General features: G+C 67.9%; 56 protein-coding genes (1 of these 56 running past the window's edge). 36 read left to right on the top strand and 20 right to left on the bottom strand.

Annotation, left to right across the window (positions count from 1 at the left end; genetic code table 11):
- Positions 1-70 precede the first annotated feature (70 nt).
- The 11 genes from WT97_RS11220 (at position 71) to WT97_RS11170 (ending at position 9,619) form a co-directional block, all read left to right on the top strand.
- Positions 71-1,882 carry a putative porin gene (locus WT97_RS11220; protein WP_082751366.1) on the top strand — a complete coding sequence of 604 codons (1,812 nt, stop codon included), beginning with the start codon at positions 71-73 and terminating at the stop codon, positions 1,880-1,882.
- A gap of 12 nt (positions 1,883-1,894) precedes the next feature.
- On the top strand, positions 1,895-2,566 hold the full coding sequence (locus WT97_RS11215) for a hypothetical protein (RefSeq protein WP_060353437.1): 672 nt from the start codon (positions 1,895-1,897) through the stop codon (positions 2,564-2,566).
- Between the two features lie 59 nt (positions 2,567-2,625).
- Complete coding sequence (locus WT97_RS11210) at positions 2,626-3,198, top strand: YbjN domain-containing protein (RefSeq protein ID WP_060353479.1); 573 nt, start codon at positions 2,626-2,628, stop codon at positions 3,196-3,198.
- A complete protein-coding gene (locus tag WT97_RS11205; RefSeq protein ID WP_257128479.1) occupies positions 3,195-3,614 on the top strand; it encodes a hypothetical protein in 420 nt (139 codons plus the stop codon). The genes WT97_RS11210 and WT97_RS11205 overlap by 4 nt, the downstream gene beginning before the upstream one ends.
- Positions 3,615-3,661: 47 nt before the next feature.
- Entirely contained in the window at positions 3,662-4,552 is an 891-nt protein-coding gene (locus WT97_RS11200; protein ID WP_060353436.1) for a peptidylprolyl isomerase, read from the top strand.
- 8 nt (positions 4,553-4,560) lie between these two features.
- Positions 4,561-5,418 carry a hypothetical protein gene (locus tag WT97_RS11195; RefSeq protein WP_060353435.1) on the top strand — a complete coding sequence of 286 codons (858 nt, stop codon included), beginning with the start codon at positions 4,561-4,563 and terminating at the stop codon, positions 5,416-5,418.
- 40 nt (positions 5,419-5,458) lie between these two features.
- Positions 5,459-5,821 carry a hypothetical protein gene (locus WT97_RS11190; protein ID WP_059500223.1) on the top strand — a complete coding sequence of 121 codons (363 nt, stop codon included), beginning with the start codon at positions 5,459-5,461 and terminating at the stop codon, positions 5,819-5,821.
- Positions 5,822-5,924: 103 nt separating this feature from the next.
- Entirely contained in the window at positions 5,925-7,367 is a 1,443-nt protein-coding gene (locus WT97_RS11185) for a Do family serine endopeptidase (protein WP_060353477.1), read from the top strand.
- Entirely contained in the window at positions 7,364-7,849 is a 486-nt protein-coding gene (locus WT97_RS11180) for a hypothetical protein (RefSeq protein WP_060353434.1), read from the top strand. Before WT97_RS11185 ends, WT97_RS11180 begins: the two co-directional genes overlap by 4 nt.
- 99 nt (positions 7,850-7,948) lie before the next feature.
- Positions 7,949-8,428 carry a type 6 secretion system effector deamidase TecA gene (gene tecA, locus WT97_RS11175; RefSeq protein WP_060031948.1) on the top strand — a complete coding sequence of 160 codons (480 nt, stop codon included), beginning with the start codon at positions 7,949-7,951 and terminating at the stop codon, positions 8,426-8,428.
- 297 nt (positions 8,429-8,725) lie between these two features.
- Complete coding sequence (locus WT97_RS11170) at positions 8,726-9,619, top strand: IclR family transcriptional regulator (protein ID WP_027780959.1); 894 nt, start codon at positions 8,726-8,728, stop codon at positions 9,617-9,619.
- A gap of 123 nt (positions 9,620-9,742) precedes the next feature.
- On the opposite strand, the gene WT97_RS11165 is transcribed toward WT97_RS11170, so the two are convergent.
- A complete protein-coding gene (locus WT97_RS11165; protein ID WP_059500226.1) occupies positions 9,743-10,822 on the bottom strand; it encodes a porin in 1,080 nt (359 codons plus the stop codon).
- 435 nt (positions 10,823-11,257) lie between these two features.
- Here WT97_RS11165 and WT97_RS11160 point away from each other — a divergent pair, with 435 nt between their 5' ends.
- The 16 genes from WT97_RS11160 to WT97_RS11085 all read left to right on the top strand — a co-directional run bounded on the left by WT97_RS11160 (position 11,258) and on the right by WT97_RS11085 (position 25,917).
- Positions 11,258-11,575 carry a non-heme iron oxygenase ferredoxin subunit gene (locus WT97_RS11160; RefSeq protein WP_006489883.1) on the top strand — a complete coding sequence of 106 codons (318 nt, stop codon included), beginning with the start codon at positions 11,258-11,260 and terminating at the stop codon, positions 11,573-11,575.
- 1 nt (position 11,576) lies between these two features.
- Positions 11,577-11,888, top strand: a complete 312-nt coding sequence (locus tag WT97_RS11155) for a recombinase-like helix-turn-helix domain-containing protein (RefSeq protein ID WP_059783038.1) — start codon at positions 11,577-11,579, stop codon at positions 11,886-11,888.
- A 54-nt stretch (positions 11,889-11,942) separates the two neighbouring features.
- Positions 11,943-13,013, top strand: a complete 1,071-nt coding sequence (locus WT97_RS11150) for an aromatic ring-hydroxylating dioxygenase subunit alpha (protein WP_059500228.1) — start codon at positions 11,943-11,945, stop codon at positions 13,011-13,013.
- Positions 13,006-13,776: an SDR family oxidoreductase gene (locus tag WT97_RS11145; RefSeq protein WP_060031941.1), complete on the top strand. Its 771-nt coding sequence runs from the start codon at positions 13,006-13,008 to the stop codon at positions 13,774-13,776. The genes WT97_RS11150 and WT97_RS11145 overlap by 8 nt, the downstream gene beginning before the upstream one ends.
- A 34-nt stretch (positions 13,777-13,810) precedes the next feature.
- Positions 13,811-14,338: a cupin domain-containing protein gene (locus tag WT97_RS11140; protein ID WP_034204576.1), complete on the top strand. Its 528-nt coding sequence runs from the start codon at positions 13,811-13,813 to the stop codon at positions 14,336-14,338.
- An 18-nt stretch (positions 14,339-14,356) separates the two neighbouring features.
- Positions 14,357-15,253, top strand: a complete 897-nt coding sequence (locus tag WT97_RS11135) for an alpha/beta fold hydrolase (protein WP_060031938.1) — start codon at positions 14,357-14,359, stop codon at positions 15,251-15,253.
- Between the two features lie 100 nt (positions 15,254-15,353).
- Positions 15,354-16,211, top strand: a complete 858-nt coding sequence (locus WT97_RS11130; protein ID WP_060031935.1) for an IclR family transcriptional regulator — start codon at positions 15,354-15,356, stop codon at positions 16,209-16,211.
- Positions 16,208-17,005, top strand: coding sequence for an SDR family oxidoreductase (locus WT97_RS11125; RefSeq protein WP_059500232.1), 798 nt, complete (start codon positions 16,208-16,210; stop codon positions 17,003-17,005). Before WT97_RS11130 ends, WT97_RS11125 begins: the two co-directional genes overlap by 4 nt.
- Positions 16,998-18,665, top strand: coding sequence for a thiamine pyrophosphate-binding protein (locus WT97_RS11120; protein ID WP_059783051.1), 1,668 nt, complete (start codon positions 16,998-17,000; stop codon positions 18,663-18,665). Before WT97_RS11125 ends, WT97_RS11120 begins: the two co-directional genes overlap by 8 nt.
- Positions 18,658-19,485: an aspartate dehydrogenase gene (locus WT97_RS11115; protein WP_060353433.1), complete on the top strand. Its 828-nt coding sequence runs from the start codon at positions 18,658-18,660 to the stop codon at positions 19,483-19,485. Before WT97_RS11120 ends, WT97_RS11115 begins: the two co-directional genes overlap by 8 nt.
- A 72-nt stretch (positions 19,486-19,557) precedes the next feature.
- Entirely contained in the window at positions 19,558-21,048 is a 1,491-nt protein-coding gene (locus WT97_RS11110; RefSeq protein WP_060353432.1) for an aldehyde dehydrogenase, read from the top strand.
- 18 nt (positions 21,049-21,066) lie between these two features.
- Entirely contained in the window at positions 21,067-22,026 is a 960-nt protein-coding gene (locus WT97_RS11105) for a VOC family protein (RefSeq protein ID WP_060353431.1), read from the top strand.
- A complete protein-coding gene (locus tag WT97_RS11100) occupies positions 22,026-23,270 on the top strand; it encodes an NAD(P)/FAD-dependent oxidoreductase (RefSeq protein ID WP_060353476.1) in 1,245 nt (414 codons plus the stop codon). Before WT97_RS11105 ends, WT97_RS11100 begins: the two co-directional genes overlap by 1 nt.
- Before the next feature lie 38 nt (positions 23,271-23,308).
- Positions 23,309-24,709, top strand: a complete 1,401-nt coding sequence (locus WT97_RS11095) for an MFS transporter (RefSeq protein ID WP_059500237.1) — start codon at positions 23,309-23,311, stop codon at positions 24,707-24,709.
- A gap of 169 nt (positions 24,710-24,878) precedes the next feature.
- Positions 24,879-25,430 (top strand): GNAT family N-acetyltransferase, encoded by a 552-nt coding sequence (locus WT97_RS11090; protein WP_060353430.1) that lies wholly within the window; start codon positions 24,879-24,881, stop codon positions 25,428-25,430.
- 73 nt (positions 25,431-25,503) lie between these two features.
- Positions 25,504-25,917, top strand: a complete 414-nt coding sequence (locus WT97_RS11085; protein WP_059500239.1) for a PPC domain-containing DNA-binding protein — start codon at positions 25,504-25,506, stop codon at positions 25,915-25,917.
- Positions 25,918-26,078: 161 nt separating this feature from the next.
- On the opposite strand, the gene acnB is transcribed toward WT97_RS11085, so the two are convergent.
- The 4 genes from acnB to WT97_RS11065 all read right to left on the bottom strand — a co-directional run bounded on the left by acnB (position 26,079) and on the right by WT97_RS11065 (position 30,860).
- Positions 26,079-28,664 (bottom strand): bifunctional aconitate hydratase 2/2-methylisocitrate dehydratase, encoded by a 2,586-nt coding sequence (acnB, locus tag WT97_RS11080; protein WP_059500240.1) that lies wholly within the window; start codon positions 28,662-28,664, stop codon positions 26,079-26,081.
- 437 nt (positions 28,665-29,101) lie between these two features.
- Positions 29,102-29,575 carry a nuclear transport factor 2 family protein gene (locus WT97_RS11075; protein WP_060031923.1) on the bottom strand — a complete coding sequence of 158 codons (474 nt, stop codon included), beginning with the start codon at positions 29,573-29,575 and terminating at the stop codon, positions 29,102-29,104.
- Between the two features lie 125 nt (positions 29,576-29,700).
- Positions 29,701-29,949, bottom strand: a complete 249-nt coding sequence (locus tag WT97_RS11070) for a hypothetical protein (protein ID WP_059500242.1) — start codon at positions 29,947-29,949, stop codon at positions 29,701-29,703.
- Between the two features lie 476 nt (positions 29,950-30,425).
- Complete coding sequence (locus WT97_RS11065; RefSeq protein WP_060031920.1) at positions 30,426-30,860, bottom strand: universal stress protein; 435 nt, start codon at positions 30,858-30,860, stop codon at positions 30,426-30,428.
- Positions 30,861-31,202: 342 nt separating this feature from the next.
- Between WT97_RS11065 and WT97_RS11060 the strand changes: the two genes are divergently transcribed.
- The 6 genes from WT97_RS11060 (at position 31,203) to WT97_RS11035 (ending at position 36,186) form a co-directional block, all read left to right on the top strand.
- Positions 31,203-32,687 carry an amidase gene (locus WT97_RS11060; protein ID WP_060353429.1) on the top strand — a complete coding sequence of 495 codons (1,485 nt, stop codon included), beginning with the start codon at positions 31,203-31,205 and terminating at the stop codon, positions 32,685-32,687.
- Between the two features lie 358 nt (positions 32,688-33,045).
- On the top strand, positions 33,046-33,732 hold the full coding sequence (locus tag WT97_RS11055) for a hypothetical protein (RefSeq protein ID WP_060353428.1): 687 nt from the start codon (positions 33,046-33,048) through the stop codon (positions 33,730-33,732).
- Between the two features lie 127 nt (positions 33,733-33,859).
- Positions 33,860-34,687 carry an arylamine N-acetyltransferase gene (locus WT97_RS11050; protein WP_059500246.1) on the top strand — a complete coding sequence of 276 codons (828 nt, stop codon included), beginning with the start codon at positions 33,860-33,862 and terminating at the stop codon, positions 34,685-34,687.
- Positions 34,688-34,786: 99 nt separating this feature from the next.
- Positions 34,787-34,963, top strand: a complete 177-nt coding sequence (locus WT97_RS11045; RefSeq protein ID WP_059500247.1) for a ribbon-helix-helix domain-containing protein — start codon at positions 34,787-34,789, stop codon at positions 34,961-34,963.
- Position 34,964: 1 nt separating this feature from the next.
- Positions 34,965-35,315: a glyoxalase/bleomycin resistance/extradiol dioxygenase family protein gene (locus WT97_RS11040; RefSeq protein ID WP_059789652.1), complete on the top strand. Its 351-nt coding sequence runs from the start codon at positions 34,965-34,967 to the stop codon at positions 35,313-35,315.
- Positions 35,316-35,325: 10 nt separating this feature from the next.
- The gene (locus WT97_RS11035; RefSeq protein ID WP_060032083.1) at positions 35,326-36,186 is read left to right on the top strand and encodes a class I SAM-dependent methyltransferase; all 861 of its coding nucleotides are present in this window, start codon (positions 35,326-35,328) and stop codon (positions 36,184-36,186) included.
- 25 nt (positions 36,187-36,211) lie between these two features.
- On the opposite strand, the gene WT97_RS11030 is transcribed toward WT97_RS11035, so the two are convergent.
- The 5 genes from WT97_RS11030 to WT97_RS11010 form a co-directional block, all read right to left on the bottom strand.
- Positions 36,212-41,053 carry an NAD-glutamate dehydrogenase gene (locus WT97_RS11030; protein WP_059500249.1) on the bottom strand — a complete coding sequence of 1,614 codons (4,842 nt, stop codon included), beginning with the start codon at positions 41,051-41,053 and terminating at the stop codon, positions 36,212-36,214.
- 151 nt (positions 41,054-41,204) lie between these two features.
- Positions 41,205-41,426, bottom strand: a complete 222-nt coding sequence (locus tag WT97_RS11025; RefSeq protein WP_059500250.1) for a hypothetical protein — start codon at positions 41,424-41,426, stop codon at positions 41,205-41,207.
- Between the two features lie 430 nt (positions 41,427-41,856).
- A complete protein-coding gene (locus WT97_RS11020; RefSeq protein ID WP_059500251.1) occupies positions 41,857-42,045 on the bottom strand; it encodes a 4-oxalocrotonate tautomerase in 189 nt (62 codons plus the stop codon).
- A gap of 65 nt (positions 42,046-42,110) precedes the next feature.
- Entirely contained in the window at positions 42,111-42,884 is a 774-nt protein-coding gene (locus WT97_RS11015; RefSeq protein ID WP_060353427.1) for a class II aldolase/adducin family protein, read from the bottom strand.
- Complete coding sequence (locus WT97_RS11010; RefSeq protein ID WP_060353426.1) at positions 42,862-43,752, bottom strand: urea transporter; 891 nt, start codon at positions 43,750-43,752, stop codon at positions 42,862-42,864. Before WT97_RS11010 ends, WT97_RS11015 begins: the two co-directional genes overlap by 23 nt.
- A gap of 123 nt (positions 43,753-43,875) precedes the next feature.
- Between WT97_RS11010 and WT97_RS11005 the strand changes: the two genes are divergently transcribed.
- On the top strand, positions 43,876-44,439 hold the full coding sequence (locus tag WT97_RS11005) for a putative glycolipid-binding domain-containing protein (protein WP_060353425.1): 564 nt from the start codon (positions 43,876-43,878) through the stop codon (positions 44,437-44,439).
- Here WT97_RS11005 and WT97_RS11000 read toward each other — a convergent pair.
- The 5 genes from WT97_RS11000 to WT97_RS10980 form a co-directional block, all read right to left on the bottom strand.
- Positions 44,391-45,305 (bottom strand): alpha/beta fold hydrolase, encoded by a 915-nt coding sequence (locus tag WT97_RS11000; protein ID WP_059500255.1) that lies wholly within the window; start codon positions 45,303-45,305, stop codon positions 44,391-44,393. The genes WT97_RS11005 and WT97_RS11000 overlap by 49 nt on opposite strands.
- Positions 45,306-45,309: 4 nt before the next feature.
- Positions 45,310-46,215 (bottom strand): metal-dependent hydrolase, encoded by a 906-nt coding sequence (locus tag WT97_RS10995; RefSeq protein WP_059500256.1) that lies wholly within the window; start codon positions 46,213-46,215, stop codon positions 45,310-45,312.
- Positions 46,212-47,138: an SDR family oxidoreductase gene (locus tag WT97_RS10990; RefSeq protein ID WP_059500257.1), complete on the bottom strand. Its 927-nt coding sequence runs from the start codon at positions 47,136-47,138 to the stop codon at positions 46,212-46,214. The genes WT97_RS10995 and WT97_RS10990 overlap by 4 nt, the downstream gene beginning before the upstream one ends.
- 21 nt (positions 47,139-47,159) lie before the next feature.
- Positions 47,160-48,743 (bottom strand): NAD(P)/FAD-dependent oxidoreductase, encoded by a 1,584-nt coding sequence (locus WT97_RS10985; protein ID WP_060353424.1) that lies wholly within the window; start codon positions 48,741-48,743, stop codon positions 47,160-47,162.
- A 246-nt stretch (positions 48,744-48,989) separates the two neighbouring features.
- Positions 48,990-49,661: a lysoplasmalogenase gene (locus WT97_RS10980; RefSeq protein WP_060353475.1), complete on the bottom strand. Its 672-nt coding sequence runs from the start codon at positions 49,659-49,661 to the stop codon at positions 48,990-48,992.
- Positions 49,662-50,021: 360 nt separating this feature from the next.
- Here WT97_RS10980 and speB point away from each other — a divergent pair, with 360 nt between their 5' ends.
- Positions 50,022-50,984: an agmatinase gene (gene speB, locus WT97_RS10975; RefSeq protein WP_060353423.1), complete on the top strand. Its 963-nt coding sequence runs from the start codon at positions 50,022-50,024 to the stop codon at positions 50,982-50,984.
- 212 nt (positions 50,985-51,196) lie between these two features.
- On the opposite strand, the gene WT97_RS10970 is transcribed toward speB, so the two are convergent.
- The 5 genes from WT97_RS10970 to WT97_RS10950 form a co-directional block, all read right to left on the bottom strand.
- Positions 51,197-51,421 (bottom strand): hypothetical protein, encoded by a 225-nt coding sequence (locus tag WT97_RS10970; RefSeq protein WP_059500259.1) that lies wholly within the window; start codon positions 51,419-51,421, stop codon positions 51,197-51,199.
- A 279-nt stretch (positions 51,422-51,700) separates the two neighbouring features.
- Entirely contained in the window at positions 51,701-51,904 is a 204-nt protein-coding gene (locus tag WT97_RS10965; protein ID WP_011549079.1) for a cold-shock protein, read from the bottom strand.
- Positions 51,905-52,282: 378 nt separating this feature from the next.
- Positions 52,283-53,122 (bottom strand): MerR family transcriptional regulator, encoded by an 840-nt coding sequence (locus WT97_RS10960; protein WP_060353422.1) that lies wholly within the window; start codon positions 53,120-53,122, stop codon positions 52,283-52,285.
- 9 nt (positions 53,123-53,131) lie between these two features.
- Positions 53,132-53,692: a GNAT family N-acetyltransferase gene (locus tag WT97_RS10955; protein ID WP_060353421.1), complete on the bottom strand. Its 561-nt coding sequence runs from the start codon at positions 53,690-53,692 to the stop codon at positions 53,132-53,134.
- A gap of 80 nt (positions 53,693-53,772) precedes the next feature.
- Positions 53,773-54,645, bottom strand: a complete 873-nt coding sequence (locus WT97_RS10950) for a LysR family transcriptional regulator (RefSeq protein WP_060353474.1) — start codon at positions 54,643-54,645, stop codon at positions 53,773-53,775.
- A gap of 131 nt (positions 54,646-54,776) precedes the next feature.
- Here WT97_RS10950 and WT97_RS10945 point away from each other — a divergent pair, with 131 nt between their 5' ends.
- Positions 54,777-55,771, top strand: the 5' portion of a protein-coding gene (locus WT97_RS10945; RefSeq protein WP_060353420.1) for a quinone oxidoreductase. It continues 4 nt past the right edge of the window; 995 of the gene's 999 nt are visible here — the first part of the coding sequence; its start codon is at positions 54,777-54,779; the stop codon falls past the right edge of the window.

The following is a 55,771-nucleotide window of genomic DNA, read 5'->3' as shown; positions in this document are numbered from 1 at the left end:
AAGAATCATGGGGCAGGTCCGTCGCACGGATCCTGCCGGAAAAGAAACGAAAATTGTTCGGAGTGCTTCGATGATTCGGAAGATGAACGGACGGGGCGGGGTGCCCTGCAACGGCGCGCCGCCCGCGCGCCTGTCGCGCGTCGGCGCGGCGGTGCTGACGCTGGGGCTGACGTGCGCGTCCGTCGCACAGGCGCAATCGCTCGAGGCGCAGGCGGCATCGGGGAAGGCCGCGCCGACGGAAAGCGTGGTGATCAACCTGATCAACCTGCTCGTCAAGCGCGGCGTGCTCACGCAGCAGAACGCGAATGAGCTGATCAGCGAGGCGCGCACCGAGGCCGTGCAGGCGCGGGCCGCGCGCGGGTCGGGCGCACCGGTCGTCGCGGGCGGCGTGGTCAATCCGCCGACCCAGCCGGGCGACGTCGCGGTGCCGTACGTGCCGCAACTCGTGCGCGACCAGATCCGCGACCAGGTGAAGCAGGAAGTGATCGCACAGGCGAAGGCCGAGAACTGGGCGCAGCCGAACACGTTCCCCGACTGGGTATCGCGGATCAAGCTCGACGGCGACCTGCGCGTGCGCGACGAGTATCACTTCTACGGCAGCCGCAACGCGAACAACGTCACGAATTTCGCGGCGATCAACCAGGGCAACGGGTTCGACATCAACCCGAACACCAACACGACGCAGTTGCCGACGCAGAACACCACGCAGAACCGCAACAACCTGCTGCGCTACCGTGCGCGGCTCGGCGTGACCGCGACGCTGTCCGACGAAATGACGGCCGGCATCCAGCTCGCGAGCGGCAACGACAACGGGCCGGTGTCGACCACGGCCACCGCCGGCGGCGGCTTCGCGAAAAAGAACATCTGGCTGAACAAGGCGTTCTTCGCGTACAAGCCGGCGCCGTGGCTGAACCTGACGGCCGGCCGCTTCGACAATCCGTTCTTCAAGTCGGACCTCGTGTTCGCCGACGATCTGATGATGGACGGGCTCGCGGCGAACCTGCGCCACGCGTTGCCGTGGAATCCGGACGTCACGCTGTTCGGCACGCTCGGCGTGTTCCCGATCCAGTACACGAGCGAGAACTTCCCGTCGAACAGCACCGACAAGGCCGGCAGCGACACGAAGTGGATGTTCGGCGCGCAGTTCGGCGCCGACTGGAAGATCGACGCGAAGAACCGGCTGCGCGGCGCGGTCGCGTACTACGACTTCCAGAACATGCGCGGCACGCTGTCGTCGCCGTGCGCACTGTATCTCGGCGCGACCAACTGCAGCACCGACAACGAGGCGCCCGCGTTCATGCAGGGCGGCAACACGCTGATCGCGCTGCGCAACATCGTGCAGAACCCGAACCTTGCGCCGGGGATGACGCCGCAGCCGCAGCTCTTCGGGCTCGCATACAACTATCGGCTGCTCGACCTGAAGGCGCAGTGGGATACCGTCGTGGCTGATCGCTTCAAGCTGCGCCTGGACGGCGAATACGTGCGCAACCTCGCGTACAACGACAACAAGGCGTTCGCGGCGGCGTCGCTGCCGGTCAACAACTACGAAGCGACGTCGTTGAACGCGACGCGCGCCGACTATCGCAGCGGCCCGAACGGCTTCCTCGCGAAGGCGACGGTCGGCGAGCCGGAGCCGCGCGAGAAGGGCCAGTGGAATTTCTCGATCGCGTACAAGTACCTGCAGCCGGACGCCGTGCTCGACGCGTTCAACGATCCCGATTTCCATCTCGGCGGCACCAACGCACGCGGCTACGTGATCGGCGCAGCCTATGCGGTCGCGCGCGACACGTGGGTGTCGGCCCGCTACCTGAGCTCGAAGGAAGTGTACGGGCCGCCGGTGTCGATCGACGTGCTGCAGATCGAGCTCAATGCTCGCTTCTGACCGGAGCCGCGCATGAATACGATCACTCGCACGATGCCGGCGGTCGCCGTCGCCGCCGCGCTGTTGTTCGCGGCCGTCGGCGCGCACGCGCAGAGCATCGAGGACAAGCTGCGCAGCCAGCTGCGCTCGACCGTGCAGGAGCTGCGCCAGTTGCAGGACAGCCAGGCGCAGTTGCAGAGCGACAAGGCGGCGGCCGAGAAGCAGCGCGACGATGCGCTCGCGCAACTGAAGGCGATGCAGGCGCAGCTTGCGGCGGCGCGCGGCGACTCGGGCGCCGAGGCGGCTGCGAAGCGTGCGCTCGCGCAGGAGCGGGCCGGCCGCGAGCAGGACGCGAAGTCGCTCGCGAAATACAAGGCGTCCTATGAGGACTTGCTCGCCGTGTCGCGCGCCCGCGATGCGCAGCACGCGCAATTGCAGAAGGACGTTGCCGCGCGTGACACGCAACTGAAAACCTGCCAGGCACACAATGCGGAGCTGTATCGCGTCGGGCACGAGATTCTCGACGCGTACGAGCATGTCGGGATCGGCACCTTCCTCTCGTCGAGGCAGCCGTTCGCACAGTCGGCCCGCGTGAAGTACGACGATCTCGCGCAGCGCTACGGCGATGCGCTGTATGCGGGAAAGTACGATCCGGCCGCGCGTGCGGCCGCCGCGGCGCCGGCATCGGCGGCGAGCGCGCCGTGAGCGTGTCGCCCGATACCGCATTGGAATCCATCGATCCGTCGAACAGGGGGAACCTCGACATGCAGGACAAGCAACCGAACGCCGGCGCCGAACGCGCGGCACACGACGCGCCGATCGAAGCGATCAGCGCGGACCACCTGGCCGACGTGCTGCGCCGTGCGGGCTACCGCGTGACGGCCGCCGAGCAGAACGGCTCGGTGCAACTGATGAGCGCGAGCCAGGGTATCGGTTTCGCGGTGCGCTTCGGCAACCCTGCGGCGCCGCTCGCGCCGCAGGGCGCCGACACGCCGCTCGCCGCGCTGCCGTACATCGATTACACGATGTCGTGCGTGCTGCAAGTGCAGGGCGAATTGCCGGCCGAACTCGTCGCGGACTGGAACCGCACCAAGCGCTTCGCGCGTCTCGCGAGCCACGGGCAGTTTCTCGCGCTGGAGATGGACGTCGTCGTCGCGGGCGGCGTGTCCGAGCGCTATCTGCGTTCGACGGTCGAGCTGTGGGATCGGCTGATCCAGGAATTCCTGCTGCACCTGCGCAACCGCCCCGCGATGGCCGAGCAGGAAGCGGCGGCGCGGGCGGCGGCCGGCGAACCGCCCGCCACGACCGCCTCCGTCGAAGCGGCCGCGCAATCGTGATCGTCGCGCATCGGCTCGGCGCCGCGCTACGCGCGTTGCTGCCGGGCCGCACGCGAGCCGGGGCGACGGCCGTGGGTGACGCGCCTGCCGCGTGGGGCACGTACGCGCAACACGTCGCCCAATGGCTGCAGACGGCGCTCGATGGCGACGATGCGGCCGCGGGCCGCCTGCGCGCGGACATCGAACGCTGGGCCGACGCGCGGGCCGATGCCGGCGACGACGGGCCTGTACTGCCGGTGCGAGCGTGGCTCGACCGGCGCGGGCGGGTGACGCGCGTCGACAGCGCGGCGGCCGGGCAGGCGTCGCTCGACGCCGCACTGCACGCCGCGTTTGCCGGCAGGGAGATCGGCATGGTGCCGCCGCGCGGGATGGCGCAACCGCTCGTCCTGCGTGTGGCGCTGACGGGCGCACGCTGATACGGCGTCCGTATTTGAAAAGAAGCAATCCAGAGGGCAGTCGAACGATGATGACGAAGATGAAGATGCTGGCGATGGTGGCAGGCGGTCTCGTGCTGGGCGCGCCGCTCGTGGCATGTGCGCAGGACGACGTGATCGCGAATGCCGCACAGGCGTCGGTCACGCAGGCCGACATCGCCGGGCTGTTGAAGACCGTGAGCGCGGAAGGACGCGAGCGTCTCGCGGCCGATCCCGCGGCGCTGGACCAGGTCGTGCGTTCGACGCTCGCGCAGAAGGCCGTGCTGGCCGAGGCGAAGTCGAAGGGCTGGGACCGGCAGCCGCAGGTGCAGGCAGCCGTCGAGCAGGCGCAGCGCGAAATCGTCGTGCGCAGCTATCTCGCGTCGGTGAATGCGCCGCCGGCCGACTACCCGTCGGACGCGGAACTCCAGTCCGCCTACGACAAGAACCGCGCGGCGTTCACGGCGCCGCGCGCGCTGCATGTCGCGCAGATCTATATCGCGGTGCCGCCGAACGCGGATGCCGCGACGCTCGACAAGGCGCGCAAGCAGGCCGCCGATCTCGCGAACCGCGCGCGCAACGGCGATTTCGCGGCGCTGGCGAAGGCGAACTCGCAGGACAAGGCGAGCGCCGCGAACGGTGGCGATCTCGGTTTCGTGCCCGAGCAGTTGATGGTGCCGGCGGTCCGTCAGGCAGCCGACGCGTTGAAGCCGGGCCAGGTATCCGCGCCGATCCAGACGCCGGCCGGCTTTCACGTCGTGAAGCTGATCGAGATACGCGCGTCCGCGCCGCGTCCGCTGGCCGACGTGAAGGAGCAACTGCGCGCGATGCTGCGCGCCCAGCGCACGCAGCAAAATACACAGGCGTATCTCGCGAAGCTGGCCGCGAACGCACCGATCAACGAAGACGCGCTGAAGAAAGCGCTCGCGTCGGCTCGGTAGGCGCGCTCATGGCCACGCTCCGTTCGACGCCGCGCGTCGAGGCGCCCGACGCGCGTACGCCGGCGCGTCGTCGCTCCGCCGCCTCCGATCGTCCGCGCATGCCGAAGGCGAACCCGTGGCCGGGCCGGCCCGGCGAGTGGCCGACGCATTGCCCGCTTTGCTTCGGCGCGCTGGAGCCGCTGCCCGGCGCGGGCGGCTATGCGCGGCACCGGAGCGCGCGCTGTTCCGCGCAGTGCGTGCTCACCACACGCCAGTATCAACCGGAGGAGCCGACGATTCGCGGCTCGCGCGACGTGCAGGTCGCGGCCCGTCATCGGGACCGCTTCATTGCGCAGTGGCCGCGCCATTACGCGCTGATGCGACGCGCGTGGCCCGCGCTCACGATCGGGCGCTTCATCGCGGTGATCTCGTGCGCGGATGTCGCGGATCTCTGGTCGTACCGGACGTTGCGCGAAGACGATCTCGCCGCCGTGCTGCTCGTACTGGCCGGTTTCCTGCGCGTGCCGGATGTGTCGGGCACCGCCGCGCCGGGTGCCCGTATGCCCGCTGCCGGTACGCCGGCCGACGATGCGCGCGCGCCGGCCGTTCGCTGGGTGCGCTTCTGGTTCGACGCGAGCGTGCGCGACGTCGGCGATTTGTGGACGGCCGGCAACGACGCGTCGCCGCTGTTTCGCGTCGACTACCGGGAGCCGCTCGTCACGCCGTATCCGACCGGCGCGCAGGTGCATGCATGGCAACCGGTCGACGGCATGCGCGATGCGTGGGCGCGATATGTCGATGCGGGCGAACCGGCCGTCGACGCAGCCGATCGCGCGGCGTTCGGGCGCTTTCTGGCCCGCGCGCCGGGGGCCGGCGCGGGAGCATGAAGGCATGCGCGCGATGGCGTCGTTACCGATGGAGGCGCGGATGAAGAGGCGACGAAACGGCATCGCGGCGATCGCCTGCGTGCTGCTGGCGGCCGGCGCGCATGCGCAGGGCGGCCGCGCGGCGGCGGCCGAGCCCGGCTCGGCCGCGAAGCCGGTGTGCGTCGACGCCGAAGTCGACGGCAAGCGCGCGCTGTCGTACGACTGCCTGAGCGAACAACTGAAGCCGAAGGCCGAGCCTCAGGCGGGCGCGTCGCAGACGGATTCGGAGCGGTTGTCCAAGCAACCGTCGAACCGTCTCGGCACGTTCAACCTGTCGACCGAGCGGAACCGCTTCGGGTCGAACTGGGGCAAATCCGTTACGCCGCAACGGCCGAATGCGCCGGTTGCCGTGCCGCCGAAGTGAAGCGCTTGCGCAGCCGCGGCGCGCGAACGGTGCGGCGGACCAACGGTTTGGGAACAGGCACGGGCCGGTGGCGCACCGGCGCGAACCGACGAGGAGCAGCAACGTGAAATCGGGCAAGCACATCGGCAGCGTGGCGGCGCTCGCGGCCGGGCTCGCAGTGACGCTCGCCTGCGCATGCGGCGCGGCCACGGGCGCCGAGCGCGCGGTGCAGGGGGCCGGCGCGCCCACGGTTGCGCTGCCGAACTTCGCGGCGCTCGTGCGGCGCGTCGGGCCGGCGGTCGTCAACATCAGCGTCACGCGCGAAGTCACGCAGATGGGGATCCAGTTGCCGCCCGGCATCGCGCCCGATCATCCGCTCGCGCCGTTTCTCGCGCGGCGCGTGATCGGCAACCGCGAGGAGGTGAGCCTCGGCTCCGGCTTCATCGTGAGCGCGGACGGCGTGATCCTGACCAACCGGCACGTGGTCGGCGACGCGGTCGCCATCGACGTGAAGCTGACCGACAAGCGCCAGTTCAAGGGGCGGGTGATCGGCAGCGATCCCGTATCCGACGTCGCGGTGATCCGCATCGATGCGCACGACCTGCCGGTCGTCGCGACCGGCGATCCGGCGCGCACCGAGGTCGGCGACTGGGTGATGGCCATCGGGTCGCCGTACGGGTTCGCGAATACCGTCACGCAGGGCATCGTCAGCGCGAAATCGCGCTCCCTGCCCGGCGAACAGGCGATTCCGTTCATCCAGACCGACGTGCCGATCAATCCCGGCAATTCGGGCGGCCCGCTGTTCGATCTGAGCGGCCGCGTGATCGCGATCAACTCGATGATCTTCTCGAAGACGGGCGGCTACCAGGGGCTCGCGTTCGCGATTCCGATCGACATCGCACTCGACGTGAAGGATCAGTTGCTGCGCACCGGCAAGGTCACGCGCGGCCGGCTCGGCGTGGCCCTGCAGGAAGTGAGCCAGGCGCTCGCGCGTTCGTTCGGTCTCGCGAGCCCGGACGGCGCGCTGATCACGATGGTCGAGCCGGACGGCCCGGCCGCGCGCGCGGGCCTGAAGGCGGGCGACGTCGTGCTCGCGGTCGACGGCAAGCCGGTCGCGGAATCGGCGGATTTGCTCGGCATGGTTGCGGGCATGCGGGCGGGGCGGCAAGCCGATCTGCTCGTGTGGCGTGCGGGCCGGGCGATGCACGCGATCGCGACGGTCGGCGCGTTCGACAGCGGCACGGCGTCGGCCGGCGGCGAACAAGGCCCCGCGCGGTTCGGGCTCGCGCTGCGGGCCGCGACGGAGCAGGAGCGCCAGCGGCTCGGCGTCGGCCAGGCGCTCGTCGTCGAACAGGCGACCGGCCAGGCGGCGCGCGCGGGGTTGCAGCCCGGCGATGCCGTGCTGTCGGTCAATGGCGTGCCGGTCGCGAGCATCGGCGCGCTGATGGCCGGGATCGATGCCGCGCACGGCAACGTCGCGCTGCTGGTGCAGCGTGGCGGCACGCGGCTGTATGTGCCGATCGAGATCGGCCGGGCGGATTCGTCGTCGAAACGGGAGGCGGGATGAAGCGAATGCGCAAGCAGCGCGCATCGGGATGGCTGGGGGCGATCGTCGTCGCGGCGGTGCTGGCCGCGGGCGCGGCCCCGGCCCCGGCCGTCGCGCAGACGGCCGACGTGCCGCAAGCGTGGATCCGCTACGGACAGCTCGCCGGGCAGCAGTTCCAGACGTGGCTCGAAGCGGACGGCGACGCGGCCGACCGGCTCCACCGCTATCTCGAGACGCGCGTGCTGAACGCACGCGCCGATGCGCCGCCGCCCGCGATCGTCGTGCGTGCGTGGTTCGGCGCGAACGGCGTCGTCACGCGCGTCGAGTTCGCGTCGCTCGGCGATCCGGATGCGGACGCGACGCTGCGACAACTGCTGACGGCCGGCCCGCTGAGCGAGCCGCCGCCGCCCGACATGCTGCAGCCGCTGCGCGTGCGCCTGCGGCTCGCACCCAATCCCGACGCGGCGGCCGCCGCACCGGCGTCGGCGGCGCGCATGCCATGACGTTCCGGACCGGGTAGACGCTGGCGGATATCGTAATAAGATATGACGATATTGCATCGGCGGGACAATGATGCCCCGCTTTCCTGAGAGGAGCTATCCGTGCAACTGACCCAGTTAGGCGGGCATGTCGCCCAATCCGGCATCGCCGAGCGGCAAAAACACGCGCAAGCGCTGATGTTCGGGATGGCGAACATCGACGAGTACGTGTCCGGCGGCGTTTGCTACGACGCTGCGGCGTATGTCCGGTATCTGCTGCGCGCCGACGCGATGATCGCGCCCGGTGCGCTGCTCGACACGAACGGTCAGCAGTGGAGGACGCGCTTCAACTTCGAGACCGGCGATCAATGGGACGGGCGCGCGAGCATTCCGGCGGGCACAGCGGTCGGCTTCGCCCGCGGCGCCAATGTCTTTCACGCCGCGATCGCCGTGGGCGGCACCCGGATCCGCGGGATCAACGGCGGCCTGCTGGGCGCCGGATGGCTGCATCCGGTCGATCTGGCACGGGTGCTGCAGCCGGATCCGGCCGGCGGCTTTACGTACGATCGCACGACCATTCGCGTTTATCTGTCGCGCCTGTAGGCTGTCCGGCGTCGAATCTCACGCCGTTTCCGCCGTTTCCGTCATTACCCGTTGGCGGCCGCGCGCCGGCGCCGCGCGGCCGCTTTCCCGCCGTTCGGCGATATCCGCATGGCGTCGCGCCGTCCAACGCTGCTATCCTCTCGACCTTGAATGACGCGTCATGGCGGCGTGGGCGCGCATGCCGCCTCGCGGCGCCGCGCACCGGTGCGTGCCATGCGCGCACTGAGGTAGCATGACCGAATATCCACGACGATCCATGACCTGTTTCGTGTCCGACTTCCTTCCGTCCATGTCCACATGGTCAAGACAACGATGAGCGATGCACCCGATCCGGCAGCGCCCGGCGACGACGAGCCGTCCGGCGGCGCGTCGTCGTATCTGGTGCCCGGCCTCGAACGCGGGCTGCGTATCCTCGCCGAATTCTCCGCGCGCGAGCCGGTGCTCGGCGCGCCCGAGCTGTCGAAGCGTATCGGCATTCCGCGCACGACCACGTTCCGCCTGCTGCAGACGCTCGAAGCGCTCGGTTTTCTCGAACGCGTGAACGGCGATCGTTATTTCCGGCTCGGTGTCGGCGTGCTGCGGCTCGGCTTCGAATACCTGAATTCGCTCGAACTGACCGATCTCGGTGCGCCCGTGCTCGAACGGCTGCGCGATTCCACCGGCCTGTCGACGCACCTGCTGATCCGCGACCAGCGTGACGTGGTGTTCGTCGCGAAGGCGCAGAGCAATGCGTCGATGTTCGGTTCGGTGAAGGTGCACGTCGGCACGCGCCTGCCCGCGCATGCGACCGTGCACGGTCACGTGCTGATGGGCGACCTGACGCGCGACGCGTTGCGGCAGCTCTATCCGGAGAAGAAACTCGAACAGTTCACCGAGCGCACGCCCGGCACCGTGGACGAACTGTACGAACGCGTGCGTCATTACGCGCGGCTCGGCTACGCGGTCAGCGAGGCGGCGTTCGAGAGCGGCATTTCGGCCGTGACCGCGCCCGTGCGCGATCACTCGGGTTCCATCGTCGCGGCGATCACCGCGACGGTGCCGCGCTCGGAGATCGGCGACGCCGGCGAGAAGGAGCGGCTCGTCGAAGCCGTGTGCGGCGCGGCGGTCGACCTGTCGCAACGGCTGAACTATCGACCGCTCGAAAGCGACCCGACGTTCGCGCATGCGCGCCACAAGGTCGCGATGTTCTGATCCACCGAACGCGCCGCATCGCGCGGCTGCGCCGATCGCCGGCAACCCGTCGCCAACGAGAAAAGAGCAGCCTGCGGGCTGCTCTTTTCGTTTCCGGCGTCGGGCAAGCGCGTCCGCCGTCGCTCAGAACGAGTGGTGGATGCCGGTCAGCACGATCACCTGGTTCGCGGTGCTCGACGCGCCGGCCGTGAAGAACGCGGCTTTTGCACCACCCGAACCGTGTTCGTAAAGCACGTTCGCATACAGCTGCGTGCGCTTCGACAACGCGTAGATGTCGCCGAGTTCGACCTGAGTCCAGCGGCGGCCGGCCAGCGTCGTGGTCGCCGCGCCGCCCGCGATCGTGTTGAACGCGCTGCTGCGGTAGTTCACGCCGGCGTCGTAGCTCTGGAACGTGTCGGAAAACCCGTTCGACTGCATCTTCACGCGCGTGTAGAGCCCGTGCACGAGGAAGTCGCCGATCTGGTACGACGCGCCCGCGCCGATGTTCTCGACCTTGTTCGCGAGGTAGCCGTTCGCGGTGTTCTGCCCCTGGAACGACGCGATGCCCGTCTGGCCGATCAGGATCGAGCGATCGTGCTCGTTCGAGTAGACGGCCGACGCCTTGAACGGCCCGTTCGCATAGTTCAGCGCGACGCCGACCGATTTGCCGGTCGAGAAGTTCGTCGTGTTGCCGAGCGCGAGCGTCGCCGCGGCCGAGAAGCCCGCGAAGCTCGGCGAACGGTACTTGATCGCGTTGTTGTACGGCACGTTGCCGGTCGCGGCGAGCCCGTCGATGTTGCCTGGGTGGAACGCGTACCAGCTCATCGCGAGGTACGCGGTGCTGAGCGGATCGAGATAGTCGAACGCCAGCGGCGTCTGGCGGCCGAGCGTCAGCGTGCCGTAGCGCTCGGCGCTGAGGCCGACGAACGCCGCGCGGTTCCAGATCGTGTTCGCGGTCGCGAACTGGCCGTTGTTCGTATAGAAGCCGTTCTCCAGCTGGAAGATCGCCGACAGCCCGCCGCCGAGATCTTCTTTGCCTTTCAGGCCCCAGCGATCGGGCTGCGTATTGCCCTGGATCATCGCCCACTTCGCGTGGCCGCCGACGTTGTTCACGTACGCGACACCCGCATCCAGGCTGCCGTACAGCACCACGCTGCTCTGCGCCCATGCGCCCGACGCGGCGCCCATTCCGATGACTGCCGCTGCTACCGCATGCTTGACCATTTTGTCTCCTGACTCTCCAACCTGATGAAAACGTGTTGTGACGGGGCTGCGCAGGGACGGCCGGCCGTCGCGCATGTTCATCGTCGAGTGGGCATTTTTATGTTCCATATAAGGAACAATGTGCCTCTAGTGGAATGAAGTATAGAGGTGTCCGACGGGTGGTCAAAAATAAATTTATCGGGCCGGATCGGGTGGGCGCTGATCTGCAACATGGGTTCGAGAATCCGGAAAAACGGACCTAAATCCCCGCAACCAAACAAAAAATCACATTTGACGAGATAGGTCGTGGCGATCTTCGACCCGCCGGTCGGTGTTTTCCCTAGGACATGCAGCTTTTTGTTTTACTCGCGGAAGGTCGCTCCTATAATCACCATCCATAAACTGTTGTTCCTAATATGGAACAAAACGAGAGTCGATCAGAAGGAAGGGTGCGAGATGTCTGAGCAATGGATTTGCGCCGGTCACGCCGGCGCGCTGTCGGAAGACACGCCGATCGAGTTCAAGCGGACCGACGGCGTGGAAATCGGGATCTACCGCGTCGGCGACGACGTGTATGCGCTCGAGAACGTATGCCCGCATGCGTACGCGCTGCTGACGCAGGGGTTCGTCGACGAAGGCACGGTCGAATGCCCGCTGCACGAGGCGGTGTTCGACATCAAGACGGGCGAATGCCTGAAGGGGCCGGGCGGACGTGCGCTGAAGCAGTACGCGGTGCGTCTTGCCGGCGAGGAAATCCAGATCAAGGTGGAATGACATGAAAGAAGCGACCGTCAACTTCAATCCCTTCCTGAAGCCGTGGGTGGCGCCGCAGCCGAACAACGTCGCGGGCAAGGGGCAGATCGAGATTCCCGGCCAGGTCGAGAACCAGGTCTGGCAGAACCGCAAGGCCGAACCGACCCAGTACGAGAACGACCTCGGCGATGCGCTCGAACGCGTGTTCGAGAGCGGCGCGACCGAGCTGGACGATGTCGTCGCGGGCCTGAACCGCATCGGCTTCCGCGCGCCGGACGGCACTGCGTGGACCGCGGAGCGCTTCCGCGCCGAAATGGCCTCGCTGGCGGAATGAGCGCGCGCGCTGCGTGACCGCCGACCCGACGACAACCGCATCCGGAGCACATCGATGACGTCCCCCGCACAATACGAAGCCCAACGCGACCCGGTCCGCGACTACCTCGACCGCGGCATCAAGAACTACTGGTATCCCGTCGCGCCGAGCTGGCAGGTGTCGAACGCACCCGTCGGCCTCACGCGCCTGTCCGAGCAGATCGTGCTGTGGCGCGATCACGAAGGAAAAGTCCATGCGCTGGAAGATCGTTGCCCGCACCGCGGCGCGCGCCTGTCGCTCGGCTGGAACCTCGGCGGCAACATCGCATGCTGGTATCACGGCATCGAAGTCGACGGCGGCGGCACGGTCAACCGCGTGCCGGCCGTGTCGAACTGTCCGCTCGAAGGCACGAAGTGCGTGAAGTCGTATCCGGTCGAGGAGAAGGCCGGCGCGATCTTCCTGTGGTTCGGCGACGAAGCGCACGGCGAGCCGGCGCCGCTGAACCTGCCGGAAGAGCTCGTGGCCGACGAGTACGGCCATTTCCTGTGCGTGTCGAACTGGAAGTGCAATTACCAGTACGCGATCGACAACGTAATGGACCCGATGCACGGCGCGTACCTGCACGCGACGTCGCACTCGATGGCCGAAGGCGACAAGCAGGCCGACATGCGCGTGCGCAAGACGGATACGGGCCTGATGTTCGAGAAGATCGGCCAGCGCGACGTGAACTTCGACTGGGTCGAGCTCGGCGAAACCGGCTGCCTGTGGATGCGCCTCGCGATTCCGTACAAGCAGAAGTTCGGCCCCGGCGGCAACTTCGGGATCATCGGCTTCGCGACGCCGGTCGACGGCGACCACTGCCAGGTCTATTTCTGGCGTACCCGCAAGGTCAGCGGCTGGCAGCGCGACGTGTGGCGCTTCATGTACCGCAACCGTCTCGAAGGCTTGCACTGGGACGTGCTCGAACAGGATCGCTACGTCCTCGAAAGCCTCGCGCCGCATGCGCGCGATCACGAATACCTGTACCAGCACGACGTTGGCATCACGCGCGTGCGCCGGATGCTGCGCCAGCGGGCGCAGGAGCATCTGTCCGCGCTCGACGCGCATCGCGCGGCACACGCCGCTTCGGAGCCGGCGAATGGCTGAGTTCGCTCCGGTCGTGGCGCTGCCCGGTCGGCGCGTGCTCGTCACGGGCGGCGCGCGCGGTCTCGGCGCCGCGTTCGTGAAGGCGCTGGTCGAAGCGGGCGCGCAGGTCGCGTTCGGCGACGTGCTGGCGGAAGAGGGCCGCGCGCTGGCCGCGCAGCTCGCACGCGCCGGCCACACCGCGCATTTCTTCGCGCTCGATCTCGCCGACCCGGCCAGCATCGACGCCTTCGTCGCGCAGGGCGCGGCGGCGCTCGGCGGTATCGACGCGCTGATCAACAACGCGGCGATCACGAACTCGGGCGGCAAGCTCTCGACGGAGCTCGACGTGTCGACGTGGGACGCCGTGATGAACGTGAACGTGCGCGGCGTGTGGCTCGTCAGCAATGCGGCGTTGCCGCACCTTGCGCAGTCGGGGCGCGGCGCGATCGTGAACCTCGCGTCGGACACCGCGTTGTGGGGGGCGCCGAAGCTGCTCGCGTACGTCGCCAGCAAGGGCGCGGTGATCGCGATGACGCACGCGCAGGCACGCGAGTTCGGCGCGCACGGCGTGACGGTCAACGCGATCGCGCCGGGGCTGACCGAAGTCGAGGCGACCGCGTACGTGCCGGCGGAACGCCACGCGTTCTACCTGCAGGGCCGCGCGCTCGCACGTGCGCAGGTGCCCGACGACGTGACGGGCCCCGTGCTGTTCCTGCTGTCGGACGGCGCGCGCTTCGTGACGGGGCAACTGCTGCCGGTGAACGGCGGCTTCGTAATGAATTGAATCGAAGTTTTCACTCGCAATGAAGGAGAGGACGATGGCGGACGCCGATCTCGAACGCAAGTCGTGGGATCAGCCGGAAGGCGCAAGCTTCAACGACTGGATGGAAGGGCGCGTCGCGCGCTACGCGACGCGACGCTACGACTGGGACGCACTGAAATTCCAGGCCGACTACGACCCGAAGTACCGCCGTGCGCAGATGCGCTATGTCGGCACGGGCGGCACGGGCGTCGCGAAGGACGTCAACACGGTGCCGGCCGGCAACTTCACGTTCTCGACGATGGTCATCCCGGCCGGCAACATCGGGCCGAGCCACATCCATGTCGACGTCGAGGAAATCTTCTTCGTGCTGCGCGGCAAGATGAAGGTGATCTGCGAGCGCGACGGCGAGACGTGGGAAGCGATCCTCGGCGAGCGCGACCTGATCTCGGTGCCGCCGGGCGTGTATCGCACGGAAATCAACATCGGCGAGGAAGATGCGCTGATGTGCGTGATGCTCGGTTCGCCGAAGCCGATCACGCCGACGTATCCGCCCGATTCGCCGCTCGCGAAGATCAAGCGTTGAGACGGAGCGGGTGAAGCAATGAGTGTCATCGACAAACGTGAACGCGACCGCACCGCGGCGTTCGCCGCGCTGCTCGGGCAGTTTCCCGAACAGCGTTGCGCAGCCGGCGCGGCGGGCACGATCGGCTACCGCGAGGCCGGCGCGCAGCATGCGGGCCGCGCGCTGCCCGTCGTGCTGCTGCACGGGATCGGCTCGGGCGCCGCGTCGTGGGTCCGCCAGCTCGACACGCTCGGCGCGTCACGACGCGTGCTTGCGTGGGATGCGCCCGGTTACGGCGTGTCGACGCCCGTGCACGGCGCGTCGCCGGCCGCCGCCGATTACGCGGCATCGCTGAACGCGTGGCTCGAGGCACTCGGCATCGAACGCTGCGTGCTGGTCGGTCATTCGCTCGGCGCGATCGTCGCGGGCGGGTTGGCCCGCGTGATGCCCGCGCGCATTGCCGGCCTGCTGCTGATCTCGCCCGCGGGCGGTTACGGCAGCGCACCGGCCGAAACGCGCGAATCGCGCCGCGACGCGCGGCTCGCGATGCTTGCGGAACTCGGCCCGGCCGGGCTCGCCGAGCAGCGCAGCGGCAACATGCTGTCCGGTTTCGCGAACGAGGAGGCACGGGCATGGGTGCGCTGGAACATGGCGCGCATCGTGCCGGCCGGCTATGCGCAGGCCACGCATCTGCTCGCGAACGCCGATCTCGCGGCCGATCTCGCCGGCTTCCGCGGCCGCACGGCCGTGGCCGTCGGCGCGAACGACGCGATCACGCCGCCCGCCGCGTGCGAGCGGATCGCCGCGGCCGCGCACGTCGGGCTGCAGGTGATTCCGCAGGCCGGGCATGCCGGTTATGTGGAGGCGCCGGCCGCCTATTCGGCGCTGATCGATACGTTCTGCCGTCAGTGCGATACGCAGCGGGGGCTGGCATGAATTGCCCCCACGCTCACATTCGTTCGCTTGGGGGGGCGCAGCCCCCCCATCCCCAGAGAGCATGTCCATCTAAGCTTGGGGCGGCCCGGCGGGAGGCATCATGAGCGAACCGCTGCAACGAAACGAATCCGAAAACGCGAAGGCCGAAGCCAGCTACGTGGTGCCGGGCCTCGAGCGCGGGCTGCGCATTCTCGCCGAATTCTCGCCGCGCGAGCCCGTGCTCGGCGCGCCCGAGTTGTCGAAGCGGCTCGGCATTCCGCGCACGACGGTGTTCCGTCTGCTGCAGACGCTCGAATCGCTCGGCTTTCTCGAACGCGCGGACAAGGATCGCAACTACAGGCTCGGCGTCGCCGTGCTGCGGCTCGGCTTCGAATATCTGAGCTCGCTGGAGCTGACCGATCTCGGCCTGCCGGTGATCGAGAGCCTGCGCGATGCGACCGGCTTCACGACGCACATCGTGATTCGCGACGGCCGCGACGTGGTGTTCGTCGCGAAGGCGCAGAGCCAGTCGCCGGTGTTCAGCTCGATCCGCGTGAACGTCGGCACGCGGCTGCCCGCGCATGCGACGACGCATGGCCACGTGCTGATGGGCGACCTGTCGCTGAAGGAGCTGCGTGCGCTGTATCCGGAAGGCGCGCTGAGCCGGATGACGAGCGCGACGCCCGAAACGGTCGATGCGTTGTACGAAGTGATCCGCGAGGATGCGCTGCGCGGCTACGGCGTCAGCAATTCGTCGTTCGAGCGCGGGATCTCGGTCGTCACGGCGCCGGTGCGCAACGAGACGCAGCGGATCGTCGCGTGCATCACGGTGACGGTGCCGCGTCCGGAGATCGACGCGGCGCTGATCGCCGACGGGCTGATCGACAAGGTGCAGCGCGCGGCGGCGGAATTGTCGCGTCGGCTCAATTATCGCTCGGATGACGAGCACACGTTTCTCAAGGCTTTAGGACTCCGATGATTCAGATCGATCTCACCGGGCAGGTGGCGGTGGTGACGGGCGGTTCGTCCGGCATCGGCCTCGCGACGGCCGAACGGTTCCTGCAGGCGGGCGCGTCGGTCGCGATTTGCGGCCGCGACGGCGACCGCCTCGCACGCGCCGAGGCGATGCTGCGCGACAAGTACGCCGATGCGCAACTGCTGGCCACGCGCTGCAACGTGCTCGACGAAACCGACGTGGCCGGCTTCGCGCAAGCGGTGTCCGCGCGTTTCGGCCGCGCCGACATGCTCGTCAACAATGCCGGCCAGGGCCGCGTATCGACCTTCGCCGACACGACCGACGACGCGTGGCGCGAAGAACTCGAACTGAAGTACTTCAGCATCATCCGCCCGACGCGCGCGTTCCTGCCGCTGCTGCGCGACGCGCAGGCGCCGACGATCACCTGCGTGAATTCGCTGCTCGCGTTGCAGCCGGAGCCGCACATGGTCGCGACGTCGTCGGCGCGTGCCGGCGTGCTCAGCCTCGTGAAGTCGCTCGCAGCCGAGCTGGCGCCGCAGCGCATCCGTGTGAACTCGATCCTGATCGGCATCGTCGAGTCGGGGCAGTGGCGCCGCCGCTACGACACGCAGGCACAGCCCGGCGAAAGCTGGGAGGACTGGACGGGCGCGCTCGCCCGCAAGAAGAACATTCCGCTGAATCGCTTCGGCAAGCCCGACGAGGCCGCCTGGGCACTTTTTTATCTCGCAACGCATCTGTCGTCCTACACGACGGGCAGCCATATCGACGTTTCTGGAGGCTTTGCACGCCATGTCTGAAAAAACCACGGTTGGCGAGCTGATTGCCGCCTTTCTCGAGCAGTGCGGCGTGAAGACCGCATTCGGTGTCATCTCGATCCACAACATGCCGATCCTCGACGCGATCCACTCGCGCGGCAACATCCGGTATGTCGGTGCGCGCGGCGAAGCGGGGGCGTTGAACATGGCCGACGGGCTGGCCCGCGTGTCGGGCGGCCTCGGCGTCGCATTCACGAGCACGGGCACGGCGGCGGGCAACGCGGCCGGCGCGATGGTCGAGGCGCTGACGGCCGGCACCGCGCTGCTGCACGTGACCGGGCAGATCGAGACGCCGTACCTCGACCAGGATCTCGCGTACATCCACGAAGCGCCGGACCAGTTGTCGATGCTCGACTCGATCTCGAAGGCCGCGTTCCGCGTGCGCACGGTCGAAACCGTGCTGCCGACGATCCGCGAAGCCGTGCGCATCGCGCAAACCGCGCCTACCGGCCCCGTGTCCGTCGAGATTCCGATCGACATCCAGGCGGCCGAAATCGAATGGCCGGAAGATCTCGCACCCGCGCACGTCGCGGTGCGCGAGCACGACGAAGCCCGCGTCGCGAAGCTCGCCGACGCCCTCGCGGCCAAGCGCCGCCCGCTGCTGTGGCTCGGCGGCGGCGCGCGTCACGCACGTGCGGAAGTCGAACGCCTCGTGAAGCTCGGCTTCGGCGTCGTGACGAGCGTGCAGGGCCGCGGCGTGCTGCCCGAGGATCATCCGGCGACGCTCGGCGCGTTCAACGTGCACGCGTCGGTCGAAGCGTTCTACAAGACCTGCGACGCACTCGTCGTGGTCGGCTCGCGCCTGCGCGGCAACGAAACGCTGAAGTACAAGCTCGCGCTGCCGCAGCCGCTGTTCCGCATCGATGCCGATGCGCTCGCCGACAACCGCGGCTATCGCAACGCGTTGTTCGTGCATGGCGATTCGAAGCGCGTGCTGGCCGAGCTGGCCGATCGCCTCGAAGGCCGCCTGTCGGTCGATCCGCAATTCGCGGCCGATCTCGCGGCGGCCCGCGAGGCGGCAGTGGCCGACGTGGCGAAGGGCCTCGGGCCGTACAAGAAGCTCGTCGACACGCTGCAGGCCGCGGTCGGCCGCGACTACAACTGGGTGCGCGACGTGACGATCTCGAACAGCACGTGGGGCAACCGCCTGCTGAAGATCTTCGAGCCGCGCTCGGGCGTGCATGCGCTCGGCGGCGGCATCGGCCAGGGCATCCAGATGGGCATCGGTGCCGCGCTCGCGGGCGCGGCGGCGAAGACGGTCTGCCTCGTCGGCGACGGCGGCCTGATGGTCAACGTCGGCGAACTCGTGACGGCCGTGCAGGAAAACGCGAACGTGATGATCGTGCTGATGAACGACCAGTGCTACGGCGTGATCCGCAACATCCAGGACGCGCACTACGGCGGCCGCCGCTGCTTCGTGCAACTGCACCAGCCCGATTTCGCGCAGTTCTGCGCGAGCTTCGGCCTCACGCACTACCGGATCACGTCGCTCGACCAGGCCGAAGCGATCGTGCGCGAAGGGCTCGCGAAGGAAGGGCCGGTGATGGTCGAGGTCGACATGCTGTCGGTCGGCTCGTTCGCGTCGGCATTCGCCGGCCCGCCGGTGAAGAAGGAAGCGCCGACGGAGCGCCAGTATGCGTAACGGGCAACAGCGGGCGCATGCCCCCGTCGACGTCGCGATGATCGGCTTCGGCGCGATCGGCGCGGCCGTGTACCACGCGGTCGAGCACGATGCGTCGCTGCGCGTCGCGCACGTGATCGTGCCGGAACACCAGCGCGCGGTGGTGCAGGACGCGCTCGGCGGTGCGGTGGAGGTCGTGTCGTCGGTCGACGCGCTGGCCCGCCGCCCCGAGTTCGCGCTCGAATGCGCGGGCCACAGCGCGCTCGTCGACCACGTCGTGCCGCTGCTGAAGGCCGGCACCGATTGCGCGGTCGCGTCGATCGGCGCGCTGTCCGATCTCGCGCTGCTCGACGCGCTGTCGCAAGCGGCGGACGAAGGCGGCACGACGGTGACGCTGCTGTCCGGCGCGATCGGCGGCATCGACGCGCTGGCGTCCGCGAAGCAGGGCGGCCTCGACGACGTGTTGTACGTCGGCCGTAAGCCGCCGCTCGGCTGGCTCGGCACGCCGGCCGAGGAATTGTGCGATCTGCGCGCGATGACCGAGGAAAAGGTGATCTTCGAAGGCACCGCGCGCGACGCCGCGCGGCTTTACCCGAAGAATGCGAACGTCGCGGCGACGGTCGCGCTCGCGGGCCTCGGCCTCGACGCGACGCACGTGCGCCTGATTGCCGATCCGGCGGTCGCGCGCAACGTGCACCGGATCACCGCGCGCGGCGCATTCGGCGAGATGTCGCTGGAAATGAGCGGCAAGCCGCTGCCCGACAACCCTAAGACGTCCGCGCTGACGGCGTACAGCGCGATTCGTGCGCTGCGCAACCGCGCGGCCCGCTGCGTGATCTGACCGGACCATCGAGCGTCCGCCCGCGCCAAGGCGAGGGCGGATGTGCAGAGACAGATTTGTGGGACTTGTGACATGACTCCTTTCGATACGAGCCTCGTACCCGACGGCGACATCCTGATCGGCGGCGAGTGGCGGCGCGGCCGCGGTGCGCCTTACACGAGCATCTATCCGGCCGACCAGTCGCCGAACATGGAAGTATCGACGGCGAACGCGGAAGACGCGGCCGACGCCGTCGTGGCGGCCGACGCCGCATGGCGCCGCGCAGACTGGGCCGGGCTGAAGCCGCACCAGCGCGCGCAGGTGCTGTACCGCATCGCCGATCTCATCATGCAGCGCCACGAGGCGCTCGCGAACCTGCAGCGCCGCGACAACGGCAAGCCGATCGGCGAGACGCGCGTGCTGGTGGCCAGCGCCGCGAACACGTTCCGCTATTTCGCGGCCTGCCTCGAAACGCTCGACGAGGAGTTGACGCCGTCGCGCGGCGACTACCTGACGATGAGCGTGTACGAGCCGATCGGCGTGATCGCGGCGATCACGCCGTGGAATTCGCCGATCGCGTCCGATGCGCAAAAGCTCGCGCCGGCGCTGGCCGGCGGCAACGCGGTGGTGCTCAAGCCGGCCGAGGTCACGCCGCTCGTCTCGCTCGCGCTGGCGCGCATCTGCGAGGAAGCGGGCGTGCCGAAGGGCGTGCTGAGCGTGCTGCCGGGCAAGGGCTCGGTGATCGGCGACGTGCTCGTGCGTCATCCGCTCGTGAAGAAGGTGTCGTTTACCGGCGGCACCGAAGTGGGTCGCGGTATCGCGCGCATCGCGGCCGAGAAGCTGATGCCCGTGTCGCTCGAACTCGGCGGCAAGTCGCCGACGATCGTATGCGACGACGCCGATCTCGACCATGCGGTCAACGGCGTGCTGTACGGCATCTTCAGCTCGTCGGGCGAAGCGTGCATCGCCGGTTCGCGACTGTTCGTGCAGCGCGCGATATACGACGAATTCATGAAGCGCCTGGTGGCCGGTGCACGCAAGCTGCGCGTGGGCGACCCGACGCGACCCGACACGCAGATGGGCCCGTTGATCACCGCGAAGCATCGCGAATCGGTCGAACGCTACGTGGCGCTCGGGCTGGAAGAAGGCGGCCGCCTGCTGTGCGGCGGCGAGCGGCCGGCGGGCGACGGGCGCGAGCACGGCTTCTTCTATCAGCCGACGATTCTCGAAGGCTTGCCGAACAGCGCGCGCATCTGCCAGGAGGAAATCTTCGGGCCGGTGCTGGTCGCGATGCCGTTCGACGACGAAGCGTCGTTGATCGCACAGGCGAACGACAGTGTGTTCGGGCTGGCTGCGGGCATCTGGACCCGCGACTACAAGCGCGCGTGGCGCATCGCGCGCGCGCTGGAGACGGGCACCGTCTGGATCAACACGTACAAGCTGTTCTCGATCTCCACGCCGTTCTCGGGCTGGAAGGAGAGCGGGATGGGGCGCGAGAAGGGGCGTCTCGGCATCCGCGAATACATGCAGCAGAAGAGCCTCTACTGGGGCTTGAACGACGCGCCGCTGCCGTGGGCGAACTGAGCGAAGGGGAATGACGCAATGAGCATTTTGGGAATCGAGCAGATCACCTACGGTGTCGACGACCTCGCCGCGTGCCGGCGCTTCTTCGCCGATTGGGGGCTGAAGGAAGTCGCGCACGACGACACGCGTGTGCGTTTCGAGACGCTGAACGGTTGCACCGTGCTGGTCGTGAAAGCCGACGATCCGTCGCTGCCGCCCGCGTTCGAAGCAGGCCCGACGCTGCGGGAAGTCACGTGGGGCGTCGCGACGCAGGGCGAACTCGACGCATTGCGCACGAAGCTGGCCGGCCAGCCCGGCTATTACGCGCAGGACGATGCGCTCGGCTGCATCGACCCGAACGGGATGGCGATTCGCGTCGAAGTCACGCGCAAACGCGCACTCGACATCGCGGGCTCGCCGTCGAACGTTTGGGGCCGGACGCTGCGCGTGGATCAGCCGAGCCCGATCTATGCGCGTGCGGAGCCGGTGGAGGTCGGACATGTCGTGTTCTTCACGAACTGCCTCGACGCGCAGGAAAGGTTCTATCACGAGTTGCTCGGCTTCGAGACGTCGGACCGGTATCCGGGCCGCGGCGCGTTCATGCGCTGCGCGCCGCACGGCGGCCATCACGACCTGTTCCTGCTCGCGCTGCCGAACGGCAAACGCGGCCTGAACCACGTCGCATTCACCGTGCGCGACATCCACGAAGTATTCGGCGGCGGCATGCACATCGACCGCTGCGGCTGGGAAACGCAACTCGGCCCGGGGCGTCACCCGGTGTCGTCCGCGTACTTCTGGTACTTCCAGAATCCGGCCGGCGCGCTGATCGAGTACTACGCGGACGAGGACGTGCTGACGCCGGACTGGCAACCGCGCGAATTCGAACCGGGGCCGACCGTGTTCGCCGAGTGGGCCGTCGACGGCGGCCTGGACGGCAACACGCGCCGGCAGAAGAACGCGAAGGCGCCGGAAGGCAAGTTCATGACGGAGCGCAAATGATGCCCGAAGCGAATACGCCCGCGCAGCCCGCGCCGGGCACGGTGGTCGTGATCGGCGGCGGCCAGGCCGCCGGCTGGGTGTTGAAGACGTTGCGCGCGCAAGGGTATGCGGGCCGTCTCGTGATGATCGCCGACGAGCCGCACCTGCCGTACGAGCGCCCGCCGCTGTCGAAGGCCGTGCTGGCCGGCGACGCCGACATCGAGACCGTGCGCGTCGTGCGTCCCGACGAATTCGACGCGCTGAACGTCGAGGCATGGCAGCCGGAACGCGCGGCGTCGATCGACCGCACGCGGCGCGTGGTGAGGACCGAAAGCGGCCGCGAGATCGAATACGACCGGCTCGTGATTGCGACCGGCGGCACGTCGCGCCGCTTGCCCGATGCGCTCGTCAACACGCCGAACCTGCATTACCTGCGCACGCTCGACGAAGCGGCCGCGCTCGGCGAGAAGCTGCGGGCGAGCCGGCGCGTGCTCGTGATCGGCGGCGGCTGGATCGGCCTCGAAGTCGCGGCGACCGCGCGCAAGCTCGGCGTAGACGCCGTCGTGGTCGAAGGCGCGCCGCGGCTGTGCGGGCGTTCGGTGCCGCATATCGTGTCCGACTTCCTGCTCGACCTGCATCGTTCGAACGGCGTCGACGTGCGCATGGGCGCGGCGCTCGCGTCGCTCGACCCGCAGCCGGACGACGCGTCGAAGGTACGCGCGACGCTCGCCGACGGCACGACGATCGACGCCGATTTCGCGGTGGCCGGCATCGGTCTCGCACTGAATGCGTCGCTGGCGAGCGACGCGGGGCTCGCGGTCGACGACGGCATCGTCGTCGACGAATACGGCGCGACCAGCGACCCCGCGATCTTCGCGTGCGGCGACGTCGCGAACCATCACAACGGCTGGCTGAAGCGGCGCGTGCGGCTGGAATCGTGGGCGAACGCGCAGAACCAGGCGATCGCGGCCGCGAAAGCCGTGCTCGGCGTGCGCGCACCGTACGCGGAGATTCCGTGGTTCTGGTCCGATCAGTACGACGTGAACCTGCAGATCCTCGGCGATCTGCCGGCCGATGCGCAGCTCGTCGTGCGCGGCGATCTCGCCGCGCGTCGTGCGACGCTGTTTTTCGTGGGCGACGGACATGTGAGAGGTGTCGTCGCCGTGAACAACGCACGCGAGCTGAAGCTCGCGCGCAAGTGGATGAACCAGGGCCGGGCAGTGGATACGGAAGCCCTGGCAGACACGACCCAAGCGCTTGCCTGACCGGCCCAACCGGAAAGAGACCCCAGGAGACACCCCGCATGAGCACTTTCGACAACGTCGTGGCCGGCAGGGCCACGATGGAAGCTGCCGCCTCCACGCCCGGCGCGATCATCGCGCGGCTCGAGCGGCTTCCGGCCAACGCGATGCAGATCCGCGCACGCGTGCTGATCGGCACCGCGACGTTCTTCGACGGCTTCGACGTGATCACGATCGCGGCGACGCTGCCGCTGCTGATTCACAAATGGGGGCTGTCGCCGACGCAGATCGGCATGCTGATCGCGTCCGGCGCGATCGGCCAGCTGATCGGCGCATTCCTCTTTCCCGCGCTCGCGGAAAAGCATGGCCGCGTGAAGGCCATCGCGTGGAGTTCGGCCGTGATCGGCATCACGAGTATCGCGTGCGGCTTCGCGCCTACGTTCGAGGTGTTCGTGCTGCTGCGGATCCTGCAGGGGCTCGGGCTCGGCGGCGAGTTGCCGGTCGCGGCCACGTACATCAACGAAATCACGCGCGCGCATGGCCGCGGCCGCTTCGTGCTGCTGTACGAGATCGTGTTCCCGATCGGCCTGCTCGTGTCGATGGCGCTCGGCGCGTGGCTCGTGCCGCGCTTCGGCTGGGAAATCATGTATTTCGTCGGCGGGCTGCCGGTGATCCTGTCGCTCGTGCTCACGCGCCTCGTGCCGGAATCGCCGCGCTGGCTCGCGTCGCGCGGGCGTCTCGCGGAGGCCGGGCGCGCGGTCGGCATGTTCGAAGGATCGGTGCGCGGCGAGCTGCCGCCGGTCACGCAAGCGGCCGCGTTCGACGAGATGGTGCGCCAGCATCCGAAGCGCCGGATGAGCGACCTGTTCAGCGCCGCGTATCGCAAGCGCACGCTCGCAGTGGCGACGTTGTGGGCGACCTGCGGGTTCATCCAGTACGGGCTGTCGACGTGGCTGCCGACGATCTACAAGAACTTCTATCACGCACCGCTGCAGCTCGCGCTGAACCTCGCGGTGATCGGCTCGGTGATGGGCGTGCTCGGGTCGCTGGCCTCCGCGCTGCTGGTCGACAAGCTCGGCCGCAAGCCGGTGATCGTGTGGTCGTTCGTGCTGTGCGCGCTGTCGCTGGCGCTCGCCGGCATCTATCACGCGTCGTCGGTGTATGTGGTCGCGGTCTTCTGTTCGCTGTCGCTCGGGCTGATGGCGTCGGGGTTCATTACCGCGTACGTCTATACGCCCGAGCAGTATCCGACGAGCATCCGCGCGTCGGGCTGCGGGCTCGGCAGCGCGTGGCTGAAGATCGCGTCGTTCGTCGCGCCGATGGTCGTGCCGCACGCGATCATCGGCGGGAACCTCGCGCCGGCGTTCTATCTGATCGGCGTGGTGCCGCTGATCGCGGCGCTGACCGTGCACTTCGTCGGGATCGAGACGAAGGGGAAGGTGCTGGAGGCGCTCGAAGCGTAAGCGCGGCCGGTAGTCACGGATGATGTGCATAGGCCCGGGGATGTTGCCCGGGCCGCTTCATTTCACGGCGATCCGGTCGTTTCATGTCGGGCGCCGCGAACGGGCGCCACGGCTGCCACACGGCTCGCGTGTTCTAATTCACGGTCACGATTTTCATCAGACCGTCGCCATGCCCCTGTTCGAACCCGTCACGCTGCATACTTCCCGCCTCGTCCTGCGGCCGCTTCGCGACGCCGACGCACCGACTTTCTTCGAGATCTGGTCCGATGCGCAAGCGATGCGCTACTTCTCGTTCTCGCCGATGACGGAGATCGAGCAGGCCGAGGCGCGCGTCGCGCGCAACGTGCAGACGTCCGCGAGCGGGGAGAGCCTGGTCTGCGTGCTCGAACTGCGGGAAACCGGCGAAGCGCTCGGCGAGTGCGCGCTGTTCCATGCGAACGCGCAATGCCGGCGCGCCGAGATCGGCTTTTGCCTGCGGCGCACGTTCTGGCGCGGCGGATACATGCGCGAAGCGGCGTCGGCGATGATCGATCATGCGTTCGGCACGCTGCGGCTGAACCGGCTCGAGGCCGATATCGATCCGCGCAACGTTGCATCGGCGGGGCTGCTCGAACGGTTGGGTTTCGTCCGGGAAGGTCTGCTGCGCGAACGGTGGATCGTCGGCGACGAAGTGTCGGACAGCGCACTGTACGGGTTGCTGGCGAGCGATCGCGGTGCGTAAGTGGCCGGCTTGCCGGATTTCGCGCCCGAACGTACCCTTGGTCGAATCCACGGCCCGAACACAGGTATTGACCATGCAAGCCCATCCTCTGCGTCTTTCCCCCGGCGACGATCTGCGCGGCGCCATCGAAGCAGCGTTGCATCGGCAGGAATCGCACGCGGCCTTCGTGATCCAGGGCATCGGCAGCCTGAGCGTCGCGCAGTTGCGCTTCGCCGGCGCCGACCAGCCGGCCGAGCTGCGCGGCGACCTCGAAATCCTGACGCTGGCCGGCTCGGTGTCGCCGGACGGCGCGCATCTGCATATGTCGGTCTCGGACGCGGACGGCCGCGTGACGGGCGGCCATGTTGCGCCCGGCTGCGTGGTGCGCACGACGGCCGAGATCCTGCTCGCGCTGCTGCCCGCGCATCGTTTCTCGCGCGAGCCCGATGCGGGCACCGGCTTCAACGAACTGGCGATTCGTCGCGAGCCGGGCGGCGCCGCCGCATGAGTGTCGCGACGCGGCGCTAGAATCGCCGGTCATCGAAGCGCGTCCCGTTACCGCTCATTCCGCAAGGCGCAATCCATGAAAAAAAGCGCCGCGGCCTGTCGGCCCGCGGCGCCTTTCGGTGCGCTGCGACGTCGACCACCCGCCGCAGCCCGACTGCGTGCTTACAGCTGCACGGTGTCGGCCACTTCCTTGAAGTCCTCGATCTGGTCGAAGTTCATGTACTGGTAGATCTTGTCGCCGTTCGCGGTGAGCACGCCCATGTCGGCCATGTACTCTTCCTTGGTCGGGATCTTTCCCAGACGCGAGCAGATCGCCGCCAGTTCCGCCGAGCCGAGATACACGTTCGTGTTCTTGCCCAGACGGTTCGGGAAATTGCGGGTCGACGTCGACATCACCGTCGCGCCTTCGCGCACCTGTGCCTGGTTACCCATGCACAGCGAGCAGCCCGGCATTTCGGTGCGTGCGCCAGCCGTGCCGAACACGCCGTAGTGACCTTCTTCCGTCAGCTGCTTCTGGTCCATCTTGGTCGGCGGCGCGACCCACAGCTTGACCGGAATGTCGCGCTTGCCTTCCAGCAGCTTCGACGCGGCACGGAAGTGACCGATGTTGGTCATGCACGAGCCGATGAACACTTCGTCGATCTTCGCGCCTGCGACGTCGGACAGCGTCTTCACGTCGTCCGGATCGTTCGGGCACGCGACGATCGGCTCGTGGATGTCGGCGAGGTCGATCTCGATCACGGCCGCGTATTCGGCGTCGGCATCCGGCGCGAGCAGTTGCGGGTCGGCCAGCCACTGTTCCATCGCCGCGATGCGGCGCTGCAGGCTGCGCGGATCCTGGTAGCCCTGCGCGATCATCCACTTGAGCAGCGTGATGTTGCTGTTCAGGTACTCGATGATCGGTTCCTTGTTCAGGCGCACCGTGCAGCCGGCGGCCGAACGCTCGGCGGACGCATCCGACAGCTCGAACGCTTGCTCGACCTTCAGGTCGGGCAGGCCTTCGATTTCGAGAATGCGGCCCGAGAAGATGTTCTTCTTGCCTTGCTTGGCGACCGTCAGCATGCCCTGCTTGATCGCGTACAGCGGAATCGCGTTGACGAGGTCGCGCAGCGTGACGCCCGGCTGCATCTTGCCCTTGAAGCGGACCAGCACCGATTCCGGCATGTCCAGCGGCATCGTGCCGGTGGCGGCCGCGAACGCGACGAGGCCCGAGCCTGCCGGGAAGCTGATGCCGATCGGGAAGCGCGTATGCGAATCGCCGCCGGTGCCGACGGTGTCGGGCAGCAGCATGCGGTTCAGCCACGAGTGGATCACGCCGTCGCCCGGGCGCAGCGCGATGCCGCCGCGCGTGCTGATGAAGTTCGGCAGCGTCTGGTGCGTCTTCACGTCGACCGGCTTCGGATACGCGGCGGTATGGCAGAACGACTGCATCACGAGATCGGCCGAGAAGCCGAGGCACGCGAGGTCCTTCAGTTCGTCGCGGGTCATCGGGCCCGTGGTGTCCTGCGAGCCCACCGAGGTCATCTTCGGTTCGCAGTACGTGCCCGGGCGCACGCCCTGGCCTTCGGGCAGGCCGCACGCGCGGCCGACCATCTTCTGCGCGAGCGAGAAGCCCTTGCCGCTGTCGGCCGGCTGGTGCGGCAGGCGGAACAGCGTCGACGGCGGCAGGCCCAGCGCTTCGCGCGCCTTCGCGGTCAGGCCGCGGCCGATGATCAGCGGAATGCGGCCGCCGGCGCGCACTTCGTCGAACAGCACGTCGGACTTCACCTGGAATTCGGCGATGACCTTGCCGTCCTTCAGCGCCTTGCCTTCGTACGGGCGCAGTTCGACCACGTCGCCCATGTTCATTTGCGACACGTCGAGCTCGATCGGCAGCGCGCCGGCGTCTTCCATCGTGTTGTAGAAGATCGGGGCGATCTTGCCGCCGAGGCATACGCCGCCGAAGCGCTTGTTCGGGACGAACGGGATGTCTTCGCCGGTGAACCACAGCACCGAGTTGGTGGCCGACTTGCGCGAGGAGCCGGTGCCGACCACGTCGCCGACGTAGGCGACCAGGTGGCCCTTTTCCTTCAGCGATTCGATGAACTTGACCGGCCCGCGCTTGCCGTCTTCTTCCGGCGTGATGCCCGGGCGCGCGTTCTTCAGCATCGCCAGCGCGTGCATCGGGATGTCCGGGCGGGTGGTGGCGTCCGGCGCCGGCGACAGGTCGTCGGTGTTGGTTTCGCCCGTGACCTTGAACACGGTGATGGTCAGGCTTTCCGGCACTTCCGGGCGGCTCGTGAACCATTCGGCATCCGCCCAGCTTTGCAGCACGGACTTCGCGTGCGCGTTGCCCTTGTCGGCGAGTTCCTTCACGTCATGGAACTGGTCGAACATCAGCAGGGTTTTCTTCAGCGCGTCGGCGGCCACTGCGGCGACGGCTTCGTCGGACAGCAGTTCGATCAGCGGCTGGATGTTGTAGCCGCCGAGCATCGTGCCGAGCAGCTCGGTGGCGCGCGCACGCGAGATCAGCGGGCAGGCGGTCTCGCCCTTGGCCACGGCGGCCAGGAAGCCGGCCTTCACGCGGGCGGCTTCGTCGACGCCCGCGGGCACGCGATGGGTGATCAGCTCGAGCAGCGTCTGCTCTTCGCCGGCGGGCGGATTCGTCAGCAATTCGACCAGTTCGGCGGTCTGCTGAGCCGTCAGCGGCAGGGGAGGAATACCGAGCGCGGCGCGGGCGGCCACGTGAGCACGAAAGTTTTCAAGCATGGGGAGACCTGCTGATATTGCGTTTGAGGGGAAGGCCTTGCCGGCACTCCGGGGCGATTCCAGGCACTGCTTTGAGCGGAATTCTAATCTCAACGGGGTGCAACGTCAAATGTCTTATGTCTTATATAAGAGTTGAGGCGCGGAAGACGAGGGGTACGGATGCATGGAACGAGGCCGTGTTGCCGGTCGTATGGTGCAGGAAAAGGCGCTGGATCTGCTATCGGGACGGTGCGATGCTCCCGGCCAGCGACGGCCGGACATCGCAGCCGCCACGTACCGCTACGGCACGGGGGCGGCGGGCTCGCGAGCCCGCATCCGGAGGCCGATGAAAGCGGGCATCGCCGGAACGGCCTCGAGCATCCGGACGACTGACGCGTTGCCGACATGGCCTGCGGCCCGATCGATGCGACGATGAAGCCGTAGCGCAGGGGCGCGGTTTACTTGTGCTTGGCGCGATACGCGTCGAGATTTTTCCGTGCCTGCGCGCGGATCGCGCGCTGCATGAAAGGCGTCCAGCCGAGCAGGGCGCCTTTCGTCCCGAGCGCCTGACGCGCCCAGCGCCACAGGTCGAAATGGTCGCGATGCTCGACGATGCGTCCGTCGCGAAACCGGAATCGCGCATCGATCCGGTTGACCACTCTCCGTCCGGTCGCGGCGAACCGGTAGTGCGCGCTCCACTTCGCGCGCCCGGCCTGGTCGTCCGCGGCAACTTCGCCGAACGTCAGCGAGAATTCCTGCGCCCGCGCGACCAGCATCCGCCACATGTCGTGTGCGAGTTCGCCGCGCAGTTCGCCGAATGCGGGATCGCTGAATACGACGTCGTCGGCATAGCACGCGAGCATCGCATCGATGTCGCGCTGCTGGAAGGCCGTGTAGAAGCGCTGGATCAACGCGGTGTTCGGATCGGTCATGTCGGGGCTAACGGGGCAGGGGGGTGAACGGTGGCGTCCGTATCGGGACAGTGGGGCAGGCAGCGTGAACCGACGCCCGTGCTCGCGACGTCGGGCGTAGCCGGCTCGCTGCCGGATGATACGCGTCAGCGGGCGGCCATCGCGACGGCCTGATCGCTCCGTCCCGTCACCAGGCAGCCCGACATGAAGGCCTCGCTCTGGCTGCCGGCGGCGGTTTCGCCGAAGCCGCGACCGAGCGCATCGGCCCTCACCTGCGCGGCGCCTTGCTCGCACGCGAGCGGGCTGGCGTCGCGGCCCTGCGCGTGCAGGATCGCGCGATCGCCGATGAGATAGGCCAGCAGGGCGAAAACGGCGATATGTACGGCTCGTCTCATGGTTCGTCTCCTCGTTGCTCAAGCGTAACGCGGACACGTTCGACGAAGCACTTGGGGCTTCCCCCGGTAAACGTCTGCTGAAAGCGGTGGCGAGGCAGGACGATCCTGTCCTGTTTTTCCGTCGCCGTGCGATGGCCGGGCAATGCACGCGAGTTTGACAAATGTCAGGGTGCGGGCCGGCGGCGGCGGTCGCACGGCCGTTCAAAGCGATAGCATGAATGCATGATTTGACGGAACGCGATGCAAGGTCGACGCATCGGGTCCGGCAAGCAGGCAGGTGTTGAAGATCGCTGTCGAAATAGTGAGGAATCCAAATGTTGAACGTCTCGTCCGTCCTGATCAGTCTTGCTCCGATGTGGGCCATCCTGCTGCTGGCGTCTTCGGCAGCCGCCTATTTCGTGTTCTGGCGCAAGGTCATCGAGTGAGCGCCGCGCGACCGCGTGCGCACGGTGCGCACGCGTGACGCGCCGTTCCCGTCATTGCACCGCCGTTACCGGCACATTCGAAATCCGCAACAGCCGGGCCATCACGCTGCGCCGAAACACCGACATCAATGCGTGCAGCGGATCGCGTCCCGGCACGGCCACGACGATCTCGTCGCACCCGGTTTCGGCTGCCGTGGCCGCAATCGTATCGGCCACCGGCCCGACCTTCATCACGACGCTGTATTTCACGTCCGCATCGCGCAGGAGCCGCTCGGCCATCGCGAGATCGTCGGTCGCGAATCGTGTCTCGATCGCGCGCAACCGCGACAGCGGGTGATAGGCCTCGAGCCGCGTCGATTCGAGCGGTGCCTGCACGTTGACCAACACGACCTCCGACGCGCAGCGCTCGCGATACAGAAAAGTCGCGTGCCGGACGGCTTGAAGCGAGCGCGGCGAATGGCCGACCGGAACCAGCAGCTTGAGCATGGATGATGAACCCGGAAACGAAGTGCTTCCAGCGTAGCGGGCGGCCGGACGAAACGATCTAAAGAGATCGGCCGGCCGCATAAAAATGTCGTTAACGCACGCAGCCCCGTGACGCACCGATTAAAAATATAAGAAATTTAAGTTTATGCGCATAAACGGCAGCGAGCGGTAGCGCCGGCCCCGGCCAGTCGGTGCGGACTCTCGCCGCGAGCGCGATTCAGTCGGATCCGCAATGAATTGCGCCGCAAAATATCGGAGGTCGCCCGGGGCGCGTCGCGTAGAGTAGAGCGTCGGCCGCCGTTCGGCGGCGCGCCATCCGATACCGCATCCCAGGAGACCCGCATGCCGCACGGCGCCCCGCAGTTTCTCGCTCCCGCTTCCATTTCCGTCGATCCGATCGTGCGCCTGTCGGCCGGCGAGCTTGCGTCGGCGATCCGCGGCAAGGCGGTTTCGTGCGTCGAGACGATGCGTGCGTATCTCGATCACATCGAGCGCGTGAATGGCGCGGTCAACGCGATCGTCGCGCTGCGCGAGCGCGATGCGCTGCTGGCGGAAGCCGCGGAAAAGGACGCGGAGCTGGTGCGCGGCGAGTACCGCGGCTGGCTGCACGGGATGCCGCAAGCGCCGAAGGATCTGGCGATGACGAAGGGGCTGCGCACGACTTACGGCTCGCCGATCTTCCGCGAGAACGTGCCGCAGGCCGACTCCGTCGGCGTCGCGCGGATGCGCGCGGCCGGCGCGATCTTCATCGGCAAGACCAATACGCCCGAGTTCGGGCTCGGTTCGCACACGTTCAACGAGGTCTACGGCGCGACGCGCAACCCGTACGACCTGACGAAGAGCGCGGGCGGCAGCAGCGGCGGCACGGCGGCGGCGCTCGCGTCGCGGATGCTGCCGGTGGCGGACGGCAGCGATTTCGGCGGTTCGCTGCGTAATCCGGCCGCGTTCTGCAACATCTACGGCTTCCGTCCGTCGCAGGGCCGCGTGCCGCGCTGGCCGGGCGTCGACGTGTTCATGCAGCAGCTCGGCACCGAAGGGCCGATGGGCCGCACGGTCGGCGACGTCGCGCAGCTGCTCGCGATCCAGGCCGGCTACGACCGCAACGATCCGCTGTCGCTCGCGGACGATCCGGCGGCGTTCGCGCAGCCGCTCGACGCGGACCTGCGCGGCAAGCGCGTCGCGTGGGTCGGCGACTGGAACGGCTATCTCGCGACCGAGGCCGGCGTGCTCGCGCAGTGCGAGCGCGGGCTGGCGACGCTGCGCGAGATCGGCTGCGACGTCGATGCGGCGCTGCCGGCGTTCGCGCCCGACCGGATCTGGCGCCTGTGGCTCGCGCACCGGCACCTGTTGTCGGGCGGCGGGCTGCTCGCGCACTATCGCGACCCGGCGCGGCGCGCGCTGCTGAAGCCCGAGGCGATCTACGAGGTCGAGGGGCTGCTCGCGATGCAGGGCGCGGCGGTGTTCGACGCGAGCGTCGAACGGACCGCGTGGCATCAGGCGGCGCTGAGCTTCTTCGACCGTTACGACTTCATCGCGGCGCCGACCGCGCAGGTGTTCCCGTTCGACGTCGACCAGCGCTGGCCGAAGGAGATCGCGGGCCGCGCGATGGACACCTATCACCGCTGGATGGAAACGGTCGTGCCGTGGACGCTGGCCGGCTGCCCGGTGATCAACGTGCCGGTCGGTTTCAACGACGCCGGCTTGCCGATGGGGATGCAACTGATCGGTCGTCCGCGCGCCGATCTCGCCGTGCTGCAGCTTGCGCGCGGCTACGAGCAGGCGGCCGGCTGGGTGGCCCGGCGAGTGCCGGCGTGGATGGCAGCGTAAGAACGGCAGCGTAATACCGCGGCCGGCAGGCAGCCGGTAAGCCGGGCGACGAAACGGGCGGCGACGGACTGCCCGTTTCATTGTCCATCGCTCGACGCGAAGCGCGTGGCGGATGCATTGCGTCGCGTCGCCGGCGCAGGCCGGAGCCGGCATCCATTGATGCAACCGGAGAAAGAATCGCGGTACGTGCGCGACATCGCGCGGCAACCGCACGGGAATCTGTGCGACGGGGCCCGTCGGCCGCCGGATTGCAAGCGGCGGCGCGGCCCGATTTCGTTTCGATGTGTTTCAGTCGTTGCGGCGGCGCGCGACGCGCTTCGACAATATCGCCTCGACCATTCGGGCACGAGGGAAACACATGAAGCACATTCGCGCGACGGGCCGGCATCTGGCCTCGGCAGGCATCGCGTTCGGCATCCTGGTGAGCGGCGCCGCGCACGCGCAGCTCGACCTGCAGTCGATCGGCGCGTCGCTGTTCGGCGGCGGGCAGCAGCAGGCGGCGCCTGCGCAGGGCGGTGTCGCGCAGTTGCTGCAGGCCTATGTCGGTGCGAATCAGCAGGTGCTGAACGGCCAGTCGTCGCTCGCGTCGGCGATGGGGCTGACGGGGGCGGCCGGGCAAGCGCAGCAGGCCGCGAGCCAGTTGTCCGGCGGCGATGCGCTGTCGCCGGCCACGCTGTCGCAGATGGGCGGCGCGCAGCAATCGGTGTCGCAGGCGCTCGGCCAGGCATTCGCGAGCGGGGGCGGCACGCACGGCCCGATCGACAAGCAGGCGTTCAGCAACGGCCTCGCGTCGCTGGGGCAGGGCCTCACGCAGTATTCGCAACTGCAGTCGGGGCTCGGCAATCTCGGCTCGACGAGCGCCGCGTCGCTGCTGCAATCTGGCCTGAATCCGCAGAACATGCAGGCCGCGACGTATATCGCGCAAAGCGCGCCGGGCCAGTTGCAGTCGCTTGCCGCGACGCTCGGCCAGGCCGTGCAGTTCGCGACGAGCCAGGGCATTTCGGTGCCGTCGGTCGCGTCGTCCGCGCTGAAGCTGCTGCCGTAACGCCGCGCGGTGGCGTGCGCGATGCTGTGGCCGGCATCGTGCGCGCCGGTGACGCGCCATGGCCCCGCACAACATGGGGATTTCGCGCGATGCTATCGTGGCGTGTTCCTCCCATCGGTGCCGGTTCATGACTGACTCGTTCGACCTCTCGCGCTATTTCTCCCGCATCGGCTACGACGGCCCGGCCGAACCGACGCTGGACGTGCTGCGCCGGCTGCATCTGCTGCATCCGCAGGCAATCCCGTTCGAAAACCTCAATCCGCTGACCGGCGCGCGGGTCGCGCTCGACCTGCCCGCGCTCGTCGACAAGGTGATCGAACGCCGCCGCGGCGGCTACTGCTTCGAACTCAACAAGCTGTTCTACACCGCGCTCACGACGATCGGCTTTCGCGTGACGCCGCTGATCGCGCGCGTGCGCTGGATGCGGCCGCCCGAGATCGTCACCGCGCAGACGCACATGCTGCTGCGCATCGATCTCGACGGCGCGGCGTGGCTCGCGGACATCGGCTTCGGCAGCGCGACGCTGACCGCGCCGCTGCGCTTCGTGCCGGGCGAGCGGCAACTGACGCCGCACGGCGCGTTTCGCGTGATCGATGCACCGGTCGACGGCGAATTCGACATGCAGTTCGAGATCCCCGACGGCTGGCAGACGACCTACCGCTTCTCGCTGAAGCCGGCCGAGTGGATCGATTACGAAGCCGCGAACTGGTTTACGTCGACGTATCCCGAATCGATCTTCGTGAACGACCTGATCGCGTGCCGTGTGCTGCCGGACGGCCGTGCGGCGTTGCTCAACACCGTGCTGACGCTGCGCGACGCGGCGGGAGCCGGGCGCACGGTCACGTTCGACGATGCGGCCGACTGGGCGGCGTGCCTGCGCGACACGATCGGCATCGATACGGCGGGATTCGATCTCGACGCGCTGTTCGCGCGGCTTGCGGCGCGCGCGACGTAACACGGATACACGACATCGCCGGCGGCTCGCACGCGGGCCGTGACCGTCCCGCCATCGTCTTCGGTTGACTTTTGCTAGATTGCTAGCATACTAGCAACCATGACCGACGAAGAAGTGAAGCAATTCAACGTGTACCTGCCGCTGAGTCTGATCCGGCAGGTCAAGCATCGCGCCATCGAGACGGAGCAGTCGCTGTCCGCGCTGGTGGCCGACGCATTGCGCGCGTATCTGGCCGCTCCGCAACCGGGGGCCGGCCCATCCGACAAGGAGGAGTGACATGTCATCCGAGCGAATCGAAGCCGTGTACCTGACGACGCACAACTGGGGCAAGTCGGCGAAGTTTTTCCAGGCGCTGGGCTTCACGCTGGAATTCGAAACCGATCATCACTCGGGCCAGCTCAGGTGCGGCGACGGCCCGTTCCTGTTCATCGCCGAGGTGCCGGCGAGCGAGAAGCCCGACATGCAGGTCGTGCTGAAGGTGCCCGACGAGCAGGCCGTGCGGCCGCAACCGATCGTCGACGTGGTCACGCCGTTCGAGGATACGCACTGGGGCACGCGCGACATGACCGTGCGCGATCCGGACGGGCGCGTGTGGCGCCTGCAGGCGCCGGGCAAGTCCGGTGCATGAGGTGATGACGATGACCGACCGCCATCAGGATGGGCCCGACAGCACCGCCGAGCGCGTCGCGCTGTGGCGCGCGCTTCACGTCGAACTCGATGAGCCGCCGCACGTGCTCGCCGATGAAGTCGGCCTGCGTCTGCTCGCGCCGCCGCCCGGCTGGCAGCGGCGTGGCGACATGGATCAGCGCTTCACGCGGCCGTTTCGCGCGTCGATCGTCGCGCGGGCGCGCTTCATCGAGGATCTCGTCGTCGACGAGGCCGCGCGGGGCGTGAACCAGTACGTGATCCTGGGCGCGGGCCTCGACAGTTTCGTGCAGCGCCGGCCCGAGATGGCATCGCGACTGACCGTCTTCGAGGTCGATCCGCCCGCGCCTCAGGCGTGGAAACGCCGCCGCCTGATCGAACTCGGCTTCGGCGTGCCGGACTGGCTGCGCTTCGTGCCGGTCGATTTCGAAGCGAAGCAATCGTGGCACGACGCGCTCGTGCGGGCGGGCTTCGATGCGGACAAACCGGCAGTCGTGGTGTCCACCGGCGTGAGCATGTACCTGACGCACGAAGCGAACGTGGCGGCGTTGCGGGAGGTGGCGTCGCTCGCGCCGGGCTCGACGTTCGCGATGACCTTCCTGCTGCCGCTCGAGCATGCCGATCCCGACGTGCGCCCGGGCCTCGAAATGGCCGCCAAGGGCGCGCGCGAGAGCGGCACGCCGTTCATCAGTTTCTTCACGCCGGCGCAGATTTGCGCGCTCGCGACGCAAGCCGGCTTCACGCGGGCCGAGCACGTGTCGGCGGCGGACCTCACGCGCCGCTATTTCGCCGATCGTACCGACGGGTTGCGCCCGCCGAATCGCGCGGAGGAACTGCTCGTCGCGACGGTGTGACCGCGGCGTGCCGCGCGTGTGAGCTTCACGCGCGTTCGAGCACGGCCATCTCCCGCACGACCACGAGCAGCACCGCGAGGCTCGCGCCGCCCGACGCGCGCAGATCGGCGAGCAGGTGCTCGTAGCGCGCGAGCGCGGTCTCGCGGCGCGCGCGCCACGCGCCGACGATCGTGTCCGGCGTGGTCGAATCGGGCGATTCCGCCAGCGCGCTGGTGGCAAGCGTGCGCTTGAGCCGCGCGACTTCCGCGAGCGCGGCCGCGCGCGCCAGCATGTCCCAGTGCGTCGGCGTCGGCAGCGTGGCCGCGCGTTCGCCGATCCACCCGTAGTTGAGCAGCGTGCCGAGCGAGAAGTAGACGCCCGCGACCAGTTCGAGGCTGCGATGGCAGGTCGCCGCCACTTCGGCGATGTCGAGCAGCGCGGCCGAGATGTCGCCGCTCGCGACGCGCCCGGCGAGCGCGGCGTCGACGCCGGCGTCGACCAGCACGCGTTGCCGCTCGGACAGCGCATCGAGATCGTCGGCCGGCAGCAGCGACGGCAGTTGCGGCGCGATGCGCTGCACCGCGTCGCGGCAGCGCGCGATCAATCCGGCGACGCCGCCGTCGGCCACCGCACCCGACTGCAGATGCCGCAGGAACCACAGCGCCGCGCGCTCCAGCAGCCGCGCGACGTCGACGAACATGCGCGCCTGCACGTCGTCGGCGACGCGGTTGTCGAGCGCGTCGATGTCGCGCCATACCGCGTCGAGGTCGAACACGTCGCGCGCCATGATGCACGCGCGTACGATGTCGCCGGGCTTCGCGTCGGTCTCCTCCATCAGCCGGTGCACGAATGCGCAGCCGACGCGGTTCACGAGCGCGTTGGTCAGGTGCGTCGCGAGAATTTCACGGCGCAGCGGATGGCGGCGCATCGGCTCGCTGAAGCGCTGTTGCAGCGGCTTCGGGAAGTAGTCGACGAGCATCGCCGCCACCAGCGGATCCTCCGGCACGTCGGATTCGAGCAGCGCGTCGTAGAGCCACATCTTGCTGTACGCGAGCAGTACCGCGCGCTCCGGCGACGTGAGGCCGAGCTTCGCGGCCTGCCGCTCGGCGACTTCGTCGTCGGTCGGCAGGAATTCGATCACGCGGTTCAGGCGGCCCGCGCGTTCGAGCCAGCGCATCAGGCGCGCCTCGGCGTCGAGCAGTTCGACCGCATGGCGGCCCGCGATCGACAGCGCCTGCGTCTGGTAGTAGTTGTCGCGCAGCACGAGCAGCCCGACTTCGTCGGTCATCTCGGCGAGCAGCGCGTTGCGCTGCTTCTCGGTCATCTCGCCGTCGGAGACGACGAGCCCGAGCAGGATCTTGATGTTGACTTCGTGATCCGAACAATCGACGCCGGCCGAGTTGTCGATCGCATCGGTGTTGATGCGGCCGCCGCGCTGCGCGAACTCGATGCGGCCGAACTGCGTGCAGCCGAGATTGCCGCCTTCGCCGACGACCTTGCAGCGCAGGTCCGCGCCGTTCACGCGCACCGCGTCGTTCGCGCGGTCGCCGACCTGCGCATGAGTTTCGCGCGTCGCCTTCACGTAGGTGCCGATGCCGCCGTTGTACAGCAGGTCGACCGGCGCCTGGAGGATCGCGCGGATCAGCTCGGTCGGCGGCAGTGCGTGCGCGTCGATGCCGAGCACGGCCTGCACGGCCGGCGACAGCGGGATCGTCTTCGCGGTGCGCGGATACACGCCGCCGCCCGGAGAAATCGCGGCCGTGTCGTAGTCGGCCCAGCTCGAGCGTTCGAGCGCGAACATGCGCTGGCGCTCCGCGAAGCTCGTCGCCGGGTCGGGGTTCGGGTCGAGGAACACGTGCCGGTGATCGAACGCGGCGACGAGCCGGATATGCGGCGACAGCAGCATCCCGTTGCCGAACACGTCGCCCGACATGTCGCCGATGCCGACTACGGTGAAGTCGGTGGTCTGCGTGTCGACGCCCATCTCGCGGAAGTGCCGCTTCACCGATTCCCACGCGCCGCGCGCGGTGATCGCCATCTTCTTGTGGTCGTAGCCGACCGAGCCGCCGGATGCGAACGCGTCGTCGAGCCAGAAGCCGTATTCGTGCGAGATCGCGTTCGCATAGTCGGAGAAGGTGGCCGTGCCCTTGTCGGCGGCGACGACCAGGTACGGATCGTCGGGGTCGTGACGCACGACGTCGGGCGGCGGCACGATCGCGTTGCCGGCGAGGTTGTCGGTCAGGTCGAGCAGCCCGCGCAGGAACGTCTGGTAGCACGCGATGCCTTCGCGCATCCATGCTTCGCGATCGCTCGGCGGCGGCGGGTTCTTCACGACGAAGCCGCCTTTCGAGCCGACCGGCACGATCACGACGTTCTTCACCATCTGCGCCTTCATCAGCCCGAGCACCTCGGTGCGGAAATCCTCGCGGCGATCGGACCAGCGCAGGCCGCCGCGCGCGACGCGGCCGCCGCGCAGGTGCACGCCCTCGACACGCGGCGAATACACCCAGATCTCGAACATCGGCTTCGGTTCGGGCAGCCCGGGCACCTTCGCCGGATCGAACTTGAACGACAGGTACGGCTTCGATTCGCCGTTCGCGTCGGCGAGGAAGTAGTTCGTGCGCTCGGTCGCGTTGATCACGCCGAGGAACTGGCGCAGGATGCGGTCTTCGTCGAGATTCGGCACCTGGTCGAGCGCGCCTTCGATCGCCTTCAGCAGCCGTTCGGCCTGCACGTCGCGCGTGTTGCCGATGTGCGGGTCGAAGCGCAGCAGGAACAGCTCGACGAGTTGCCGCGCGATCGCCGGATTGCCGGTCAGCGCGCGTTCGATATAGGCATCGCTGAAGGTCGATCCGACCTGTCGCAGGTATTTCGCATATGCGCGCAGGATCGTCACTTCCCGTGCGCTCAGGTGTGCGCGCAGCACGAGGCGGTTGAAGTCGTCGTTCTCGATCCGGCCGCTCCAGATCCGGTCGAATGCATCCTCGAACAGGCCTTTCACGCGCTCGATGTCGAATTCGGTATCGTCGGCGAGCTCCAGCCCGAAATCGTGTACCCACGCATGCGTGCCGTCCTGCGTCTGGATCCGGTACGGCCGCTCCTCGTCGACGCGCACGCCGAGGTGTTCGAGCATCGGCAGGCTGCGCGACAGCGCGATCGGGTCGCCCGCGCGATAGACCTTGAAGCGGAACGCGCGCGGCTCGGCCTCGATCGGCCGGTACAGGTTCATCGCGAGCTGGCCCGAATCCTTCACGCGCTCGATCAGCTCGATGTCGCGCACGGCCGTACGCGCCGGATAGTCGTCGCGATAGCCGGCCGGGAACGATTCCGCGTAGCGCTGCAGCAGACGGTTGCCTTGCTCTTCGCCGAATGCGTCGAGCAGCGCGTCGGCGAGGTCGTCCTGCCAGCGGCGCGTGACCTGCACGAGCCGCGTTTCGAGTTCGCGCGTGTCGACGTCGGGCATCGTGCCCGGTTCGGCATGCACGACGAAATGAATCCGTGCGATCGCCGATTCCGACAGCAGCGGCGTGAATTCGACGTTCACGCCGTTGTACGCATCGACGAGCAGCTTCGCGATGCGCCGGCGCAGGTCGGTGTTGTACTTGTCGCGCGGCACGAACACGAGGCACGACACGAAGCGGTCGAAGCGGTCGCGGCGCACGAACAGGCGCGTGCGCTGGTGTTCCTGCAGGCGCAGGATGCCGAGCGCGATGTCGTAGAGCTGGTCTTCGTCGGCCTGGAACAGTTCGTCGCGCGGATAGGTTTCGAGCACCGTCACCAGCGACTTGCCGAGATGCCCCTTCGGCAAGAAGCCCGCGCGCCGCACGATGTTCGCGCATTTGCGGCGCACGATCGGGATCTCGGCGCTCGACACCATGTACGCGGTCGACGTGTAGAGCCCGATGAAGCGGCGCTCGCCGGTGACCTTGCCGTCGGCGCCGACGAGCTTCACGCCGACGTAGTCGAGATAGCCGGGGCGGTGCACGGTCGCGCGCGAATTCGCCTTGGTCAGGAAGATCGGCCACGCGCCGGTGATGATGTCGGCGGCGGCCTGCGGCAGCGGCGTCACGTCGGGCGCATCGGACGTGCGCAGCGATTCGCGCAGGATGCCGAAGCCCGAGCCCTCGATGCCGCGCAGGCCGAAGCCCGTGCCGTCCGATACGAGCGCGTAGTCGCGCTGACCGAGGAACGTGAAGTGATCGGCGGCCATCCATTCGAGGAACGCGCGCGCCTCGATGTCCTCCGCGGTCGATTCGCGCGCCTTCATCTCCTTGATCGTCGCGCGGGCGATGTCGACGATCTTCGGCCAGTCCTCGACCGACGCGCGCACGTCGCCTAGCACGCGCGCGATGTCCTCGCGCAGCGTGTCGAGCAACGCGGCGTCGCCACAGCGGTCGACTTCGAAATGGATGAACGACGCGAGTTGCGACTGGCCGTCGGCGGACGTCGCGCCGCCCGCGTCGACCCGCTCGATGCCGCCGCCGGCACCGCGCCAGATGCGGAACACCGGGTGCAGCGCCGAGTGCAGCGCGAGCCCGAGACGGTTGACGGCCATCGTCACCGAGTCGACCAGGAACGGCATGTCGTCGTTGACGATCTCGATCACCGTGTGGTCGGAATGCCAGCCGTGCTGTTCGAGGATCGGGTTGTACACGCGCAGGCGTTCGCTGCCGGGCACGAATTTCTGGGCGGTTTGCCAGTGCGCCATCGCGGCGCCGTACAGGTCGGCGATGCTGCGGTTCTGCAGATCGTCGGCGTCGACGAAATCGTAGTAGTGACGCAGGAAGGGTTCGACGATCCGGAACGTGGCTTCGGGCAGCCGAGCGCGCGCGAATTCGACGACGTCGGAGAGCAGGTGTGCGACGACTTCCTCGTTCTTCGCTTCCATGGCGGTCTCCGTCGGGTGGCCATTGGCTGCTGCGTCTGTCCGGCATTATGCGCCGATTGCGTGACAAAGCGATGTGCGGGCGCACAATGGGCGAGGGGCCCGCGCCGCGAAAGCCGCCCGCACCGCCCGTGACGGGCAGCGCGGGCCGGGATCACGAGAGTTCGGGAGGCTTCAGGTCGGGGTGCCGTGCATGGAGCGGGCTCATGAAGTCGACCAGCATCGTGGTCAACAGCGACGAAACGAATTTGCGATAGATCACGAACTCGGCGTCGGGACACGACGCTTTCACTGTTAGCAAGGAGCGGTCCAGATCGGCGCCCATTTGCAGGATCAGATCGTTCAGCGCACGTGCGACGTGTTGGTCCGAGATCATGTATTGCCTGTCGGTACGGTCATTGGCGAGTATTTGCTCGCATATTTCTCTCCGCATTCGGGGCTGCGGTAGGGGCCCAAGTGCGTTGCCGATGGTCGGGTTGCCGACGAAAACAACGACGCTGTTTCGCGTGCCAAGGCAGAAGCAATGATTCGTTATGCGAAGGTATTTTCACAAAAATCTGAGAAAAGCCTTTGATTCACTTCGCAGTGGGATCGGAATGCTCGCTGGACGCCGCGATGTTCCCGAAAGTTAGTGGTAGCGAGAATCGTTGTCAACGGCGATATTTCGAGATAGCCGATGCGATCGGATATTTGAAGATGCTGCGGGATGTCGATTGAGGGGCGGTCGGATCGGAACCGCGTCGCGATCGGACGATGACGACGCGCTCCCGTGTTTCGGAAGCGCGCCGTTTTGGTGCGAGGCGCTTTCAGCGCTCGTCACTCCACAGCTTCCCGGCCGTCGCCCAGTTCTCCTTCTTCACGTCGGTCAGGATGATATCGACCGAGCCCGGCGTGCAGCCGAGCGTTTCGCACGTGACGCGCGTGATTGCTTCGACGAATGCGCGCTTTTGCTCGACGGTGCGGCCTTCGAAGAGCTGGATATTGAAAGTCGGCATGACAGATGCTCCGGTTGGGATTGAACGATTGACGACGAACGATTCGGTCGGGTGTGGAGGCGGCGTCAGTCGCGATACGACGGATCGATCCGGTCGAGCCGGCGCAGCAGCGCCGGCCATTCCAGTTCGCCTTCGATCGCGCCGCCGTCGCGCAGTTGTTCGGCGGTGCGCTCGGCGACGGCCGGCTCCGGCAGCACGAGCGGCCCGCCGCCGGCCTGCGCGCGCACCTGGATGTCGCACGCCTTGATCAGCGTATCCATCAGCACATAGGCTTCGGCGACGGTGCGGCCGACCGTCAGCGTGCCGTGGTTGCGCAGCAGCATCGCGGATTTCGCGCCGAGACTCGCGGTCAGCCGCATGCCTTCGGCCGGCGAGAACGCGAGCGCTTCGTAGTCGTGGTACGCGAGATCGCCATGAAAGCGTAACGCGTGCTGCGACGCCGGCAGCAGCCCGTCGCGCTGGATCGACACGGCGATGCCGGCCGTATTGTGCAGGTGTATCACGCAAACGGCGTCGGCGCGCGCGGCGTGCACGGCCGCATGCAGCGCGAAGCCGGTCACGTTGACGGCGTGCTCGCCGTCGCCGATCCGCTGGCCGGCCAGATCGATCTTCACGAGGTTCGATGCGCGAACCTCGTCGAACGTGAGGCCGAACGGGTTGATCAGGAAGTGGCCGGGCTCGCCGGGCACGGTCGCGGACAGATGCGTGTAGATCAGGTCGTCCCAGCCGTTCAGTGCGACGAGCCGGTATGCGGCGGCGAGGTCGACGCGCAATCGGCGCTCGGCGTCCGAGATCGGGCCGCCGGGCTTCACGGCATCAGGACGGTGTGCGAACGACATCGGGTTCTCCGAGGGTGAGGCGGCGCGCGACGGCTACGGTTGCCCACGACGCGAGCGCGAACGGGGCCGTGAACACCGGGATGCCCGCGCGCATCGCGAGCCATTGAATCAGCGCGGCGAGTGCGGCGGCCGCGAACGCCGCACGCGGCCCGCGCGACATCAGCGCAAGGGCGGCGAGCGCGCCGTTGAAGCCGAGCAGGCCGCCGGCGAACGACGTGCCGCTTGCGCCGAGTGCGACCAGCAGCACGGTCGAGACGACCGCGCCGCCAACCGCGAACGCGGCGGCGCGGCGGGATGCGACGGCGAGGCCGGCGACGACCAGCGCGCCGGCCCATGCGCCCTGCGCGAAGGTGGTCTGGGCGATACCGGACAGCAGCGCGTCGGTGGCGCAAGCCGGCGTCAGCAGCGGGCCGGCGGTTACGCCGTCCGCCTGTTGCAGTGCGATAAACGGGAACCACAGCGCGGTGACGGCCAGGCACGGGCTCGAATACGGGCATTGGCGCCAGCGGGCGAGCGATCCCCGCATCGCGCGTTGCACGAGCGCCGCGCCGATCGCCACCAGCGGCGCCAGCGCGACGGCGGCGAGTTGATGGGGCGCGAACAGCACGGCGATCAGCGCGGCCAGCGCGCCGTTGAAGCCGTGCAGCCCCTGTTCGACGTCGCGGCGCTCGGCGCCCGTCAGCACGGCCGTCATGCTGGCGGCGGCCGTGCCGACCAGCGCCGCGCACGCGAGCCGCAGGTCGGTCAGCGCGAGCGCGGCGAGCAGCAGCGTGCCGGTGAGCGCGTTCGCCTGCAGCACGACCTGCCCGATGCCGCGCAGCAGAATGCGCAGGTCGATCGGCGGCGAGGCAGGGCGGGCGGTAGGCATGATGACGGCGGAACAGGATGAGCCGCGAGCATAGGACACAATCCCATGCACCGGAATAGGGAATTCTGGATAGTCGGGATTTGTGCGACGATGCCCTGCAATGGGAAACCGGGAGGCGGAACGATGCGTGAAGTGCGGTGGGCGTCGCTCGAAGGCGACGGGGTCGAACATCTGACGTTCGACCGGAACGGCGGCGCGCTCGTCGTCGAAAGCGCGGTGGTCGGCCAGCGGTACGGTCGTGCGTATGGGCTTGCGTATCGCGTCGAGTGCGATGCGCAATGGCGCGTGACTTACGCAGTGCTCAAGGTAATGGGCGGCGGCACGCTCGAATTGCACGGCGACGGGGCCGGGCATTGGCGCGACGGTTCAGGCCGTGCACTGCCGGAACTGGAGGGTTGCATCGACATCGACATCGCGGCGACGCCGTTCACGAATTCGCTGCCGATCGGCCGTCTCGGGCTCGCGCGCGGCGAGCGACGGCCGATCGACGTCGCGTACATCTCGACGCCGGACCTGACGGTCACGCCGGTCAAGCAGGCTTATGCGTGCATCGAACCGGGTCGTCGCTATCGCTACGAAGGGATCTTCCGGAATTTCACCGCGGAAATGGACATCGACGACGACGGGCTCGTCGTCGATTACGAGACGCTGTTCAGACGCCTGCCGGCGCCGCCGACGGCACGCTGAACCGCGGCGTGCGTCGCCGCCGGCCGCTCCTGCGCGGATGCGAAGCGGTCGATCCGCGACGCGATCATGTCCGGGTGACGCAGCACGATCCAGTGCGTGCCGTCGATTTCCTCGCGCACGTGGTCGCCGAGCCAGCGATCGAGGTCGACCGACATCTCGGGCGTCACGTAGCGGTCGCGCACTGGAACCAGGATCTGCACCGGCGCCTGCGCGTACCGTTCGCGCGGCCTGCGGGCTCGTGCGAGGAAATTCGCGCGGTACATCTGCATCCCGTTCAGCGCGTTCTTCAGTTGCGCGGGATCGCGCTCGGCGCGCACGCGTTCGGTGAGCTGGAGCCAGCGCGGCCACAGCGCGGCACCGCCGAGCCGCCACACCAGCGACGGCACGAGCGGCAGGTGGAAGAACGCGATGTACCACGACTTCAGGCTCTGCTTGACGCGCATCTTCGCGCGGAACACGTGATCGAGGCACGGACCGGAGATCGACGTGTACGACGCGATGCGGCCGCGGAACGCCGGATCGGTCACGGCTTCCCAGCACTGGATCGAGCCCCAGTCGTGGCCGACCAGGTGGAACGGCCGGCCGCCGCAGGTCGCATCGGCCACCGCCTTCAGGTCGCCGGCGAGCCGTTCGAGCGTGTAGTCGGCACGGCGGCGCGGCGCATCCGATGCACCGGCGCCGCGCACGTCGTATGCGATCACGCGGTAGCGTTTCGCGAGCCGCGCGCGGATCGGCGCCCACACGGCCGCCGAGTCGGGATAGCCGTGCACGAGGATCAGCGGCGGCGCGCGACGCGAGCCGCTTGCGTAGACGGCGAGTTTCACGTCGCCCGACTGGACGGTCAGCATCTCGGGAGCGCGCGCCATGGCGTCATGCCTGCGCCACCGAATGCAGCGGCACGCGGCGCGGGGCGGCTTGCGCCGCATAGCGCGCGTTGGTCGCGTCGATGTTCTCGAGCAGCGCGTCGAGCTCCTGCAAGTACTGATGGTTATCGTGATCCCACGGGTGGAAGCCCGGGCGGAAGTAGTCGAGCCATTCGCGCGCGATGCTCGGGAACACGCCGTTCTTCGGGCTGTACAGATACTTCACGAGGCGCCACATGCCGCCGAACTTGCCGTGTTCGCGACGGTGGGCGCGCATCAGCCGCACGTGGAAGTCGAACACGATGGCCCAGAAGAACACGGTCGTCGTCAGCATCGTGCCGGTGCGCAGCAGGTAGCTGCCGAGGCCCGGCTTCATCACGGTGCGCCACACGTCGTAGGACACCGCCTTGTGCTCGGTTTCCTCCATCGCGTGCCACATCCACATCTGCCGGTAGCCTTCGACCGAGCCGTCGATCCGGTGCTCGTGGCCCGACAGCAACTGGTTCGCGAGGATCGCCGTGTAGTGCTCGAGCGCGATCGTGATCGCCAGCTGCATCGAGTGCGGCAGCACCTTCTTGAACCAGCCGAGGATCGTCCACAGGCGCTTGTCGAGCTTGTGCGCGGGCAGGCCGGACGCCTGCAGCAGGTCGTTGTACTCGATGTGCTCGCGCGTGTGCATCGCTTCCTGGCCGATGAAGCCGAGCACCTGCTTCTTCAGCTCGGGATCCTCGATCCGGTCGCGGTAGTGGCGCACCGAATCCATGAAGAAGCGTTCGCCGGCCGGGAACAGCAGCGACAGTGCGTTCATGAAGTGCGTGACCGGCACGCCCTGCACATGCCAGTCCTTCGCGCGTTCGGGCGGCAGCGCGAAACGGATGTCGCGCCGCACGGGCATCATGTTCGGTGTCGTCATGATTGTTCTCCCTGGTTGCCTGCATTGTTGTAGGTGGCGTGCACCGGCGCCGGCGTGCCGCGCGCGGCATGGCGCCGGGCCTTCGCGGCCTCGCGGCGCGTCGCGAGCACGACGAGCGCCTGGTAGGCGGCCGGCAGGATGCGTGCCATCCAGTCGGCGCCCTTCGCGTCGCGGCCGATCAGCACGCGGCGCTTGTTCTTGCGCACGCCGGCGAGGATCGTGCGCGCAGCTTCGTCGGCGGTCGTGATGAAGAACTTCTCGAAGCTGTCCTTGCCTTGCTGTTCGCTCTCGACGATGAAGCCGACCATGTTCTTCGCGACGCGGCTCGACTGCGCGATGTTCGTGCGGATGCCGCCCGGATGCACGCAGGTGGCCGACACGCCGCACTTCATCATGTCGAGCTCCTGGCGCAGCGATTCGGTGAAGCCGCGCACCGCGAACTTGGTCGCGTTGTAGCCGCTCATGCCCGGCTGCGCGAAGATCCCGAAGATGCTCGACGTGTTGATCACGTGGCCGTCGCCCGATGCCTTCAGGTGCGGCAGGAACGCCTTCGTGCCGTGCACGACGCCCCAGAAGTTGATGTTCACGATCCACTCGAGATCGCCGTATTCCATGCCTTCGATCGTGCTCGACAGCGCGACGCCCGCATTGTTGAAGATCAGGTTGACCTTGCCGTGCTCCTTCGCGGTGTCGTCGGCCCACGCGAACATCGCGTCGCGATCGCCGACGTCGAGCACGCGTGTCGACACGCGCACGTTCGGTGCGATCGCACGGACGATCCGTTCGGTCTCGGCGAGGCCGACGCCGTTCTTGTCGGCGAGCGACACGTGGCAGCCGGCCTGCGCGAGCTGGATCGCGAGCGCGCGACCCATGCCCGAGCCGGCGCCCGTGATCGCGGCGACCTTGTTGGCAAAATCTTTCATGTCGATGGCTCCTTGTCTGGCTCAGGCCGCTTCGGCGGACGTGGAAGCGGAAGCGGCCGGCGCGGCGACGGGCCGCGCGGTCGTGTCGTGCTGCGGCGCGCGATACGTGTGGTAATCGGCGATCGAGAAGTGCGCGGTCGCCTGGCGGAAGCGCCACGTGAAGCCCGGCCACAGCGTCGTGTTCTTGCCGGTGCGCGGGTCGAGGTACCAGCTCTTGCAGCCGCCCGTCGACCAGATCGCCTTTTTCAGCTTGCCCTGCAGGTCGCGGTTGAACTGCGCCTCGACGAGCGGGCGCACCTCGATCGCATCCGCGCGTTCGCGGTGCATCGCCTGCAGCGCGCCGAGGATGTACTCGATCTGCGATTCGATCATGAACACCATCGAGTTGTGGCCGAGGCCCGTGTTCGGGCCGACGATCATGAAGAAGTTCGGATAGCCCGGCAGCGTCGTGCCGAGATACGCATGCGCGCCGTCGCGCCACGCGTCGACGATGTCGAGGCCGCCGCGGCCGATGATCGCCCCGCGCGGATACGGGTCGGCCACCTGGAAGCCGGTGCCGTAGATCAGGCAATCGACTTCATGACGCTTGCCGTCGGTCGTCACGACCGCGTCGGCTTCGATGCGATCGATGCCGGTCGTGATCACGTCGACGTTCTTGCGCGACAGCGCCGGGTAGTAGTCGTTCGAGATCAGCACGCGCTTGCAGCCGAGCGTGTAGTTCGGCGTGACCGTCTTGCGCAGCGCCGGGTCGGGAATCTGTTTGCGGATGTGGCGCAGCGCGAGCTTCTGCACGTTTTTCATCAGCGACGGATGGATCGCGAAGCCGAGCACGCGCGATTCGAGCATCCAGTAGATGCCGCTGCGCACGACCTTCTGCGTGAACGGCAGCGTGCGGAACAGCCATTTCTCGAAGCCGGTCAGGTTGCGGTCGGGCTTCGGCATGATCCACGGCGGCGTGCGCTGGAACAGCGTGAGCGACTTCACGCGCGGCGCGATCTGCGGCACGAACTGGATCGCACTCGCGCCGGTGCCGATCACCGCGACGCGTTTGCCTTCGAGCGCGTAATCGTGATCCCACTGCTGCGAATGGAATGCGCGGCCCTGGAAGGTTTCGACGCCGGGAATCGCCGGCAGCGCGGCGCGCGACAGGCCGCCCATTCCCGACACCAGCACGCGCGCGGATAGTCGCTTGCCGTTCGCGAACGTGAGGCGCCAGCGTTGCGCGGCTTCGTCGTATTCGGCGCGCTGCAGTTCGTGATTCATCCGCAGGTGCGGGCCGACGCCGAAGCGCTGCACGCAGTCTTCCAGATACGCGCGGATCTCCGGCTGCGGCGCGAACATGCGCGTCCAGCGCGGGTTCGGCGCGAACGAGAACGAATAGACGTGCGATTGCACGTCGCATGCACACCCGGGGTAATGATTGTCGCGCCATGTGCCGCCGACCGACGCGGCTTTCTCGAGGACGACGAAGTCGGTCACGCCCGTTTGTTTCAGGCGGATCGCCATCCCGAGGCCGGCAAAGCCGGTGCCGATGATGGCGATGTCGATGGTTTCGTCCAGGCCGTCATGGCCGGGTGGACCGAAAGGCAACGTGCGAGCATTCATCCGGGTGTCTCCGATTTGGCTCATTTTTTAATGTTACATTGGTTGATGTAACGATAGTGCGTGAACCCGGAAACCGCAAGAGGCTAGAAGCGGCGCTCTAAGGGCCGAAAACCAGGCGGGAAAAGGCTGAGCGGGGTTTGGAACGGTCCGGTTTCCGCGATGCGGGATGAGCGGAAAAGGCCGTCGACAGGGCGAGACACGGAAGAAGCGGGGCCGCCGGCACGCGGCGGCCTGTTTGAAACGGTATCAGGGACGGATCGACCGGTTGGCCGTCTCATGGAAAACCCCGGCCACGATCGTGACCTGCGCGAGCGCATAGAGGCCCCAGATGAAATAGTCGATACCCGGAAAACCGCCGAGGAACCGACCGACGCCGATCAGCGTGTCGGAGCCGACGAAGACCAGGCTGCCGATTGCGACCAGCGGGCCGTGCGTGCGGGCGGCGAGCGCGAAGCTTGCCATCGAGCACAGCACGAGCATGTAGACGGCGACCGGTGCCAGCAGCTCGCCGAGATGCGGGAGGAACGCCACGTAAAACGCCGGCGCGGCGATCCACAGTCCGACGAGTGCAACGATGCGCCAGCCGTGCGGCCGCGCGCGCCACCGGAAGAAGATCGCGCAATAACACAGATGCGTGAGCAGGAACGCGCCGAGGCCGAGGACGAACGACAGCGGCCAGTCGGGCAGCGCGAGCAGCACGTCGCCGAGCACGGCGGTCGCGAGCGCCGCGCACAGCCACGTTCGTTCGCGCGGTGCGCCGCAGGTGCTGCCCGCCGCGAGCAGCAGGATGCCCATCGCGGCTTTCGCGGCGGCCTGGCCCGGATAGGGCGCGGCGGCGAGCGACAGCCCGTACAGCAGCGCCGCGGCGATGGCGAGCGGCCAGAGCCGGCGGTAGGCGGCGGGAAGCGTGGCGATCAAGGCGGGGGTCTCCGGTTCGTTGTCGTCCGCGGCGGACGGCGCGCGGTCGATGGCGCGGCTGCCGGCCATTATCCGGAAGAACGGGGGCGCGAAAACCGGCGAATCCTTCTAGGAAACGACGGCGACGGGCCGCGACGCCGCCAGCGGATTTTTCCGCGCGTTGCCCCGGCTGAACCGGGGCAACGGCGGCGGATCGGCTTGCTATGATCGCCGCGGTATTGCCGTTGTCGCTGTCGATGTCCCGCCTCGCCTCGCGACTGGATGCGCGAGCCGGTGCAGGCATGACGTATCCACGCCGTGCCCGGCCCGAGCGCTCGCTCGAAGCGGGGCGGCCCGGCCACCACGAACCCGAACTCGACCATGACCGATCTTCTTCACGGCGACGGCGCGATCCGTCGCACGACGCCGTACGGCTCCTCGATCGAAAACACCTATGCGGGCGTGCTGTCGTTCATGCGCCGCAATTACTCGCGCACGCTCGACGGTATCGACGTCGCGATTTCCGGCGTGCCGCTCGATCTCGCGACGACCTATCGTTCCGGTGCGCGGCTCGGGCCGGCCGCGGTCCGTGCGGCGAGCGTGCAGCTCGCGGAGCTCCATCCGTATCCGTGGGGCTTCGATCCGTTCGACGACCTCGCGGCCGTCGATTATGGCGACTGCTGGTTCGACGCGCACAACCCGCTGTCGATCAAGCCCGCGATCGTCGAGCATGCGCGCACGATCCTGCATTCGGGCGCGAAGATGCTGACGCTCGGCGGCGACCACTACATCACGTATCCGCTGCTGGTCGCGCACGCGGAGCGCTACGGCAAGCCGCTGTCGCTGATCCATTTCGACGCGCACTGCGATACGTGGGCCGATGACGATCCGGACAGCCTCAATCACGGGACGATGTTCTACAAGGCGGTGAAGGAAGGGCTCATCGATCCCGCGACGTCGGTGCAGGTCGGTATCCGCACGTGGAACGACGACTTTCTCGGGATCGAGCGGCTCGATGCCGCGTGGGTGCATGACCATGGTGCGCGGGCGGCGGTCGAGCGGGTCGTCGAGATCGTCGGCGCGCGGCCTGCGTATCTGACGTTCGATATCGATTGCCTCGATCCCGCCTTCGCGCCGGGAACGGGGACGCCGGTCGCGGGCGGATTGTCGTCGGCGCAGGCGCTGGCGATCGTGCGGGGGCTCGGGGCGGTGAATCTGGTCGGGGCGGATGTGGTGGAGGTGGCGCCTGCGTACGATCACGCGGACATCACGGCGATCGCGGCCGCGCACGTGGCTTGCGATCTGCTGTGTCTGTGGCGGCAGAAGAAGGTGGCGGGGCGGTGAAGTCGGTGAACGGACGGGTGATGCAGCAGGCCGGCGGGCAGATTGCCCGCCGGTTTTTTGATGGTCGTCTGCACTGATGTCGCGAGTACGTCGTCGACGTCCGCGCGCAGAGGACGCAGCTTGACGACGACGTCGGAGGGACGATCCGGAGGTTCGAATCGACCGCACCCACGGCTCATGCGCGATGAGCACCGGTACTGGGGGCGCTGCCGTTAGCCGCGCGTATCGACCCAGTTGCGTGCCCAGCGTGCCGAATGCGCCAGCGCCTGCGCTTCGCTCGCGAAGTAATCGAGTGAATAGAACTGGTAGCGGCCTTCGTCGTGCGTGCTGTCGGTACGTTCGAGCAGCAGGTTGGATGAAAAACACCCGTCGGGCAGGCGATGCGCCGAGGGTTGGACGGCATAGCCGTTGTACTGTTGAATTCGTTGGTTGTCCATTTTAATTTTAATAATGGCCGAGTGCGCGCGTGCCGTGCGCCATACGCACGGGTACGCCGATTCAACGCCATTGCGAGCGGAATCTGACGCAGTCGGAAAGTGAAAATAAGGCGTTGCGGCCGGAGGGGGGGATGAAGTGCAACGAGACGTGTGGCGCTGGGCAAGCTGCTGACTGAACAGATGCAGATCGAGCCGATCGCGCCAACTTTGGGAGACGAAGCTCCGTGGGGATGTCGCTGCGACCCGGCGTCCATCGCGGGAGGCCGGGCCCTTCAAACTTTACAGCGGCTTGATGTTGGCCGCTTGCAGACCCTTCGGGCCTTGCTTCGTTTCGAAGCTCACTTTTTGATTCTCGGCCAGCGTCTTGAAGCCGTCGGCGCGGATTTCGGAGAAGTGAGCGAACAGGTCGTCGCCGCCTTTGTCCGGCGTGATGAAGCCAAAGCCTTTGCTGTCGTTGAACCACTTGACGATACCGGTATCCATGAAGATTCCTTGAGAAAAAATATACGGGGAGTTGCTCTGTTGGAGAGCGCCTGAAGCGTCAAGGAGGGAGAGGACAACGAATACCGCTGGGGGGAGAGCGAGCAATTGATGAACAGCAATCGGACTTCTTGGACTTCGACGCATACAGTAACCGCCGGGCGGGTTAGCGTCAACCGATAACTTGTAACTGTGTTGCGGCGCGGCGGGTTACCGTAGGCAGAGCGATGCGGTGCCGTCCGGCGGGAACGAGGGCCGAACGGCGCTGCCGGCCTTTCGCCGACCCATGAGAACGGCGGTTCCCGCCTGCAACGGCCGCCGGTCTTTCCGCGAACCGGATACGCGCGCGTTGTCAGCGACGAGCCGACGCAAGCGGCGGCCCTATGCGTCGTCGCCGTCGCCTTGCGTCTCGCTCGTACCGGCCTGCCGTGCCGCTTCGTCGCTGAGCTTCTTGTCGAGGATCGTCGCGACCCGCCCGCCGAGATACGCGCTGGCGGCCGTTTCGAGCGCGCGGTTCGTCTCGGCCTCGACGAACACGGCCGCGAGCGGGCGCAGGCGCCAGATCGCGTCGACCAGTGCCGGCACGTCGGTGGCCGGCGGCAGCGTGCCGGCGTCGTAGCGGTCGAGCCGTTTCACGACGAGATCGACGAGCAACCGCGCGATCGCGTCGAAATGCGGGCGCGCGAGGCTGATCACGTCGAGCAGCTCGCGCGGCGGAATCCCTTCCTTCGTCATCGCGGCCGCCGCCTCGAGCAGCGCGGGGCTTTTCGCGACGAACGACAGGCCGCGCCGTTCCAACAGCCCGAGCTCGGTCACGCGCGACAGTTGCGTGGTTGCCTGCGGGCCGAACATCTGCGCGAGCGCGGCGAGCGAATAGGTTTTCGGCAGTTCGTGCGACCAGCGGCCGCCGATCGCGTTTTCGAGGCCGAGGATCGAGCGCAGGTCGTGGCCTTCGTCGATCGCCTTGATCAGGTCCTGGATGTTCGACAGCGTATAGCCGCGCGCGAGCAGATGGTTGATCAGCTTCAGGCGCGCGACGTGCGTGTCGTCGTAGATGCCGACGCGCCCGCGTTTCTCCGGCGGCGCGAGCAGCCCGCGATCCTGATAGGCGCGGACGTTGCGCACGGTGGTATCGGACACGCGCGCGAGTTCGTCGACCGTGTACTCGTTGCGGGTATCCGGCGCGGCCTCGTCGGGCGTGGAATGAGTCTGTTTTGGCATGCGGCCATTCTAGCGCGCCGCGCCAGGCTCGGGCGAGGCGGGGTGCGTGTTCGCGCCGTCGCCGAGCGGGCGCTGCAGCAGCGCCGTGTCGATCCAGCGGCCGTGCTTGAAACCGACCGCTTTCAGCAGGCCGGCCGGCTCGAAGCCGAACGCGCGATGCAGCGACGTCGAGCCGCCGGTGCCGCCGTCCGCGATCACCGCGATCATCTGTCGCCACGGGCCGCGTTCGCAGTGCTCGATCAGCGCCGCGAGCAACGCGCGGCCGATGCCGCGCCCACGCTGCGCATCGTCGATGTAGATCGAATCCTCGACCGTGAAGCGGTACGCGCTGCGCGTGCGGTACGGCGTTGCGTAGGCGTAGCCGGCCACGCGGCCGTCGCTTTCGGCGACGAGATACGGCAACCCGTGGCGCAGCACCGCGTCGCGGCGTGCGCGCAGTTCGGCGAGGTCAGGCGGCGTTTCCTCGAACGACGCGACGCTGTGGTGAACGTGGTGCGCATAGATCGCGTGGATCGCATCGAGATCGGCGTCGGTCGCGTCGCGAACGACGCAGGCGGGAGCGGCAGGCATGGCGTTAGGGCGAATGAAATCAAAACGCTACTATGCCGGCCGCCGGCGCGCATGGCAAAGCCGTTTGCGGTTTCGGCGGCTTACAGCCTGCCGTCCGCCGCGTGGACCGCATCGGCGATCGCGTCGGCGACGCGCTGCACGCGGGGCGACCGGCGCACGTCCGGGTGAACGACGAGCCAGATCTCGCGCTCGATGTCGCAGCGCGGCGCGGCCGTCAGCTCGACGAGCGGCGCGCCGGCGTGCGCGGCCGGATCGTCGACGAGAAACCGCGGCAGCAGCGCGACGCCAGCCCCGGCTGCGCAGGCGCGATGCTGCGCGGCCAGGTCGTTGGCGATGAACGCAAAACGACGCCCGGCTGCGAAGCGTTCGAGCCATTGCTGTTGCGGCGTTTGCGCGAGCGCATCGTCGTAGCCGACGAACGGCCAGCTATCGGGCGGCGCGTCCGCCCATTCCCGGGCCGCGCACAGCGCGAAGCGCATCGTGCCGAGCCGGCGCGCGGCGAGCCCCGGTTCGCTCGGCCGCGACAGCCGCACCGCGAGATCGGCTTCGCGTGTGTACAGGTTCGCCGCATGCATCTCGCCCATCAGGTCGATTCGCAACGCCGGCCATGCGCGCTGCGCGCGGGCCAGACGCGGCGCGAGGAAATGGCTGGCGAATACCGGCGACGCCGATACGCGCACCACGCCGTCGAGCGCGGCCGCGCCCTGCGCCGCGCGCGCGAACGCATGCGCGTCGGCTTCGAGGCGCGCGGCATGCTCGGCGACGTGCAGCCCTTCGTCGGTCGGCGGCCAGCCGCGCGGCAGCCGGTCGAACAGCCGGATCCCGACCGCCGACTCCAGCGCGTCGATCCGCCGCGCGACCGTCGAATGCTGGACCTGCAGCGCCCGGGCGGCGGCCGACAGGCTGCCGCCGCGCATCACCGCCAGGAAATAGCGAATGTCATCCCAGCTCATCGGCAGCATGGGCGCGGCCACAGAATCTCGATCGGTTGAATTTTGCACAGTAGATGGGCGTTGAACGTGAATTCCGTTCGATTATGCACGATGAGATGATCGTGTCACTTCATTCGATAGCGAGGAACACCATGACCCAAACCGCCCATGCCATCCGGATCGGGATCGACCGTTACGGCGACGCCGACGTGCTGCGCCGCGTCGATGCGCCCGTCGGGCCGCCCGGGGCCGGAGAAGTGCGGATTCGCCAGACCGCGATCGGCGTGAATTTCGTCGACATCTATTTCCGAACGGGCGCGCACGCGTTGCCCGCGCTGCCGGAAGCGCTCGGCGTCGAGGCGGCCGGCGTGATCGACGCGGTCGGGCCGGGCGTGACGGATCTCGTGCCCGGGCAGCGCGTCGCGTACGCCGGCCTGCCGACCGGCAGCTATGCGAGCCTGCGCACGATGCCGGCCGAGCGCGTGCTGCCGATTCCCGACGGGCTGAGCGATGAAGCCGTTGCCGCCGGGCTGCTGAAGGGCATCACCGTCTACATGCTGCTGCATCGTGTCCGGCAGGTCGGCGCCGGCGACACGGTGCTCGTGCATGCGGCGGCCGGCGGCGTCGGGCTGCTCGCGACGCAGTGGGCGCGTGCGCTCGGCGCGCGGGTGATCGGCACGGTCGGATCGGCCGCGAAAGCCGCGCTCGTGCGCGCGCACGGCGCGCAAGCGGTGGTCGATTATCGCGAGGAGGATTTCGTCGCGGCCGCGCGTACGTTCGGCGGCGGCGCGGGTGTCGACTACGCGATCGACGGCATCGGCGGCGACGTGCTGACCCGCACGCTCGGGGCGATTCGTCCGTTCGGCATGGTCGCGAGCATCGGGCAGGTGGCCGCGATCGGCGCGCGGCAGACGTTCGATCTCGACGAATTGGGCCCGGCCCGTTCGATCGCGCTTGCGCGGCCGAGCGTGCTCGGTTTCATCGCGCGCGACGTCGGCGCGTATCGGGACGCCGCGCGTGCGACGCTCGACCGGCTGGCGGGCGGCATGCACGTCGAGATCGGCGCGCGGCTGCCGCTCGAACAGGCGGCCGACGCGCACCGGTTGCTGGAGTCGCGCGCGACGACGGGCGGGGTCGTGCTGCTGGC

Origin of the sequence: Burkholderia sp. MSMB1459WGS, assembly GCF_001534535.1 — a bacterium.
GTDB lineage: Bacteria > Pseudomonadota > Gammaproteobacteria > Burkholderiales > Burkholderiaceae > Burkholderia.
The sequence above is the reverse complement of the archived record's forward strand: the minus strand, read 5'-3'. Positions and strand labels throughout refer to the sequence as shown.

Bases quoted from the DNA above. Each gene is read 5' to 3' on its own strand.
- WT97_RS11220 (WP_082751366.1), top strand. From the start codon at position 71: ATGATTCGGAAGATGAACGGACGGGGCGGGGTGCCCTGCAACGGCGCG.
- WT97_RS11215 (WP_060353437.1), top strand. From the start codon at position 1,895: ATGAATACGATCACTCGCACGATGCCGGCGGTCGCCGTCGCCGCCGCG.
- WT97_RS11210 (WP_060353479.1), top strand. From the start codon at position 2,626: ATGCAGGACAAGCAACCGAACGCCGGCGCCGAACGCGCGGCACACGAC.
- WT97_RS11200 (WP_060353436.1), top strand. From the start codon at position 3,662: ATGATGACGAAGATGAAGATGCTGGCGATGGTGGCAGGCGGTCTCGTG.
- WT97_RS11195 (WP_060353435.1), top strand. From the start codon at position 4,561: ATGGCCACGCTCCGTTCGACGCCGCGCGTCGAGGCGCCCGACGCGCGT.
- WT97_RS11190 (WP_059500223.1), top strand. From the start codon at position 5,459: ATGAAGAGGCGACGAAACGGCATCGCGGCGATCGCCTGCGTGCTGCTG.
- WT97_RS11180 (WP_060353434.1), top strand. From the start codon at position 7,364: ATGAAGCGAATGCGCAAGCAGCGCGCATCGGGATGGCTGGGGGCGATC.
- WT97_RS11170 (WP_027780959.1), top strand. From the start codon at position 8,726: ATGGTCAAGACAACGATGAGCGATGCACCCGATCCGGCAGCGCCCGGC.
- WT97_RS11165 (WP_059500226.1), bottom strand. From the start codon at position 10,822: ATGGTCAAGCATGCGGTAGCAGCGGCAGTCATCGGAATGGGCGCCGCG.
- WT97_RS11160 (WP_006489883.1), top strand. From the start codon at position 11,258: ATGTCTGAGCAATGGATTTGCGCCGGTCACGCCGGCGCGCTGTCGGAA.
- WT97_RS11155 (WP_059783038.1), top strand. From the start codon at position 11,577: ATGAAAGAAGCGACCGTCAACTTCAATCCCTTCCTGAAGCCGTGGGTG.
- WT97_RS11150 (WP_059500228.1), top strand. From the start codon at position 11,943: ATGACGTCCCCCGCACAATACGAAGCCCAACGCGACCCGGTCCGCGAC.
- WT97_RS11145 (WP_060031941.1), top strand. From the start codon at position 13,006: ATGGCTGAGTTCGCTCCGGTCGTGGCGCTGCCCGGTCGGCGCGTGCTC.
- WT97_RS11140 (WP_034204576.1), top strand. From the start codon at position 13,811: ATGGCGGACGCCGATCTCGAACGCAAGTCGTGGGATCAGCCGGAAGGC.
- WT97_RS11135 (WP_060031938.1), top strand. From the start codon at position 14,357: ATGAGTGTCATCGACAAACGTGAACGCGACCGCACCGCGGCGTTCGCC.
- WT97_RS11130 (WP_060031935.1), top strand. From the start codon at position 15,354: ATGAGCGAACCGCTGCAACGAAACGAATCCGAAAACGCGAAGGCCGAA.
- WT97_RS11125 (WP_059500232.1), top strand. From the start codon at position 16,208: ATGATTCAGATCGATCTCACCGGGCAGGTGGCGGTGGTGACGGGCGGT.
- WT97_RS11120 (WP_059783051.1), top strand. From the start codon at position 16,998: ATGTCTGAAAAAACCACGGTTGGCGAGCTGATTGCCGCCTTTCTCGAG.
- WT97_RS11115 (WP_060353433.1), top strand. From the start codon at position 18,658: ATGCGTAACGGGCAACAGCGGGCGCATGCCCCCGTCGACGTCGCGATG.
- WT97_RS11110 (WP_060353432.1), top strand. From the start codon at position 19,558: ATGACTCCTTTCGATACGAGCCTCGTACCCGACGGCGACATCCTGATC.
- WT97_RS11105 (WP_060353431.1), top strand. From the start codon at position 21,067: ATGAGCATTTTGGGAATCGAGCAGATCACCTACGGTGTCGACGACCTC.
- WT97_RS11100 (WP_060353476.1), top strand. From the start codon at position 22,026: ATGCCCGAAGCGAATACGCCCGCGCAGCCCGCGCCGGGCACGGTGGTC.
- WT97_RS11095 (WP_059500237.1), top strand. From the start codon at position 23,309: ATGAGCACTTTCGACAACGTCGTGGCCGGCAGGGCCACGATGGAAGCT.
- WT97_RS11090 (WP_060353430.1), top strand. From the start codon at position 24,879: ATGCCCCTGTTCGAACCCGTCACGCTGCATACTTCCCGCCTCGTCCTG.
- WT97_RS11085 (WP_059500239.1), top strand. From the start codon at position 25,504: ATGCAAGCCCATCCTCTGCGTCTTTCCCCCGGCGACGATCTGCGCGGC.
- acnB (WP_059500240.1), bottom strand. From the start codon at position 28,664: ATGCTTGAAAACTTTCGTGCTCACGTGGCCGCCCGCGCCGCGCTCGGT.
- WT97_RS11075 (WP_060031923.1), bottom strand. From the start codon at position 29,575: ATGACCGATCCGAACACCGCGTTGATCCAGCGCTTCTACACGGCCTTC.
- WT97_RS11070 (WP_059500242.1), bottom strand. From the start codon at position 29,949: ATGAGACGAGCCGTACATATCGCCGTTTTCGCCCTGCTGGCCTATCTC.
- WT97_RS11065 (WP_060031920.1), bottom strand. From the start codon at position 30,860: ATGCTCAAGCTGCTGGTTCCGGTCGGCCATTCGCCGCGCTCGCTTCAA.
- WT97_RS11060 (WP_060353429.1), top strand. From the start codon at position 31,203: ATGCCGCACGGCGCCCCGCAGTTTCTCGCTCCCGCTTCCATTTCCGTC.
- WT97_RS11055 (WP_060353428.1), top strand. From the start codon at position 33,046: ATGAAGCACATTCGCGCGACGGGCCGGCATCTGGCCTCGGCAGGCATC.
- WT97_RS11050 (WP_059500246.1), top strand. From the start codon at position 33,860: ATGACTGACTCGTTCGACCTCTCGCGCTATTTCTCCCGCATCGGCTAC.
- WT97_RS11045 (WP_059500247.1), top strand. From the start codon at position 34,787: ATGACCGACGAAGAAGTGAAGCAATTCAACGTGTACCTGCCGCTGAGT.
- WT97_RS11040 (WP_059789652.1), top strand. From the start codon at position 34,965: ATGTCATCCGAGCGAATCGAAGCCGTGTACCTGACGACGCACAACTGG.
- WT97_RS11035 (WP_060032083.1), top strand. From the start codon at position 35,326: ATGACCGACCGCCATCAGGATGGGCCCGACAGCACCGCCGAGCGCGTC.
- WT97_RS11030 (WP_059500249.1), bottom strand. From the start codon at position 41,053: ATGGAAGCGAAGAACGAGGAAGTCGTCGCACACCTGCTCTCCGACGTC.
- WT97_RS11025 (WP_059500250.1), bottom strand. From the start codon at position 41,426: ATGATCTCGGACCAACACGTCGCACGTGCGCTGAACGATCTGATCCTG.
- WT97_RS11020 (WP_059500251.1), bottom strand. From the start codon at position 42,045: ATGCCGACTTTCAATATCCAGCTCTTCGAAGGCCGCACCGTCGAGCAA.
- WT97_RS11015 (WP_060353427.1), bottom strand. From the start codon at position 42,884: ATGTCGTTCGCACACCGTCCTGATGCCGTGAAGCCCGGCGGCCCGATC.
- WT97_RS11010 (WP_060353426.1), bottom strand. From the start codon at position 43,752: ATGCCTACCGCCCGCCCTGCCTCGCCGCCGATCGACCTGCGCATTCTG.
- WT97_RS11005 (WP_060353425.1), top strand. From the start codon at position 43,876: ATGCGTGAAGTGCGGTGGGCGTCGCTCGAAGGCGACGGGGTCGAACAT.
- WT97_RS11000 (WP_059500255.1), bottom strand. From the start codon at position 45,305: ATGGCGCGCGCTCCCGAGATGCTGACCGTCCAGTCGGGCGACGTGAAA.
- WT97_RS10995 (WP_059500256.1), bottom strand. From the start codon at position 46,215: ATGACGACACCGAACATGATGCCCGTGCGGCGCGACATCCGTTTCGCG.
- WT97_RS10990 (WP_059500257.1), bottom strand. From the start codon at position 47,138: ATGAAAGATTTTGCCAACAAGGTCGCCGCGATCACGGGCGCCGGCTCG.
- WT97_RS10985 (WP_060353424.1), bottom strand. From the start codon at position 48,743: ATGAATGCTCGCACGTTGCCTTTCGGTCCACCCGGCCATGACGGCCTG.
- speB (WP_060353423.1), top strand. From the start codon at position 50,022: ATGACCGATCTTCTTCACGGCGACGGCGCGATCCGTCGCACGACGCCG.
- WT97_RS10970 (WP_059500259.1), bottom strand. From the start codon at position 51,421: ATGGACAACCAACGAATTCAACAGTACAACGGCTATGCCGTCCAACCC.
- WT97_RS10965 (WP_011549079.1), bottom strand. From the start codon at position 51,904: ATGGATACCGGTATCGTCAAGTGGTTCAACGACAGCAAAGGCTTTGGC.
- WT97_RS10960 (WP_060353422.1), bottom strand. From the start codon at position 53,122: ATGCCAAAACAGACTCATTCCACGCCCGACGAGGCCGCGCCGGATACC.
- WT97_RS10955 (WP_060353421.1), bottom strand. From the start codon at position 53,692: ATGCCTGCCGCTCCCGCCTGCGTCGTTCGCGACGCGACCGACGCCGAT.
- WT97_RS10950 (WP_060353474.1), bottom strand. From the start codon at position 54,645: ATGAGCTGGGATGACATTCGCTATTTCCTGGCGGTGATGCGCGGCGGC.